Source organism: Andreesenia angusta (assembly GCF_001855385.1).
In the GTDB taxonomy this organism is placed as follows: Bacteria; Bacillota; Clostridia; order Tissierellales; family Gottschalkiaceae; genus Andreesenia; species Andreesenia angusta.
This window is the reverse complement of the sequence record NZ_MKIE01000003.1, coordinates 1-57,671: the sequence shown is the minus strand read 5'-3', so window position 1 is coordinate 57,671 and position 57,671 is coordinate 1. Positions and strand designations below refer to the sequence as shown.

Genomic DNA, 57,671 nt, shown 5'->3' with positions numbered 1-57,671 from the left:
TCTACCACACATCTTGTCTCCAACGTTTATCTTACGCTTTGTAGCTATATAAACCCTTACAAGCTGAGTGACTCCTGGAGAAAGTTCGTCTCCATTCTCCCTTGTAAAGACTCTTACATCCACTATTATTCCCTTTTCTCCATGTGGAACTCTAAGGGAAGTATCTCTGACTTCTCTAGCTTTTTCTCCGAATATGGCTCTAAGCAGTCTCTCCTCGGCTGTAAGCTCTGTCTCTCCTTTAGGAGTTACTTTACCAACTAGTATGTCGTTGGCTTCAACCTCTGCTCCGATTCTTATGATTCCTCTCTCGTCTAGGTTCTTCAGAGATTCCTCTCCTACATTAGGGATGTCTCTAGTTATCTCTTCTGGTCCTAGCTTCGTATCTCTCGCCTCTGACTCGTACTCTTCTATATGCACTGAAGTCAGAACGTCCTCTTTTACAAGTCTCTCGTTCAGAAGTATGGCGTCCTCGTAGTTGTAACCTTCCCAAGTCATAAAAGCTATCATGAGGTTCTTTCCAAGCGCTATCTCTCCCTGGTCTGTAGAAGGTCCGTCTGCTAGGGGCTGTCCCTTTTCAACTTTCTCATTCTTAGACACTATAGGTCTTTGATTTACGCAAGTTCCCTGGTTTGAACGCTTGAATTTAAGAAGCTTGTACTTGTCTAGCGTACCATCTTCATCTCTCTTTACATGAACTTCGCTTGAAGTGACTCTCGACACTGTTCCCGAGTGTTTACATATCACAACTGATCCAGAGTCCTTTGCAGCTTTGTACTCTATTCCTGTTCCTATTATAGGGGCCTCTGTCTTTAGAAGCGGCACTGCCTGCCTCTGCATGTTAGATCCCATCAGCGCTCTGTTGGCGTCGTCATTCTCAAGGAAAGGTATCATGGCTGTACCTACTGACACTATCTGCTTAGGTGAAACGTCCATGTAGTCTATCTCTTCTCTAGGCACAACGTCAACTGCACCATATCTAGCTCTCGCTATCATTCTCTCGCTTACAAATTTACCATTCTCGTCTAGTATCTCATTTGACTGGGCTACTATAAACAAGTCCTCTAAATCTGCTGTCAAGTACTCTATCTCGTTTGTAACTACTCCAGTCCCTCTCTCCACTTTTCTGAAAGGAACCTCTATAAATCCGTAGTCGTTTAGCTTTGCATACGTAGTAAGGGAAGTTATAAGACCTATATTCGGTCCCTCTGGAGTCTCTATAGGACACATTCTTCCGTAGTGCGAGTGGTGAACGTCTCTTACTTCGAATCCAGCTCTATCTCTACTAAGTCCACCTGGTCCTAGTGAAGACATCCTTCTCTTGTTTGTAAGCTCTGCAAGTGGATTCGTCTGATCCATGAACTGCGAAAGCTGACTGCTTCCGAAGAATTCCTTTATGGCCGCAGAAACAGGTCTTATGTTTACAAGTGTCTGAGGAGTTACAACTTCTATGTCTTGTATAGTCATTCTCTCTCTGACTACTCTCTCCATTCTTGAAAGACCTATTCTGAATTGGTTCTGTAATAGTTCTCCTACTGAACGAACCCTTCTGTTTCCTAGGTGATCTATATCGTCTACAACTCCTACTCCTGCAAACAGGTTGAACTCATAGTTTACAGACGCAATCATATCTGAAACAGTTATGTGCTTAGGGGAAAGCTCCCTTATTCTGTCTTTTATAGCTTCTCTAATCGAGTCTTCATCGCTGTTCTCTTCCATTATCTCTTTCATAATAGGATAGTAGACTTTTTCTCTAAGCCCCATCTCTTTTATGTCGAATGGAATGTCAAAAGCGCTAGGCTCCACAAAGTGGTTTCCTATGACTATGACTTCTATGTCACTTTCATTTAAAACCTTTACTTCATTTATGCCCGCGTTCTCTATAGCTCTCGCTTGATCTCTGTTTATCTTTTCGTTTTTGTCAACTATTATCTCCCCAGTTTCTGGATTGAATATAACTTCTGATGACTTTTTGTTCATTATTCTAGCACTAAGTGCAAGCTTTTTATTGAATTTATATCTACCGACTCTGGCTAAATCATATCTCTTAGGGTCAAAGAAGAGCGACTCAAATAAGCTCTTGGCACTGTCTAAAGTAGGAGGTTCTCCCGGTCTGAGTCTCTTGTATATTTCTATTAGAGCTTCCTCTTGCGTCTTGGTGCTGTCTTTTTCTAATGTCTTCAACAGCTGCTCGCTCTCACCTACAAGTTCTACCATAGAGCTGTTTGTCTCATGTCCTAACGCTCTAAGGAATATAGTAATAGGCAGCTTTCTAGTTCTATCGACCCTTACATATACTATGTCGTTAGAGTCTGTCTCATACTCAAGCCAAGCTCCTCTATTTGGTATTACCGTAGAAGAAAACAGGCTTTTCCCAGTCTTATCTAGCTCTTCCGAGTAGTATACACTAGGAGATCTAACAAGCTGACTTACTATTACCCTCTCAGCTCCATTGATTATGAAGGTTCCCTTTTCAGTCATAAGAGGAAGGTCTCCCATAAATACCTCTTGCTCTTTGACTTCTCCAGTCTCCTTGTTTATAAGTCTTATCTTCACCTTTAACGGTGACGCATAGTTTACATCTCTTTCTTTAGACTCTTCTTCGTCATATTTAGATTCATCACCTACTGAATAGTCTACAAATTCAAGTATCAGATTACCCGTGTAGTCCCTTATAGGCGAGATATCGTCAAATACTTCTTTAAGTCCTTCTTTCAAAAACCATTCATATGACTTTTTTTGAATTTCCACCAAATCTGGAAGTTCCAAAACCTCATCTATCTTAGAATAACTCATACGAACCCGTTTTCCTACTGAAACAGGATGCACCATTTAATTCACCCCTTATAAAAACTATTAATCAAGATTTGGAAATCTTGGATTTTGATCAGTCAAAATCGTCTCTTTTACATCATACTATCTTATCATAACTATGTAAAGCTGTCAATCAATTAAGCAGCGTTGCGCAGAGACCTAGCTTCGACTCTTACTTCGATTTTTAGACTAAAAAAACAAGAAAGGTTTCTCTCCTTTGAGCGAAACCTTTCTTGTCCTAAACGTGATTCAGCTTTTAAAACTACTTAAGTTCTACTGTAGCTCCTACTTCGCTTAGCTTAGCCTTTATTTCTTCTGCTTCTTCTTTAGACGCAGCGTCTTTTAGTGTCTTAGGAGCTCCGTCAACTATTTCTTTAGCTTCCTTAAGTCCTAGTCCAGTTAACTCTCTAACTACTTTTATAACTTTTATCTTCTCTGCTCCAGCGCTTGCAAGTACAACCTCGAACTCAGATTTCTCTTCTGCTGCTGCTCCACCTGCCACTGCTCCACCTGCTACCATAACTGGTGCTGATGCTGATACTCCAAATTTCTCTTCTGCCGCTTTAACTAGTTCGTTTAGCTCAAGAACTTTCATTTCCTCTATAGCTTCTAATATTTGCTCTATAGTCATTATATGACACCTCCGAATTTTTTTAGTTTACATTTAATAATATAATTTTTCTACTACGCTGTTTGCTCTTCTTTCTGCTTTGCAATCGCATCAAGTAAGTAAACAAAGTTAGACATTGGAGCCTTAAGGCTTCCAAGAAGTTTCGCGATAAGCTCTTCTCTTGAAGGTATCTTAGATAGCTCTTCAAGTCCAGCTGCATCGTAGAACTCTCCCTCGATATATCCCATCTTGAACTCTAGGTTTGGATGAGTTTTAGCGAAGTCGCTTACAACTTTAGCTGGTATTACAGCGTCGTCGTAGCTTATTGCAAAAGCGTTAGTTCCAACAAGTTTCTCATCGTTGAATTCTTCCATCTTGTTGATTTGGCTTGCTGCTCTTCTAACCATAGTGTTTTTATAAACTTTATAATCAACTCCAGCTTCTCTAAACTTGTTTCTAAGCTCAGTAACTTCCTCAACTGTAAGTCCCCTATAGTCAACAACTACACAAGATGTAGCCTTGTCAAGTTTTTCTGCTATCTCTGAAACTAAACCTTGCTTTATTTCAATAGCTTTTGACATATAGTCACCTCCTCATTTTTGTTTCAAAATCAAAAGCCTTTGCATATCCGTACAGACACGCAAAGGCTTGAAGTTTCCCTCTTTTAAACCCTCGGCAGGATGTTTAAACGCTTAGTCCCTGCTGTCTACGGAATGTATTCTCTTTTGACTTTAAAAGTTTAACACGCTCTACGAGCTTTGTCAACTGTTTTATTAGTCCATTAACTTCTGAGCGTTAAGCTTTATTCCAGGCCCCATAGTGCTTGAAACTACAACGCTTCTAAGGTATTTTCCTTTTGCAGCTGATGGCTTAGCTTTTATAACAGCGTCCATTAGTGCATCGAAGTTTTCCTTCAGTTTCTCTGTTCCAAACGAAGCTTTTCCGAAAGAAACGTGAACTATACCAGCTTTGTCAACTCTATATTCAACTTTACCAGCCTTTATATCGTCAACAGCTTTTTTAACTTCGAAAGTTACTGTTCCTGACTTAGGGTTTGGCATTAGACCTTTAGGTCCTAGCACTCTACCTATTCTTCCTACAACACCCATCATGTCTGGAGTTGCAACAACAACGTCAAATCCGAACCAGTTTTCTTTCTGTATCTTCTCTACTAGTTCCTCTGCTCCTACGAAGTCAGCTCCAGCAGCCTCAGCTTCTTTAGCTTTTTCTCCTTTTGCAAATACTAGTACTTTCTTGTCTTTTCCTGTTCCGTTAGGAAGAACAACTGCTCCTCTTACCTGCTGGTCAGCATGTCTAGGATCTACACCTAGTTTTATAGATAGCTCTATAGACTCGTCAAACTTAGCTTTAGCTGTCTTTTGAACTAGCTCTAGAGCTTCGTCAGCCCCGTATAAATTTTCCTTGTCTACAAGCTTAGATATCTCTTGAAATCTTTTACCTTTTTTAGCCATTTTAATTTAACCTCCTCTGTGGTATTAACGGTTGTTTTTTACCTCCCACTGCTTAAAACTACTCTTCTACAGTTATTCCCATGCTTCTAGCTGTACCAGCTACCATGCTCATTGCAGCTTCAACACTGCTAGCATTTAGGTCTGGCATCTTAACTTCTGCTATCTCTTTAACTTTCTCTTTTGATATAGTTCCAACCTTAGTCTTGTTTGGAACTCCTGATCCTGACTCTATTCCTATTGCCTTCTTTAGAAGTATAGCAACTGGTGGAGTTTTTGTTATGAACGAGAACGATCTATCCTGATAAACAGTTAGCACTACCGGTATTATCATACCTGCTTGATCTGCTGTCTTCGCATTGAATTCCTTTGTGAATTGCATTATATTAACACCGTGTGGTCCTAGTGCAGTACCTACCGGTGGTGCTGGAGTAGCCTTTCCAGCTGGAATTTGTAGTTTAACTAAAGCAATAACTTTTTTTGCCATTTTATTGCACCTCCTTGTTTTTCTCACTAAATCTATATTATATAAAGCCTTAATAAGCTTTTAGACGTTATTAGTATATCTTTTCGAATTGTTCAAAGTCCAATTCCACAAGAGTGTCTCTTCCGAACATAGATACGAAAGCTTTTACTTTTCTCTTTTCGCTGTCTATTTCCTCTATTACACCTTCTAGGTTTTCGAAAGGTCCCGACTTAACTCTTATAGTCTCTCCCTCTATAACATCTACTTGCGGCAGCTTCTCCTGCACTCCAAGATTTCTCACTTCTTCTTCACTAAGCGGAATAGGTTTCGATCCTGGTCCTACAAAACCTGTAACTCCTCTAGTGTTTCTGACGAGATACCAAGATTCATCTGTCATAATCATATTCACTAGGACATATCCTGGAAACATTTTTCTTTCTTTTGTCTTCTGCTTGCCACTCTTATTTTCTGTGTATTCTTCAGTCGGCACTTTCACACTGAAAATAATATCTTGCATTCCTCTGTTTTCAACCAATTTTTCCAAATTGGCCTTAACTTTGTTTTCGTGACCAGAGTAAGTGTGTACTACGTACCATTTCCCTTTGTCTGATAGTTCTGTCATAATTTAAGAGACCCTAAGGTCCTACCTCCTTCACTGTTATTACCCTAACACAAGCGATAATAAACGATGTAGTCCTGTATCTATAAGCCATACTAGTAAAGAAACTACAAAGGAAACTGCAATAACCATTACTGTATACTTTATTATGTTCTCCCTAGTTGGCCAAGTTATCTTTTTAAACTCTGACTTGATACCTTTGAGGAATCCTGATTTAGCTCCTCTATCTGTGTTGGTTTGGGCCGACATCTAGTTTCACATCCTTATAGTTTGTATTACTTCGTTTCCTTGTGAAGCGTGTGTGTTTTACAGAATTTGCAGTACTTTTGCATCTCTATTCTGTCAGGATTATTTTTTTTGTTCTTCATAGTATCGTAATTTCTCTGCTTACACTCAGTACAAGCTAAAGTTACTTTTGATCTCACTGTGACACCTCCTAATGTACCTATAGTTCCATGTATAAGTAATTCTAAATAGGGCCAAAACAACCCGAATCTTTTTTTATCATACCACTTTATATAAACTATCACAGTTTAAAAACCGTGTCAATGTTTTTTTGACCCATTGAAGGTTTATACCTAAAAGAAAAACTAGGCGGTATCCACCTAGTTTAATCTCAGTTATTCAATTAAGCTATTACGTCAGTAACAACTCCTGCTCCAACTGTTCTTCCACCTTCTCTGATCGCGAACTTAAGTCCTTTTTCCATCGCTATCGGTGTGATTAGCTCGATCTCGAATGTTGCGTTGTCTCCTGGCATTACCATCTCTACGCCTTCCTCAAGCTTGATCGATCCTGTTACGTCTGTTGTTCTGAAGTAGAACTGTGGTCTGTATCCGTCGAAGAATGGTGTGTGTCTTCCTCCCTCTTCTTTTGTAAGTACGTATACTTCACCTAGGAACTTTGTATGTGGTGTTATGCTTCCTGGCTTAGCTAGTACTTGTCCTCTCTCTATCTCGTCTCTCTGTACTCCTCTTAGTAGGGCTCCTATGTTGTCTCCAGCTTGTGCCTCGTCTAGTAGCTTTCTGAACATCTCTATTCCTGTACATACTACTGTTCTTGACTCGTCTGCTAGTCCTACTATCTCTATGTTGTCTTGTACGTGTAGTACTCCTCTTTCAACTCTTCCTGTTGCAACTGTTCCTCTTCCTGTGATAGAGAATACGTCCTCTACTGGCATTAGGAAGTCTAGGTCTGTAGCTCTCTCTGGTGTTGGGATTGTCTCGTCTACTGCTGCCATTAGTTCAAGTATCTTCTCTCCCCATGGGCCTTCTGGATCTTCTATTGCCTTAAGCGCTGATCCTACTACTATTGGTGTGTTGTCTCCGTCAAACTCGTACTCGTTTAGTAGCTCTCTTACTTCCATCTCTACTAGCTCGATTAGCTCTTCGTCGTCTACCATGTCTGCTTTGTTTAGGAATACTACTAGCTTAGGTACTCCTACCTGTCTTGATAGAAGGATATGCTCTCTTGTCTGTGGCATCGGTCCGTCCGCTGCCGAACATACTAGGATCGCTCCGTCCATCTGTGCTGCTCCTGTGATCATGTTCTTTACGTAGTCAGCATGCCCTGGGCAGTCCACGTGTGCGTAGTGTCTGTTCTCTGTCTCGTACTCTACGTGAGATGTGTTTATTGTGATTCCTCTTTCTCTTTCCTCTGGTGCCTTGTCTATATTGTCGTATGAAACTCCTTCTCCTGTTCCATACTTCTTGTTAAGAACCATTGTGATCGCCGCTGTAAGTGTTGTCTTACCGTGGTCTACGTGTCCTATTGTTCCTATGTTTACGTGTGGCTTATTTCTTTCAAATTTTGCTTTTCCCATTCTTCTTTTCCTCCTCGGATAGTGATTTGTAATAAAGACCATCTGCCTACTGTTTCAGAAAAGATGGTCTCTATTCTATAAGAATTTACTATTTATATTCTTTTTTGGAGCCTATGACCGGATTTGAACCAGCGACCCCTTGCTTACCATGCAAGTGCTCTACCTACTGAGCTACACAGGCATCATCTACCCCATATTCTACTATCTCCCACCCTATATGTCAATAACATAAAAACTAAGTTTTCAGTTTTGATTCCATATAGTTCTGGGCTTTTATTCTAGCTCTTTGAAGGGCATTGTCGATTGACTTTTCGCCTTTCCCCAGTATTTCAGACATCTCAGCATAGGGAACACCTCTCATATGGAGCGAGAACACGTTCCGCTCTAGTCTTGAAAGCGACTTCTTCATGGCTTCACGAAATTCCATTCGCTGTTCTCGGTTTATATATATCCACTCTGGATCTCCAGCTTCGCCCTCGGATATCATATTCGAGAGGTTCCAGTTTGACCCGCTGTCGTACAGCGCTTTGTCTGTCGACAGATAGGTATTCATCGGCATATGTTTCTGTCTATTCTGAGCGCTCACAGCGGTCATTATATGCCTTGTGATACATATCTCTGCAAAGAACTTAAAAGAAGTGGATTTCTCAGGGTCATAGTCTAGCACGGCTCTGTAAAGCCCCATCCGCCCCTCCTGAAATACATCTTCTTTCTCAGCTCCGTTTAAAAAATACTTTCTGGCCTTAGCCCTTACAAAGTACTCATACTTTTTCATCAGGTAACCTAAGCTCAAAGCGTCGCCTCGCTTGGCTTCCTCTAAAAGCTCTTCATCCTCTAGTGCATCGTAAAGACTTGTTGCATTTTTTAACTCTCCGCACACATTCCCCACCCTCCCCCTAAATGCCTTATACCCTTAGGGGTGGGATTAAATCATTCCTCGCAGTTGAGTCGCTTCCACTCTTCAAGCCTTTTCACCAGCTTTTCATCCAGTCTCCCTATGACAAGATTGTTGGGCCTGTTTATTTCTCTTGACTTCTGGGCTATATGCCTCTTGTTGTCCTCGATTTCTAGCTTTAACTCTCTAGCAGATATTCTGGTCCCGCCCCGTCCCAGCACGACCTGTTGCTCTACCCAGTCTGAGGTGGCAACTCTAACTCTCTTGATCTTACCTATGCGGTCAAGCGTCTTCTCTATATATATGTCTGCCGTCTCGTGTTCTTTTGTATAGACAATTTCTATTCCCTTTATCTTCTCTACTTTCCGCAAGCCGTTCTTCACCATATGGGCGTCAAAGACTATTACCACCACCGTCTTTGTATATACGTGGTACTCCACCATTATGTCTATAAGCCTGTTTCTGGCTGTATCTAGATCCATGGCGCTGAGTTTCTTTAGTTCTTCCCAGCAGTTTATGATATTATATCCGTCCACAAACAGATACTCTTTCCCATTCATATCTACCCTCTTCTCTGTTTTACTACTTCATATATCACTATAGACGAAGCCACAGAGGCGTTTAGCGAAGATATCTTGCCCGACATAGGTATTTTTACAAGCGCGTCGCATTTCTCTTTTGTGAGCCTGCTCATTCCCTTGCCTTCGCTCCCTACGACAAGTGCAATAGGCCCCTTCAGGTTCATGTCATAGTAGTACTCTCCGTCCATATCAGCTCCGTATATCCAAACACCTCTGGACTTTAGCTCGTCTATAGTGGCTGCCAAATTTGTGACCTTGACTATGTTCATATACTCAACCGCTCCGGCAGAAGTCTTTAGCACAGTGGAGTTTACACTTGCAGACCTTCTCTTGGGTATTATCACACCGTGAACCCCTGCACACTCGGCAGTTCTGACTATGGCCCCGAAGTTGTGCACATCCTCTATCCCGTCGAGTATCAGTATAAACGGGTCTTCGCCTCTTTCTGATGCTGTTTCGAAAATATCTTCAAGCTCCTTGTATTTGTAAGGAGATACAAGCGCAACAACACCTTGATGGGATTTGCCCTCTGTCATCTCGTCTAGCTTCGAACGGTCCACATGCTCTATCTGTATCTTCTTGTCTTTGGCCATTCCAAGTATCTTGTTCACGGAACCCTTGTTCTCTCCTTTGGATACGAACAGCTTCTCTACCGACCTCTCCTCAGATTTTAGCGCCTCTATAACAGGATTTCTTCCCTCTACCAGGTCATTTCTATCCATTCCGAATCTCTCCCTTTAAGTTTTTAAAATACTCTCTGACTTCCGAAATCTTTCCGCATGTCATTCTGCCTTCGGGACATGGGCCATTTGCACATCCCGGCCCTGCATTTTTGAAGATCTCAGGCGAGACTTCAAGCACAAGCACAAGCATCTGTATTGCCAGCTCCTTTATCTCCCACTGGGCCCTGTTGCAGCACCTGTGTTTAAAGAAGTTCAAAAGGCTCCTTGCGTTCATAGTCGCCACAACTTTGGTTTCACAGGCATTCGGAAAAACATACCTCGCATCCTCTATGCTCTTTTTTTCCGCGGCCCTGCCGGCCTCCGCCTCGTCCATTCCAGACTCTACAAGCTCTCTTCTGCTCTCGCTGTAGAGCGCTTCAAATATCTCGTCGTAGCTCTTTTGAGACATCTCCATAGCCTCTATAAACTTCGCCTTGGCCTCTTGGTTCTTCTCCACGCTTGGAGGCATTATATATTCAAACTGCTCAAGCTTTACATAGCGCTGCGACTGCTGAGAGTATGAAGCTATTCTGTGCCTCACAAGCTGGTGGGTTAATGACCTGCTGACGCCCTCTATCCCGAAAGTGTAGCTTATATGCTCCAGGGGAGACTCGTGCCCAAGCTCCAGCAACTTGTCTATGAAGTTCTCCACATCTCCTCTGCTCTGCTTTTCCAGTATGTCGGCTATCCCCGATGGAGAGTAGCAGAGCTTGGCGGCCGAAGCCACCAGCTCTTCCCCTCTAGGCGTATAGCTCAGTAGTTCCACTTTTAGCTTTTTCAATTTATCACTCCACCTTCCAGTACGTCAGAAAAAAACTCCATTATCCTGTCCTCTCGCTTCAGCAGATACAGGTATCCCACTAGCGCTTCAAAGCCAGTTGCATATTTGTAGTCCTGGACTTTGGCATTTTTAGGTACCGTGCCAGACTTGGCGTTTCTGCCTCTTTTGAGTATGCTCATCTCTTCCTCTGTGAGTTTAGGCTCTAGCATATGAGCTATCTTGGCCTGCGCTTCAGCTTTCACGTACTTTGTGGACTCTTTGTGAAGCTTGTGCATAGATCCACCAAAGTGCTCTAAGAGGTACTCCCTTATCATTATCTCATAGACAGCGTCGCCTATATAGGCGAGTCTAAGAGGCGACATCATGCGCACTTCCGACTCGCTCCAGTCTCTAAATAATCCGCCTTCTTTTTTTCCCATATCCATATCGCTTAGACTCTCCTCCACTTTACGCCGTGCGGAGTGTCTTCAAGCACTATCCCATCGTTTAAAAGCTCGTCTCTTATCCTGTCGGCAGTGGCGAAGTCTTTTTCCGCTCTAGCCTTGTTTCTCTGCTCTATAAGCTTCTCTATTTCACCTTCGAGGCTCTCTTTTTCCATGCGGAATATGCCTATAACTTCTCCAAGCTCGCATAGAGTCGACTTCACTTCCTCTAAAGCCTTTCTAGAGCTATTTTCATCTAAGCTGGTGTTTATGACCTTCACCATCTCGAATATGGCCGAGATGGCGTCTGCCGTATTTATGTCGTCTTCCATGCTCTGCTCGAACTCTACTCTGTACTTCTCCACCTCAGCTAGGGCCTCTGCGTCTTTCTCGGAGATTTCAGACCCTTTAGCAGACTCCAGCAGCTCCTCTAGTCTCTCTTTCGACTTGTAGATTCTCTCAAGCCCTCTCTTGGCCTGCTCCATATTGTCTCTGCTGAAGTTTATAGGCTTTCTGTAGTGAGCTGTGAGCAAGAAGAACCTGAGTATCTCAAGATGGAATTCCTCGGATATCTCCCTTACTGTGAAGAAATTGCCCTTCGACTTGGACATCTTCTCGTTGTTCACGTTTATCATCCCGTTGTGAAGCCAGTAGTTTGCGAACGGCTTCCCTGTTAGACTTTCGCTCTGCGCTATCTCGTTTTCGTGGTGTGGAAACTGAAGGTCCTCTCCACCGGCGTGTATGTCCATAGTCTCTCCAAGGTATTTCTGGGACATCACAGAGCACTCTATATGCCAGCCCGGTCTTCCAAGCCCCCAAGGGCTCTCCCATGCTGGCTCACCGACCTTGGCCTTTTTCCAGAGCGCAAAGTCGGCAGGGCTCTTCTTTATATCGCTCACAGAAACTCTGGCCCCCGTGATAAGGTCTTCCAGCTTTTTCTTGGACAGCTTTCCGTAGTCCTCCACCTTGGCCACTTCGAAGTACACATCTCCATGGCTCTCGTATGCGTATCCCTTTTCTATAAGCGCTTTGACATACTCTACGATGTCGTCTATATGCTCTGTAGCCTTTGGATGCTTTGTGTCCTCCTCGTTTACATTCAGTGCTCTCGAGTCCTTTAGATACTCCTCTATATACCTTTCAGCCAGCTCACTCACTGTGGTGTTTTCCTCTTTGGCCTTATTTATCAACTTGTCGTCTATGTCTGTGAAGTTGACTACGTAGTTCACCTTCTGCCCCTTGTAGTTCAAATATCTTCTGAGCGTGTCGAACACTACAAGCGGCCTTGCATTCCCAACATGTATATAGTTGTATACTGTAGGCCCGCAAACGTACATCTTTATCTCGTCGCTGTCTATCGGAACAAACTCCTCTTTCGCTCTTTTTATGGAATTATAAAGTTTCATCCTCTTCACCCTTTCCCTTCTTCTCTATTTCAAGCTTCTCTTCCAATGCCTCTATCCTCTTTACAAGGTTTTCAAACTGCCTTGCTACAGGGTCTGGCAGTCCCACTTGGTCAAGGTCTATGTCCTTCATTATCTCTTTCAAGCAGTCTTCTTTTTTCACAGCTTTGCCACTCTCTTCAACATTCACTCTCTTGTTGTCTTTCACCACTATCCTTCCAGGCACCCCCACTACAGTACAGTTAGGCGGTACTTCCTTGAGCACTACAGATCCTGCCCCTATTTTGGAGTTAGCCCCTACAGTGAATGGCCCTAGCACTTTGGCTCCGCTGCTTATAACCACGTTTTCCATTATGGTAGGGTGCCTCTTGCCAGTGTCCTTTCCAGTTCCTCCAAGCGTTACACCCTGGTATATGGTGACATCGTCTCCGACTTCGGCCGTCTCTCCAATCACAACTCCTGTACCATGGTCTATAAATACCCTTCTTCCTATTGTAGCACCAGGATGTATCTCTATCCCTGTAAAAAACCTGGAGATATTTGATATTATTCTAGACAGCAGAAACACCCTGTGCTTGTAAAGCCAATGTGTAAGTCTGTGGTTCCAGATTGCATGAAGCCCAGGATAGCATAGAAATGCCTCTACGTTGCTTCTCACTGCTGGATCCCTCTGCCTTATAGCTCTTATGTCTTCTACAACTCCTCTAAACATAATTTCCTCCTCGCTCTTGATTTCAAATACAAAAAACCGCCTCTGTATAGAATATACAGAGACGGCTTCCCGCGGTTCCACTCTGGTTGAGATTTCTCTCCACTCCGATCTTTAACGCAGATATACGTCTCTTCCTACTCTGTTCAAAAGAGAGACTCCAAGGTGCATTTCACACAGCTTTCCGCCAAGGTCCTTTCAGCCTAGAGACCTCTCTCTTTTGCTTTTAGCTGCGCTACTCTCCTCTTCAATGTCTTTATTTCAATTTTGATTTAACCACTTCTATCCTCTTCAGGAGGTTTTCCTTCCCTATTACAAGCATTATCTTGTCAAGGTCAGGTCCGTGCTGCTGTCCTGTTATGGCTATTCTTATAGGCATAAAGAGATTCTTGCCCTTTACCCCTGTCTTTTTCTGTAGTGCTTTCATGATTCCCTTAGAGAACTCTTCATCTATTTCGTCTATGGCTGAAAGCTCCTCTTCGAGCGCCGCCAGTATCTCTATGATCTGGCTCTCTTTTATAGTCTGCTCCGCCTCTTCAGTCTCGAACTCTATATTGTTCTCGAATACGAACTTGGCTTTCTCAGATATCTCAGCCACTGTAGACACTCTGTCTTTCAGTATTGCAACTAGGGCTTTTATCCAGTCGTATCTGTTCTCCACGTCTGCGCTGTCTATCTCTCCACTCTCGATCAAGTATGGAATTGCAAGCTCTGTAAGTCTGTCCAGATCGGCCTCTCTTATATAATGTCCGTTTACCCAGTCCAGCTTCTGCTTGTCGAAAACTCCTCCTGCATTTGAAACCCTGTCAAAAGAGAACTCAGATACAAGCTCTTCCATGGTGAAGAACTCATTGTTGCTCTCCGGGCTCCAGCCTATAAGTGCAAGGTAGTTTACAAGCGCCTCAGGAAGGTATCCCTTGGACTTGAAGTCCTCTACAGCCACGTCACCATGACGCTTACTCAGCTTTTTCTTCTCACTGTTGAGAACCGTAGGCAGGTGCACAAACTCCGGTGCGTCCCATCCGAAAGCCTTGAACAGGTATACATGCTTAGGAGCTGAAGGCAGCCATTCCTCTCCTCTCACTACATGTGTTATCTTCATAAGATAGTCGTCTACGACTACTGCCATATGATAAGTCGGGAATCCGTCAGACTTCATAAGCACCTGGTCGTCTAGATCCTTGGTGTTCATGGTTATAGTCCCTCTTATAAGATCGTGGAAAGTTATGTCCTCGTTCTCAGGAAGCTTAAGTCTTATTACATACTCTTCTCCAGCCTCTATTCTAGACTTGACCTCTTCTGCGCTTAAATCTCTGCAGTGTCCGTCATATCCAAGCATCATCTGCTTGCTCTTCTGTTCTTCTCTTATGGCTTCGAGCCTTTCCTTACTACAGAAGCAGTAGTAAGCATCTCCACTCTCTAGAAGCTTGTCCATATACTCTCTGTATATATGAAGTCTCTCTGATTGAACGTAAGGGCCGTACTCCCCTCTTTCAACCATCTTTCCGTCCTCTATAAAAACACCTTCATCATGCCCGATTCCTGCCCATTCCATAGCCTTTACGAGGTTCTCTATAGAGTCGTCTACAAATCTAGTTCTGTCTGTATCTTCGACTCTCAGTATGAACTTACCTCCGTTTTGCTTGGCGAATAGGTAGTCGTAAAGTGCAGTTCTCAGTCCTCCTATATGCAAGTAGCCCGTAGGACTCGGTGCAAATCTCACTCTAACCATTCCATATGCCTCCTGTTTTCTATCTCTTTTTTCAGTTCATTATACAGTATATACGCTAAAAAATAAAGACGCTGTTAAGCGCCTTATTTATATACTTAAGATGTGATGCCGCTTAGAAGCTCCTTGAAAAAGTCCGCTATCTTCTGAAGCAGCCCCTTGGCTTCCTCTGAATTTTCCACAGCTGTAGTGACCTTGTCGGAGATATCTGAAAGCTGGTCCTTTATCCCGGATATGTCCAGGTCAAGCGAACCTATGTTCTGCATAAGCGATATTATCTGCTGGAACTGCTCTTCATTTAGCGTTATGTTCAGCTCTCTAGCTTTTTCCTCGACTATAACTTTTATCTCCTGAGGATCGCTTATGCCTTCTTCTACTACCTTCAGCTTTATCTCCTCAATAAGGTCGGTGGCCTTTTCTTTTCCTATCTCCTGGCCCAGCTCGCCTGTCTTGGCTATCTCCTCGTTTGCCACCTGCTTCTCCTCTTCGCTCACAGTCGAGCCTGTCGCCCCTTCGAAGGCCTTTATGACTCCTGTAAGCGCAGCCGTCCCAGATACCTTGAATGGAGCAGAGACCTTGACCTTGGCATCTTTCACTCCGGCAGTTGTAAGTGCGTTTTGCACCATTCTCTCGTCGACCCAAGTGACGTTAGATGTTTCCACCTCTATTCCAGACCCGTCGTCGAGCTCCTCCACGTAGGCGCAGGATATCGCCCTTGTTCCAAGCAGGCTCTCGTCGACATAGTTTCCAAGATAAGCCCTCTCTTCTCTATTTGTGACTTCCACAATATTTACATCTTCTCCAACACCGAATCTGTCCAGCATCATGGCCCTCTGCTCGCCGTTTAAGTCACTTCCAAGACTCACCGTTACATTCTCTATCCTGTCTGCAACCGCCACCGTAGCAAGCATAGCAGATGCAAGCAAGACCGCAATTATCTTCTTCAAGTCTATCCCTCCAAAATAATATTAGAAACTCACTTGCATTATATCACAACGCTTTTCACAGTCTATAAAGCGAAGCATTTTTTCAACTTACTGTAACTAAATAGTAAGACCTTGAGCTTCAAATTCAGACTTTACTTTGTCTGCTAGCTGAGATTTTTCCAGCTCCACTTTTTCCCTGTCTCTTCTGTTCGAGAACTCCACTATGCCTTCAGGCGCTCTCTTGCCCACAGTTATTCTAAGCGGTATTCCGACCAAGTCCATATCTTTGAACTTCACTCCAGCTCTCTCTTTTCTGTCGTCAAGCAGCACTTCCACTCCCATAGACTTGAGCTCGCTGTAGATCTCCTCTCCTAGCTTTACCTGCTCCTCGTCTTTTACGTTTACTATGGCCACTATGGCCTCGTACGGCGCAAGGGCTATAGGCCAGATTATTCCGTCTTCATCGTAGTTCTGCTCTATGACAGCCGCCATAGTCCTAGATACACCTATCCCATGAGACCCCATTACCATGTCCTGCTCTTTTCCGTTTTCGTCTAGATAAGTCGCGCCTAGAGCCTTGCTGTACTTTGTACCAAGCTGGAATATGTTCCCTATCTCTATTCCCCTGTCCATCTTAAGCGTTCCGCCACAGCTAGGGCATGCGTCTCCTTCTCCAGCAAGCAACAGATCCTCCACTATCTCGCCCTCGAAATCCCTTCCGTAGTTGGCATTTTTACAGTGGTACCCTGTCTCGTTTGCCCCTATATAGAAATTCTTCATAGCAGCCACTCTAGAGTCGACTAGAAGCTTTACATTTTCAGCAAGCCCTATAGGCCCTGCGTATCCAACTTCCGCTCCTGTGGCAGCTTTCACCTCTTCTTCAGAGGCCATCTGTATCTCGTGCTCTCCTGCTCCAAGTATGTTCAGAAGCTTTATCTCGTTTAGCTCTCTGTCTCCAGGTATCATAGCTGCAACTATCTCTCCAGCTACATTGTATATGACCATTTTGGCAAATTTAGAGCTAGAGTCTCCAAAGAACTCTGAAAGCTCATCTATAGTCCTTACATCAGGAGTGTGAACTTTTTCAAGCTCTTCAGCTACTGCGTCGTCTGCTTTCTGCTCGTATACGCATTTCGCCTTTTCGTCTGTAGCGGCGTAGTCGCAGCTGTCGCAGTAGACTATATTGCTCTCTCCGTACTCAGACATGGCAGTGAACTCGTGTGAGTCACTTCCGCCCATAGCTCCCGAGTCGCCTTCGACCACTCTGAAGTCAAGAGAGCATCTCTTGAATATCTCCTCGTAGGCTTTCCACATCTCATAGTAGGCCTTTACCATGTTCTCTTCGTCCACGTCGAAAGTGTAGGCGTCTTTCATTATGAATTCCCTCGATCTCATAAGCCCGAATCTAGGTCTCTTCTCGTCTCTGTACTTGGTCTGTATCTGGTAGAGGCTGAGTGGCAGCTGCTTGTAGGACTTTACGTCATGTCTTATCGTGTCCGTAAAAACCTCTTCATGTGTAGGCCCAAGGCAGAACTCCCTTCCGTGCCTGTCGTGAAGCTTGAACATCTCAGGCCCGAAGTCCTCCCATCTTCCAGTCTGTTGCCAAAGCTCGGCTGGAAGTATGGCAGACATAAGCACCTCTTGAGAGTCTATCTTCTCCATCTCTTCTCTAACTATATTCTCTATCTTTCTTATGACTCTGTAGCCCATAGGAAGATATGTATATACTCCTGATACGAGTTTCTTTATCATTCCAGCTCTAAGCAGCAGCTTGTGGCTTGGAAGCTCCGCCTCCGAAGGTACTTCCCTAAGTGTAGGCATATACAGTTTTGACATTCTCATAGCGTTCTCTCCTTTTGATTTAAATTGTATCTAAACAAAAATACCTCCATCCCCAAAGGAACGAAGGTCTATTCGCGGCAACACCCTAATCAGATTTATATTACTAGAAAAGCAAACCTGTGTCAACTAGTTGTTTAAGAGCACTACAGCCTGAGAGGATATGCCCTCTTCCCTTCCCTCGAATCCAAGCTTTTCTGTCGTGGTCGCCTTTATATTCACGTTTCCCACTTCTGTTTTAAGCGTCTTCGCAATTAGCTTCTCCATATCCTCTATATATGGTGCAAGCTTGGGCTTCTGGGCGGCTATTATACAGTCTAAATTCCCTATCGAGTAACCTTCTGAATCCATATACTCCACAACACGCTCTAGCAACTTTATGCTGTATATATCCTTATACTCTTCAGATGTGTCCGGGAAATGTCTTCCTATATCCCCTCTCCCGAGCGCTCCAAGTATGGCATCTACTATGGCATGTGTAAGCACATCTCCATCCGAGTGTCCGTATAGCCCCTTTGAGTGAGGTACTTCCACTCCTCCAAGTATCAGCTTTCGCCCTTCTTGTAGTCTATGTACGTCGTATCCTATGCCTATTTTCATGCTAACACCCTCTCTTTCTAGCTATTATCTCTCCGACAGCCATGTCCTCCGGCGTCGTCAGCTTTATATTTTCATAAGACCCCTCTACAATCTGAACTTTCACTCCCAGCGACTCCACTGCCATACTATCGTCTGTTATGGCTAGTCCTTCTTCTTGCACACTTTTAAGGGCCTCTGCTACTATCTCTGTTTTGAAAGTCTGTGGAGTTTGAGCCAAGAACACAGTGTTCCTGTCAGGCGTTTCCACAATCTCGCCAGAGCTGCTCACTATCTTGACAGTGTCTTTAGACGGCACAGCAGTCACGCAGGCTCCGTACGTTCTACAGCCTGATATATTATGGTCTATTATGCTCTTGTCTAGAAAAGGCCTCGCCCCATCGTGCACCAGTACCATCTCCGACTTGGAGTCTAAAATAGAAATCCCGTTTCTCACAGAGTCGCTTCTTTCGTCGCCTCCCCTGACTATCTTTATGTTTTTTCTAAACTGCTGTTTTGAGAATATCTCTCTTTCAAAGAGCTCTTCTTCTCCTTTCCTTATGACCACCACTATCTCTCCTATCTCGTCGTGGCTGTCAAAGGCAGCTATCGAATGATGTAGCACAGGCTTTCCTGCAAGCTCCATATACTGTTTGCTCACATCCGAGTTCATCCTCTTTCCAGCTCCTCCTGCTAGCACTATTGCTGAAATCACACTATCATCTCCTTAAAATTAAAGTGCTGTCCTTAGGGATTTCCCTAAAAGCAGCACTTTTCTTAGTTTCCTTCTTTTAAAAGCAGTTCCTTTGGCTTTCCGAATATCATCCTTCCAGCCGGTGTCTGTATCACACTCGTCACCACAACGTCTATCTTCTTGCCTACAAGCGACTTTCCACCTTCCACGACTATCATAGTTCCATCGTCTAGGTAGGCTATTCCCTGACCAGACTCTTTCCCCACTTTTATGACGTGCACATGCATCTCTTCGCCAGGTATAGCTATAGGCTTTACAGCGTTCGAGAGCTCGTTTATGTTCAGCACCGCCACTCCGTGGACTTCAGCCACTTTGTTTAGGTTGTAGTCGTTTGTCACCACTTTCCCGTTCAACGCCTGAGCAAGCCTTAGAAGCTTTAGATCCACCTCGGACACTTCTTCAAAGTCCTTGTCTGTGACTATTACCTCTATGTCCAGCTCTTTCTGTATCTTGTTTAATACGTCCAGGCCTCTTCTCCCCTTCGCCCTCTTTAGAGAATCTGCGGAGTCTGCTATATACTGAAGCTCCTTTAGCACAAACTCTGGTATGACTACGGGTCCCTCTATAAAGCCCGCCTTGGCTATGTCAAATATCCTGCCGTCTATTATGACAGAAGTGTCCAGTATTTTGGGCTTTGAGCCCGACTTGTCAGACTTCTGACCTCTTTCTTTTGCCGGGTTTTTAAGCCTTTCAAACGCCCCTCCGAAGTCATCCCTCTTCTTGGTGAGTATTCTGAGACCAAAGTACCCAAATATTATATATGCTATAAGAGAAAGAGTAAGTCCCACATACGGTATCCTCGTAAGTATTCCGCTTAGCAGAAAAGCTATAACAAATCCAACTACAAGGCCTATAGCTCCCAGCACCACATCTGTCGTAGGTATGTTTTGAAACCTCTTTTCCATCTCTGTAGAAATCTTGTAGAGTGTAGAAATTATCACCTTGGATAAAAAGAAAAATATAAGTCCGAATAAAACTCCTGCTGCAACATACAGATAAGCTAGGTTCCTCTCTGAAATAGAGTCCCCTAGTAAATTCAAGCTATCCACAACCGCTACTATTCCCGCTCCAATTCCGGCTCCGATAAGCACTATCAGCACTTTTACCATCTTCTGAAAAAATCTTTCCACCATGCATTCACCCCCTGCTTGTAAACCTTAAAGCCCTATACTTTATCTGAAGTCCTCTGCCTTAGCAGAGCGACTCGGCGACTAAGTTTTCTGCCTCTTCTTTGTTCATATTTTTGACTAGCGCTATTTCGCTTAAGAGTATCTGCTTTGCATTGTTGAGCATCTTTCTCTCTCCAGTGGAGAGTCCCTTTTCTCTGTCCATAAGAGATAGGTTTCTGACAACTCCAGCTACTTCGCATATATCCCCGCTCTTTATCTTGTCCATGTTGTTCCTATACCTCTTGTTCCAGTTTTGAGACATCTGGCTCTTTTCTCCCGATAGTATTTCCAGCACTTCTTCCATATCGGAATTGCTTATTATCCCTCTGACTCCTATTTCCTCAACACAGTCTACGGGTATCATCACCTTCATATCGCCTATAGGCATTTTCATAGTGTAATACCTTCTCTTCTCCCCCAATATCTCTTTTTCTTCTATCGATACTATGGTTCCTGCACCATGCATAGGATAAACGATTTTGTCCCCTATATCAAACATAGCGGTCCCTCCCCTAATTTAAACTACCAATTAGATTATAGCGTATCGCTTATTAGTTGTCAAAATTTTTTATTCTATCACAGAGTCTCTTTTTTTTCAACTGTTTTTTTATATGTGTCTCTCTAGCGACGTATATTCCCTTAGCCTTCTGAGTCCTTCTTTTATCATCTTGGCCCTGACTTCACCTATACCCTCTACCGTATCCAGCTCCTCTATGCTCGCCTTCAGTATCTCTTGAAGCGTGCCGAACATAGCTATAGTGTTTTCCTGCACCGAGTATGGAAGTCTTGGGATTTTGCTTAGAATCCTGTACCCTCTAGGAGATGTCTCTAGGTCGAGTGCCGATATCCCGTCTCCATAGCCTAGCAGCTTAGATATGTTTTCAAGGTCAAGCAGTTCATCGGAAGAAAGCCTAGACAGCTTTTTCTTGGCCTCTACATATCCGTCCTTGTCCTTTCTGCTTGACGGAACATAGTAGTCTCTGACTACGTTGATTCCATCTTCCTCTGCATCGCCCTTCAGCTCTTCAAGCTGCATCTGGACCAGTCGGCCTTCGTCCCCTAGCTCTAGTATATACTTCTCTATCTCGTAGACTACTCTCATCATCATGTCTGTTCGCTGTATCACCTTGGCAACCTCGAACACCGTTACTGAGTTTTCAAACTCAAGGGCGCTCAGTTTCTCCACAGCTTGGTTCAAGACCACCTTGTACTTCTCAAGCGTCTGTATCGCCTGATTCGCCTTGTTCAGAATCTCGTTGACATCTTTCAGCACATACTTCTGGTTCCCCTTGTAGAGAGTTATTACATTTCTTCTCTGCGATATGCATATGACCAGTTTTCCAGTCTGCCTAGCAACACGTTCAGCCGTTCTATGCCTTGTGCCAGTCTCCCTGGAAGTTATGCCTGCATCCGGCACTAGCTGGGCATTTGCCACAAGTATTTTCTTCAAATCTTCGCTCAACACTATGGCCCCGTCCATCTTTGCAAGCTCGTATAGATTCGAAGGTATGAAGTCGCTGTTTATATTGAATCCCCCGTCTACTATGTTCATAACTTCCTCGTTGTCGCTTGCAACTATTAGTGCTCCCGTCCTAGCTCTTACAATATTGTCTAGCCCTTCCCTGAGCAATGTCCCTGGAGCTACCAGCTTAAGCGATTCGAGCATTTTCTCTCTTTTAATCAACTCTTCTTTCATCTCTAACCTCCCATTACTATATTCAGGGCTTCCACCACGTTTGAAACCCCTATGACTTCGATTCCGCGCTGCTGTTCCAGCCCCTTTAGATTTGCCCTTGGAACAACTATCTTCTCAAATCCCATCTTTTCGGCTTCTTTCACCCTTTTGTCTATAGAGCCGACGCTTCTGACTTCCCCTGTGAGACCCACTTCTCCCACAGCCACAAGCTTAGGATTTATGCTTTCCTCTTTGAAACTTGAGACTATGGCAGCTATTATGGCTAGGTCCATGGCTGGCTCCTTTAAGCTTATCCCTCCGACTATATTCACATATATGTCTGATGATTCAAGGTGTATACCCGCTTTTTTTTCAAGCACAGCTATCATAAGTATTACCCTGTTGTAGTCAAGCCCAGTCACCACACGTCTCGGCATCCCGAACGGCGTATGGCTTACAAGCGCCTGTATCTCAGCAAGCATTGGTCTGCTGCCCTCTACACTAGGGACTATCATGCTTCCCTCCGTATTGCTGGGCCTTGAAGCAATCAGGACTTCCGAGGGATTCAGCACTTCTACCAGCCCCTCTTCTTTCATCTCGAAAATGCCTATCTCATTTGTGGAGCCAAATCTGTTCTTCACGCTTCTGAGCACCCTATAGGTGTTGTGCCTCTCGCCTTCAAAGTAGAGCACGGTGTCCACCATATGCTCTAGTACCCTCGGCCCCGCTATAGCTCCCTCTTTTGTCACGTGTCCTACTATAAGCGTGGCTATCTCCCCCTTCTTGGCTATCTTCATAAGCCCAGACGTTGTCTCTCTTACCTGGCTTACGCTGCCCGGGGCAGACTCCACATTTGGGCTGTACACAGTCTGGATTGAATCTATCACCAATACGTCTGGCTTTACTTCGGCGACTATTTCGTTTATGACGCTTAAGTCTGTCTCGGCAAGCACATAGAGGTTTTCTCCGCCTATACTAAGTCTATCGGCTCTGAGCTTTATCTGCTTTGCAGATTCTTCTCCTGATACATAGAGCACTTTTATACTTCTGTCCGACATTATCCCGGCTATTTGAATCAAAAGCGTGGACTTTCCTATTCCAGGATCTCCCCCGAAGAGCACCATTCCACCTCTCACTATTCCTCCGCCTAGGACTCTGTCCAGCTCATCAAGCCCGCTCGATATCCTGCTCTCCACCTCGAACGTAAGCTCGTCTAGCTTCTCTGCTTTTCCCCCGCTGTCTCCGCTTCTTGCAAACTGCCTTGCCTTCTTTTCCACCACTTCCTCTACAAAGGTGTTCCATTCCCCACAAGATGAACACCTTCCCATCCACTTGGCGGACTCGTATCCGCATTCCTGGCACACAAATATGTTTTTGTTTTTAGCCATTTCAACCCTCCTGTACTCTCTATCTAGATTATAGAGGAAAAAGGGAAGTTTTTCAATTGAAAGAAGAGGCCGGAAGGCCCCTTCTATATTTTCTCGAAAACTATTTCAGATTCCCTGTAATCTATGACAATCCTGTCTCCTGAGGATATGTTTCCTCTCAGTATCTCCTCCGACAGCCTGTTTTCCACAAGCGTCTTTATGGTCCTCTCTAGAGGTCTAGCTCCGAAGTCCGCGTCGTAGCCTTTCTCACCTATATGCTTCTTGGCTTTCTCGCTCACCTCTACGTCTATCTTCATGGCTTTAAGCTTCTCAGAAAGCTCGTTTATCATTATCTCCACGACCTCGGATATCTCTTCCTGGCTTAGCGGATGGAAGACTACAGTTTCGTCTATCCTGTTTAGAAACTCCGGCCTGAAAAGCTTTTTAAGCTCTGAGTTTATATTCGCTTCGGCTGCTTTAAGCTCCTCTTCTCTGCTAGAGTCCTGTTTTGAAACTCCAAATCCCATGGAGCTCTTCTTTACGCTCTGAGCCCCCACGTTTGAAGTCATTATTATCACGGTGTTCTTGAAGTCCACAACCCTTCCCTTCGAGTCTGTAAGCCTTCCATCGTCTAGAAGCTGGAGCAGTATGTTGAACACATCGTGGTGGGCCTTCTCTATTTCATCTAAGAGCACTACAGAGTAAGGCCTCCTTCTCACGGCTTCAGTAAGCTGTCCGCCTTCTTCGTACCCCACGTAGCCAGGAGGAGATCCCACAAGCCTGGAGACCGAGTGCTTCTCCATATACTCAGACATGTCCAGCCTTATCATGGCTTTTTCGTCTCCAAAGAGCGACTCAGCAAGCGACTTCGCAAGATACGTCTTTCCAACACCTGTAGGCCCTACAAATATAAAAGTCCCTATAGGCTTCTTGGGGTCTTTAAGCCCAACTCTGGCCCTTCTCACAGCGGCAGAAAGGGATTTTACAGCTTGGTCCTGACCTATCACCTTCTTGTGAAGCGTATCCTCTAGGTTCAGGAGCTTCTCCGACTCCTCGACCGAAAGCTTCTTCACAGGTATCCCTGTCCAAAGCGAGACCACATCGGCTATATCTTCGTACAGTACCTCCTTGCTCTTGGACTGCTTCTGCCTGCTCCAGTCTTCCCGCTTATCTTTGAGCTCGCTCTTTATGGCGTGCTCTTCATCCCTTATCTTGGCCGCCCTTTCAAAATTCTGGTTGTTCACAGCTTCTTCCTTCTCTTTGCAAAGCTCTTCTAGCTTCGACTCAAGACTGTTTATCTCGTCTGGCGGAGTGGCCGTCTTCAGCCTGACTCTTGAAGAGGCTTCGTCTATCAAGTCTATGGCCTTGTCTGGCAGATACCTGTCGGCTATATACCTGGTCGAGAGCTCTACTGCGGCCTCTATAGCCTCGTCTGTTATCTTCACCCTGTGATGGGCTTCATATCTATCTCTTAGTCCCTTCAAAATATCTATCGCGTCTTTCTCGTCAGGCTCTTCCACCTTGACTGGCTGGAACCTTCTCTCCAGAGCCGAGTCTTTCTCTATATACTTTCTGTACTCGTCTATCGTAGTAGCCCCTATAGTCTGAAGATCTCCTTTTGCCAGCACAGGCTTTAGGATGTTCGCCGCATCCATAGAGCCCTCAGAAGCTCCCGCTCCGACCATCATGTGGATCTCGTCTATGAAGAGTATAACGTCTTGCTTGCTCCCGACTTCCTCTATCACCTGCTTTATGCGCTCTTCAAAATCTCCCCTGTACTTGGTTCCAGCTATCATGGACGAAAGGTCAAGCGATACAAGCTTCTTGTTTTTAAGCGTGTCCGGCACTTCCCCAGATATTATCTTCTGGGCAAGCCCTTCCGCTATAGCCGTCTTGCCTACCCCTGGCTCTCCTATAAGGCAGGGGTTGTTCTTGGTCCTTCTTGAGAGCACCTGTATAACCCTCTCTATCTCCTTGCTTCTGCCTATCACGGGGTCTATCTTCCCGTCTTTGGCCATGGCTGTTATATCCCTTCCGTATTTGTCGAGCGCGCTTTCATCCGAAAGGTAGTCGCCCTCTTCTCCGTTTATCCTTCTTATTATATCCTCTGCGAAAGTGTCCAGCCCAACGTCCAGCAGATTGCTGAGTATAACAGCCGCAACACCTTCACCTTCTTCTATGAGTCCCAAGAGCAGATGCTCCGCTCCCACATAGTTTTGGCCCAGCTTTCTAGCCTCCTCTATGCTTAGCTCGAACACCTTCTTGCTCCTCGGCGTAAAGCCCTTCAGCTCCTCCACCATTCCGTACCCTATCATGTTGAGCACAAAGTCCCTGACATCTTCGTAGTCTATCCCGTATTCCTCTAGTATTTCCGAAGCCAGACCACCTTCGCTCTGTACAAGCCCTAAGAGCAGATGCTCTGTTCCGGCCTGCCCATGCCTTAGCTCTTTTGCAGCTTCCTGAGCTAAGTATATGGCTCTTTGACCGCTCTCTGTAAACTTCCCGAATAAGTTCATATACCTTCCCCCTTCTTTAAATGAGCTCCGCTCTCAGCAGTTCGGCTCTTTTTATATCTCGTCTATACTCTGAGACTTCGTCTCCTATCTTCTTCTGTACGCTTCCCGGCTGAATCTCCATCGTAAGTCTGTCTATTCTATCTAAGTCCAGCTTTAGTATTCCTAAATCCACTCCAAGCCTTATGTCTGAAAGCTTTCTCATGGCCTCGTCAGTCGTTATTATCCTGGCGTTTGTAAGCGTCCCAAGTGACCTGTACACCCTGTCTTCTAGCTCCACTCTGCTGCTCTTGCAAAGTATCTCTCTTGCCTGAGTTTCTCTGTCTATTATCTGGGAGACTATGTTCCTAAGCTTCTCTATCGACTCCTGCTCCGTCTCTCCAAGTGTGGTTTGGTTGGAGATCTGAAACAAATTTCCCACAGCCTTGCTTCCCTCTCCGTAGATTCCCCTTATAGTTATCCCGGCTCTTCCAACTGAATGCATTATGGCGCTTACAAGCCCATTCCCCACAAGTATAGGCAAGTGGACCATTACAGATGCCCTGAGTCCTGTGCCGGTGTTGCTTGGACATGAAGTCAAGTATCCAAACTCCTCGTCAAATGCATATTCTAGCTTCGCCTCTAAGATATCATCTACTCTGTTGCATTTCTCCCATGCGCTGTCTAGATCAAGCCCTCCTGAGATGCTCTGAATTCTTATCTGGTCTTCTTCATTCACCATAATAGTTGTGTTTTCCTGTCTGTCTACAAGGAATGACGATATCTCGGGCCTCTTCAGAAGCTCTTTGCTTATGAGGCGCTTTTCCACCAAGATAGTCCTGTCTATATTCTTAAGATCGTCTATGTCGCTGTATTCAAATCTGAATTCATCTCCGATTGCCGCTTTCACCAGCGTTCTAACTTCCAGCCCTTCTTCTCTGCTCATGCTGGCCGGAAAAAGCCTTCCCTTTATATTTCTGGCCACTCTGACTCTGCTGCTTATAGCTATATCTCTTTCCACTTTACCACCCCCTGCATCTATCCTTGAAGCTTTTTTATTTTGTCTCTTATATCTGCGGCGCTTTCAAAATCCTCTGATTTCACGGCCTCTTCCATCTCTTTTTTCAGCCTGTCCATGCTGATTTTTTTCGCTACGTCCCCTTCTAGCCTCGAGGGAACTTTTCCTATATGGCGGCTGGACTTGTTCATCTTTTCAAGCATAGGCCTTAGCTCTTCCCTGAAAGCCTGATAGCAGTTGTCGCACCCCAGCCTTCCCTTGCTCTTGAAATCTTCGTAGCGCATATTGCAGCTCGGACATCTCTTCTGCTCTTCGGTTTTGTCGCCAGCTGCTTCGGAGTCTCCCATAAACCCTTTCAGTATCGAGTCTATGAAAATACCGCCCTGCTCCCCAATTATACCGCTGTCTTTGGCGCAGTCTTCGCATATATGGTACTCTACAACGTTTCCGTTGAATATGTTTTTCATGTGTATATTGGCTTCGTTTTTTCCGCATTTATCGCATTTCAAACTATCAGCTCCTCTCGACTAAAGCCAAGAGCATATTTTTCATTATATCTGCTCTTATTTCATTCCCAGAGTCCAGACTCTGCAGCAATCTTGAAGATAACGCCGCATTCATGAGCTTGTACTCTCTGTCGTTCACTACACCTTCACTTAGGAACTCTTTGACTATATCTCTAGACTTGTTCACAGTCAATGAACTCCCTATTATATTTAATACCAAATTTTTAATCCTACTATCATCATTTATATTTATTTTCACTATCTTTATATAGCCGCCTCCGCCTCTTCGGCTCTCTATATAGTATCCCTTGTCTGTAGTAAATCTCGTCGTCAAGACATAGTTTATCTGAGATGGAGCGCATTCGAACTTTTGAGCCAGCTCGTTTCGCTTTATCTCCACAGCTCCCGCTTCTGTACTCTTAAGCATATCCTTTATGAAATCCTCTATTATATTGCTCAGTTTAGACATAGCACACACCCTTTTCTGACTTTGACTTACCTTGTTCTTTTTTTGATTCTAACACCTATTTTTCTATTTTTCAATGCTTTATTTAGCTTTGAGATATTAATTCTATGTTATAATTAAGCTATAAATTCACAGCAGAAAGGGGTTTTTTTATTGATAAAATTCAGAAATGAAATAGCCGAAATAGTTCCGTACAAACCTGGAAGACCAATAGCAGACGTACAGAGAGAGTACAACTTAAGTGAAGTAGTCAAGCTAGCTTCCAACGAAAATCCTCTAGGCTACTCGCCTAATTGCAAAGCTGCCATAGAAGCTGCTTTGGATTCGCTAGAGATCTACCCTGATGGAAACTGCACAGAGCTAAAGTCCGTCATATCCGAAAAATTCAAAATACCAGTCTCAAGCATAGCGGTTAGCAGCGGGTCCGACGAGATGATAGACATACTTTCTAAGGTGTTTATAGAGAGCGGCGACGAGATAATAATGTCAGATGTGACCTTCGTAAGGTATATAGACACGACTAGAGTTATGGGCGGAGTGCCTGTTGTAATTCCGCTCAAAGACTGGAAGTACGACCTAGAGTCTATGCTTGAAGCCATCACAGAGAAGACTAAACTGATATGGCTTTGCAACCCAAACAACCCTACAGGGACTATATTCACAGACTCGGAACTTTCAGATTTCCTAAAGCGAGTTCCCAAGGACATAGTAGTAGTCTACGACGAAGCCTACAGCGAGTATGTGGAGTCAGATGAGTACCCTAAAGACAGTCTGAAGTACCTTTCGGAGTACGAGAACATGATAGTCATGAAGACTTTTTCAAAGGCATACGGACTTGCCGCCCTCAGAGTTGGGTATTCCTTCGCCTCAGAGAGCATAATAGAGAACATAAACAAGGTTAGAGGCCCTTTCAATGTGAACTCTATAGCTCAGGCGGCTGCAATAGCGTCAATTAAAGACGAGGAGTTCTTAAAGAGAGTATACGACATGAACGCAGAGGGAAAGAAGTATATATACGATGAGTTCGAAAAGTTAGGAGTGGAGTATGTCCCTTCAGAGGCGAACCATATATTCTTCACTCTAAAGAGAGACTCTAACGAGATATTTGTAGCACTTCAAAAGCTAGGAGTCATCATAAGGCCTATACTCAAAGACTGGCTAAGGGTTTCAATTGGAACTCCAGAGCAAAACAGTGCCTTTATAGATGCACTGAAAAAAGTGCTTTCAAAATAAAATCAGCCCATGCGTAATTGGCATGGGCTTTTGATTTACTGTTTTTTTCTATTAAAATATATAATTCGGTCACAGCTTTTCGCCACATGGGCATCATGCGTGACTATAAGTATTGTCTTTCCCTCTTCTCTTTGGGCTTGTAAATTTTTAAGCACCATATCCCTATTCGCTTCATCTAAGGATCCTGTAGGCTCATCTGCTAAGATTATTTTATTTGGCTTTAGCATCGTTCTTGCCAATGCCACCCTCTGTTGTTCTCCTCCACTCAAAGTATATATCCTATCATTTAACTTGTCTTTCAATCCAACCTGTTCCAAGGCTTTCTCTATTTCGGATTCTCTCTTTTTCCCGAGTTCGGCATATTTTAATGCAATCTGTAAGTTCTTTTTAACCGTCAGTTCATCTATAAGCCCATAGTTTTGAAATAAGAATGAAAGCTCGTATCTTAGTAATTTTTGATTCTTCTTAGGATTTACTTCCTCACCGTCTATAAATAACTTTCCGCTGTCTGGACTATCCAAACTCCCTATTATATTTAAAAGCGTTGTCTTTCCACTTCCACTCTCCCCCATAATGGCACAGATTTCACTTTGTTTTATTTCCTCCGAAAAATCTGAAAACAGTATTTTCTCTCCATAGCTTTTAGTTATATTATCTATTCTTATCATCTCCTAAGCCCCCTTCATGGTTTTTACTATCTCTCTATTCTCAAACAATTTCAAGAGTATCAGCGAAATTGTGAAGTCAAACACCAGTATACCCAGAGTCAACCCCATATGCTTAGATCCATAAATCGCGAGAACTCCAGCGGTTACAAGTGCCGCTATCCCAGTATATATAGCTGTTATCCCCTTATGTCTTTCCAAGAAATTATAGCCATGAAGTTTCTTTATAATTATAAGCTTTTTGCTACCTTCAAGATAGGTTATACTAGAGAATGCATTGATCAACATCCAAACCACAGCCACCACAGCTATTACTCCCCTATATATTCGCTCTTCTTTCTCGTAATTATTTATATAGGCGGCTACATATCTATATACATTTGTTCCATCTGTCAAATTCTCTTCGAGTCCGCTACCCTTGACCTCATCTCTAATAGATTTATAGTTACTGTTTTCTCCCAAGTCCATAAAAACCCTTCCATTTGAGTAGAGCATAGCCGCATACTGTCCCGAAATATTCTTTGGAGAGTAAAGCACATAAATTGGATTTTCTCCATACTGCTCTTTCCCAAAGAAATTATCATGCTCAAATAAAAACTGTTTATGTCCTTTATATTCCATAAACTCAACCTCGACCTTAGCTTCCATCGATTTGCTTTCTTCAATTGTAGAAAAGCCCAGCTTGTCCGCTATATAAGTCGCTATTATTTTCTGCTTTAATTCCTCTCTGTCGTATGCATTATTTTCTGGCAATAGCACCTTTAGCTTATACTCTGAATCGGACTGTAGTTTACTTAAATTTACTCCAGCCACGTTTTCATATTTAAAATAACTTGGTGAAACTGTTACTATTGGATAATTGACTTTTTCTACTTTAGCAATCAAATTCATAGCTTTAGCATCTCTATCAAATGCTTCATCTTTAATAAAATAATCGCTAGCTTGTAAGAAGAAGGTCTTTTCAGCCTGAATCTCATAGAATTTTTCAAGTTTTTTATCGACTTCTTTCTCCTTACTTTCATCAAAAATAGTAAGCGCCCTAGTAACAGAAAAGCGCTTATACTTTTCAAATTCATTGAGCGCCTTGTACTTTTCGCTGGTCTCCCCAACTTTGCTTATCAGTAAAAATACCAACACTATCAATATCATATTGAAACTATATTTCCCAAAATAGCTTACATTTCCGATGAGTTTCAAGGGCTTATTTCCCTTTATCATATCCTTTATCACTATAGTTCTAGCTATCAGAAAGCTAACCCCATATATAAATAATATAGCCACAGTATATATTGCTAATACTACTAATGAAAACAGTAGGAAAGCAACTAGTCGATTTCCATTCTTGGAGATAGTATCATAAATACCCAATCCTACGATAGCTATTAAGTTTAAGCCGGCAATATAAACAAGCTTTTCTGTAATAAATATTCCAAATACCTTAAATAGTCTATATCCTTGAAGCTTATATATTGAAATTTCCTTAAATCTCAACGATATCTCATATAGTGAGATAAATACAAAGCTCAATAGAAATATTCCCAAGGATATTATAAGTGGAGTTATTCCAGTTTGACTTATGGTATAGCCCAAATTAAAGAGCAAAGGGGGAAACTCTATGGTGTTGTATTCTAAACCTAAATTTCTAAACTCCTCTAGTACAGCTTTTATCGCACTTTCATCATCGCTCTGAACGAAGTAATTTCCCATCAGCCCCTCGTCCTTTGATTCCATAAACGGTCTTACGACTACCTTTAAATTATTAAAATCCTTTATATCATTTCTATCTAAATTAAAATCGCCCTTTAAGTTTTCATTTTCGCCTATGTATAATGTCTTTTTCACCTTGCTTTCGTCGCTGATTGCAACATATATATCATTGTTGTATTTTGATTTTTCATCATAAAACTCTAATTTTCTATATAAGTTCACCTTATTTTCAATCGCAATCTCATTTAATCTCTTCAACACTACTTCTACCACTTCGGAACTATCAGAGTGATTTACTGTTATCATATGTCTATTATACTTGTCTAAATAACCCTGACTGTATTCTTCTCTATTGGAAAACAGAAATACACTGAATATAGCTGTAAATGTCAGCCCTATTGCAAACAGCATCATCCATATTTTTTTCATATTTTCTCCCCTCTTTTTTGACTGATTTTATTAAAGGGACTTACTTCGAAGCCCCTTTAACCTATGTTGTTCTTACTTCACATTATAATATGCATATCCGGTTTGATACCAACTCTTACTCATACTTGCTTTTGCCCACTGTCCTTTGCTTACATTCCCACTCCTAACAATTTTTCCTCCTGCGCTTACAGAAGCTGTATGTTCTTTACTTTGATGATAATAGTCTGAGTATACTTTAGTAGAAGTTGTCCCATAGTCCCATACTCCGCCTTCAACATAAGCTATTGCTGCAAATGCTGCTGTTCCTATCCCCAAGGTCAATGCTAAACTCATTATAGTTCCTTTAATCAGTCTTTTCATTCCAGTAATACCTCCCAATATTTTTAAATTTTCTTTACAGCCACATACTACCCTTTTAAAAATCAATATTCAATATCATTGGAATGAACGGTATTTGAAATAGAATGAATAGAAATTTAGTATTTCATTCATTCCATTTCAAGCGCTTTTTATTCTATTTATATAATATTATTATCCATTTATGATATCCTACATATTAGATAATAGGGGTAGGGGTATTCTATGGTTTTTATTAATTGTTTAGCAAAATACTTTACAAATAAATTTGAATTGTCTCATATAGAGTCTATAAAGCTGAAATACTCTTTGGAAGTCTTACTAGGTGATATCTCAAAGTTTTTGATTTTATCGCTTTCATTCGCAATATTTGGAGTTTTTTTAGACTATATATGTTCTTTTGTAGTATTACTTCCAATGCGAACTTTTTCGGGTGGAATGCATTTTAAAAGCTACAAAGCCTGTCTAGCATTTACTGGAACATTCTTTGGAATCGAAATTTTTTTAAAAAACAACTTCACCATAAGTCAAAATTTAGCGATTGTACTTTTTATATTTTCAATATCTGTGATTTATGGTCTAGCTCCTGTAATTGGTGAAAATAGACCTAAGTATAGTCGTGAAAAATGCCTACAGTTCAAAATCATCTCTATATTCATTGCTTTATTTCATTTTTTAGCATATTTTTGATAAAGGATAATCTATACTTTCTAAATTCAATATATATTATTTCTTTATATTCTCTGCAAATTTTAATATCGAAAGGGGTCTTTGTCTATGAAAAAACTACTTAAAATCATCTGTAATTTTTTAATTTCCTTTGCTCCTAATTCACTTAACTATACCGCTTGTTTGGGCTTTTGGGGTGAACCTGAATGTCCTGAAGAATTGAAATCAGAAGTTCAAAATAGCAGTTTTACCACAAAATAATTTTCATCAAAAAGCATCTCATTATAAACCTCTATCTCTCCACTATATCTGTCTAGGATTTGAACGATATTTTTCATTCCATAGCCTCTACCCGATTTGGCTTTTGTAGAATATCCTACTTCAAATATCTTTTCAATATGACTATCATCAATATATGAATGCTTGTTTTTCACCTCGATAGCATTTTCTTTAAGAGAAAATAAGATATGATTATCAGATATCCCTGTTTCAAAGGCGTTCTTGACTAAGTTTCCTGTCAGCTCAATAAGCTCATAATTTTTGAGGGCAGTTCTAAAGTTATAGTCTTCTACTATGATTTCAAATTCAATCCCCAAGGTTTTTGCCATTTTCTTGTTTTTATATAAAAATCCCGCCAATATCTTATTGTTCAACTTTATCAAATCACCTAAGTCATTGCTCTCTTCTATTTCCCCCATATAGCTGTCCATTTCATTAGTCAAACTTTCATAGTTTTTATTTGTAAATCTTATCATTCTTATAGCTTGGATATGGTTGTCAAATTCATGTTGTTTTGACCGAATATCCTCTATAAGTTCATTTATTATGGAAAAGTAATTGTCATATTCATTCAGTTTCTGTCTTTCCAATTCACTTCGAATCTCCCGCCTTAATAGAATAAAATTCAAGAAAACTATTCCTAAAGATAATGTGGATAAAATGATTATATCCTTTAAAAACCCTTGAATATTCAAATTCCAATACAATGCAAAAGACATCAATACCAAAGCTGTATTTGCCAATATATAGCTATGAATTTTCTTACGCTTGATATGTTCTATAATAATATTCAATGGAATTGTCAAATATAGCAAAGTTGCAAGAACAAGCCCTAGACTCTGTGATATTATTCCCGTCTTAAAGTCAAACCCAACTGTTCCAACCCCATATTTGACGATACTTATACCCAAGAACTCCAACACCATCATGGCTATATAGCTAAAAAAACAAGAGCAAATAGTATCTCTCAAACTCCGCTTATATAAAAAGTATATTGCGATTACATAAGCTGGAATCCCTAAAATCAAACTATAACTATATAGAAAGTATCTTGCCATCATAGACACAATTACAAGCGATATAGTAATTAGTATAACTTTCAATCTATCCAATCTTTCTACATTTAGTAACTTCTTAGTCAGAATAATCATTATAACGATATCAAATACAGTTAAAATTCCTATTTGAGCTATTCCCACGATATATCCTCCATTAAACGCTTCTTATATGTTCTGCCTATCGGTATAGCCTGTTCTAATTCTCTCAGCTTTATTTCATTTTTTATATGGTCTATATGCTCTAAATAGGACTTATTTAAAACATAACTTCTATGACATTGCAAAAAATCCCCGTTCAGCTCTTCAAAAAGCTTCTTTAGGCTATAGTCTTTTACATTAAGCCTTTCTTTAACTGTAACTATTTCTAAATCCTTAAGCCTAGCCTCTATATAGATTATTTCCTTCTGCTTTATCATATTTGAATAAAACTTTTTCTTTATCTTAATCACATCGTCAGCTTGAATTTCTCTAATTCCATATTCTATTATAGTTTTCAGTGTTTCTTTGACCACTGCTTCTTTAAACGGCTTGATTATATAATCATAGCAGTGTATTTTTCTAAATGCATTTAATTCTTCATTTGGAATAGACGTTATGAATACGATAGGAGTCAACTTGTATTTTTCAACCTCCCTGAGTTTCTTTGCAAGCTCAATTCCCGAATAATCTTTTAGCTGAATATCCAGTAAAAACACGTCCCATTTGACTTCACCTGCATATCTAATTGCCTCTTCGGCATACCCTGTTGTCTTTACATTTAATCCATCGTTTATCGATCTAATTATATTTACCAGTCCGTTGGCTATTGTTTCATTATCCTCCACGACTAATATATTTCCCATAAATTCACCTCCTTTTTCTTGCTTATATTATATACCAAAAAAGGTACGCCATATTGCTACAGCGTACCTTTTTCTTCCTATATAACGCCTTTCATCTCAGCTAGCTTCTCGTATATCTCTGGATGGACCAAGAAATATCTGAGCTCTATCTCAGAGTCTAGGCTCGAGTCAAATCTCTCTACTTTAGCATAGAAAAGCCTTCCGTATGTCTCTTTCCCGTCCTCTTTGACGCAGAAATCCTCTATCTGCTTGAGCGTAAAGCTGACAGCCCCAATCTCTTCTGTTATGACCTTAACTGCCGCTTCCATGGGGCATTCTTCTGAATTCTTGTTTGGCTCCGGAAGCTTCCAACCCTCTATATCTTCAACTTTGTCAAATATAAGCTCGTTGTTGTACTCTATACCTATTATCATGACTTCTAGCTTGCTTTCTTCTATTTCCCCTATCTTGTAAAACTCCATATCCATACTCTATTCACTCCCATATTTATTTTAAAATACCTCTTTAATATATATCACAGTTGCTCTCATATAATCAAGTAAAAATACAGAAGGCCAGGCTTTTCGCCTGGCCTTTTTTTAGCTGAAGTAGTGCTTTAGTTCTTTGTACTCTACTTCGTCTTCGTTCTTCTTCACATTCAGCGCAGTCAAGAAGAGCTTTGCTGTGTCTATACTTGTGAAAAGCGGTATTCTGTGCTCAGCAGCTTTTCTTCTAAGCTTGAACCCTTTTCTTCTCTTGTCATTTCCCTTAGTAGGTGTGTTTATGATGAGCTTTATATCTCCACTTGCCATCTTCTCAGTTATCTCGGCAGTCTCTATAGGCTCGCACTTTATTCCGTTCTCTTTTAGGAACTGGTAAGTTCCCATAGAGCCGTAGAGGTTGAAGCCCATCTCCACATAGCTCTTGATTATATCTATAGAGTCCGATTTGTCTACGTCTTTTATAGATACATACATTCCGCCAGACATAGGCATCTGAACTTTCGTAGCCTTGAAAGCCTTGTAGACAGCCTTGTCAAGGTCCTCGTCTAGACCTAGTACCTCTCCTGTAGACTTCATCTCAGGCCCTAGGTATATATCTACATCTCCTAGCTTCTCTGTAGAGAATACAGGTATCTTAACGGCGTTGAACTTTTTCTCTTCCATAAGGCCAATTCCGTACTCCATCTCTGAAAGCTTCTTGCCTAGCATTATGTCTACAGCTATCTTGACCATAGGAACTCCAGTCACCTTGCTCAGTATAGGCACTGTTCTAGACGCTCTAGGGTTTACCTCTATTACGTAGATATCCTCTCCGTCATATACATACTGCACGTTTATAAGTCCCTTTGTATTCAGAGCCACAGCCATTTTCTTAGTGTACTCCACAAGCTTGGCCTTGACTTCGTCGCTTAGAGTCATAGTAGGGTACACAGTTATACTGTCTCCTGAGTGAACTCCTGTTCTCTCTACATGCTCCATTATGCCCGGTATCAGTATGTCTTCTCCGTCGCATATTGCGTCTACCTCTATCTCTGTTCCCTTTACGTACTTGTCTATAAGCACTGGGCGTGTCTTAGACGCTGTAACAGCTTCAGTCATGTAAGCTCTCAGTATTTCGTCGTCATACACAACCTGCATAGCTCTTCCTCCAATTACATAAGAAGGTCTAACTATTACAGGGTACTTCAGCTTCTCAACTATCTCGAAGGCTTCCTCTAGGTTTGTAACTCCGCCACCAGCTGGTGAAGGTATTTCAAGCTCGCTTAGAAGCTTTCCGAACTTCTCTCTGTTCTCAGCCAGGTCTATAGAGTCGTATGAAGTTCCAAGTATGTTTATGCCTCTTTCACTTAGCTTTTGAGCTAGGTTTATAGAAGTCTGTCCACCGAACTGTACAACTACTCCTTTAGGCTTCTCCTGCTCTATTATATTCATTACGTCCTCTATATAAAGCGACTCGAAGAAAAGCTTGTCTGAAGTGTCGAAGTCTGTACTTACAGTCTCAGGGTTGTTGTTTATGATTATCGACTGATATCCAGCCTCTTTTATAGCCCAAACTCCGTGAACGCAGCAGTAGTCGAACTCCACACCTTGACCTATTCTTATCGGTCCAGAACCTAGAACTATTATGCTCTCCTCGTCTGAAACCACATTTTCGTTTTCCGTGTCGTAAGAAGAGTAGTAGTAAGGAGTCTGTGCGTCAAACTCTCCACCACAAGTGTCAACCATCTTGTAGACAGGTGTTATTCCGTACTCTTTTCTTAGGTCGGTTACTTTGTCTGTATCTATACCACTCAGTATGCTTATATCCTTGTCTGCAAAGCCCATGTCCTTGGCTTCAAATATAAGCTCTTTTGTAAGCTCTTCGCTAGACAGTCTGTTCTCCATGTTCACAATATTGGCTATTCCGTTCAGGAAGAGCATGTCTATCTTAGTGTCTTCGTTTATCTTTTCAGCAGGTATTCCCATTCTTATGGCCTGAGCTATGGCGAACATTCTCTCGTCGTCGCATCTGTTTATCTTTTCAAGCACTTCTTCTTTAGACATACCCACAAGGCTTCCAAGTCTCATTCCCTCTGCCTTGCTCTCAAGAGAAGTAAGTGCCTTCATCATCGCGTTTTCAAAGCTTCTACCTATAGACATTACCTCTCCTGTGGCCTTCATCTGAGTTCCTAGCTTTCTTGCAGCTTCTGCAAACTTGTCGAAAGCCCATTTAGGGAACTTTATAACCACGTAGTCTATCGAAGGCTCAAAAAGCGCACTTGAAGTCTTAGTCACATAGTTCTTGAGTTCGTCAAGCGTATAGCCTATGGCTATCTTAGATGCTATCTTGGCTATAGGGTATCCTGCCGCCTTAGACGCCAGCGCCGAAGAACGGCTAACCCTTGGGTTTACCTCTATTACGACGTACTTGTCTGTATCAGTGTCAAGCGCATACTGTACGTTACATCCACCTTCTAGATCCAGGTTTTCAAGTATCTTCAGTGCCGAAGTTCTAAGCATTGCATACTCTTCTGTTCCAAGCGTCTGAGCCGGAGCCACAACTATACTGTCCCCTGTATGAACTCCAACCGGGTCCACGTTCTCCATGCTGCATATAACCATAGAGTTGCCCTTTGCATCTCTCATAACCTCGAACTCTATCTCTTTCCATCCTGCAACGCTCTGCTCTAGGAGTATCTGTCCTATAGGGCTGTTGCTGAAACCTGAGTTACAGATCTCTACTAACTCCTCGTCGTCGTGTGCCACTCCACCACCTGTTCCTCCAAGCGTGAATGCCGGTCTAATTATAACTGGGTATCCGTTTTTAGCCACGAACGCCTTGCATTCCTCTATCTTGGTAGCTATTATACTCTCAGCTACTGGCTCATTTATCTCTATCATAAGATTCTTGAAAGTCTCTCTGTCTTCAGCTTTCTTTATAGTGTCAGGCTTAACTCCTAGTAGCTTCACCCCGTACTTCTCAAGTATTCCAGCTTCATTGAGATCCATAGCAAGGTTAAGTGCTGTCTGACCTCCGAACCCAGCTAGCAGTCCGTCTGGTCTCTCTTTAGCTATTATCTTCTCTACAGTGTCTATAGTTATAGGCTCTATATACACCTTGTCAGCCACATTCATGTCCGTCATTATAGTGGCCGGGTTGCTGTTTATAAGGATCGTTCTTATGCCCTCTTCTTTTATGGACTTACAGGCCTGAGTTCCCGAGTAGTCGAATTCCGCCGCCTGTCCTATTACTATTGGACCTGATCCTATTATCATAACCGTCTTTAGCTCTTTATTTAGTGGCATTATTTTCCCTCCTTCACAGTGTCTATGAAATCATTTAGCAGATACGAAGTGTTCTCCAAGTCTGACTCCATTTCAAGTTCAAACTGTATTGATTGAATCTTCAAGCTTGAGTGCTTAAGTCCTTCTACTGTATTGTCGTTTAGGTTTTCGTGTGTAATTTCAAGCTCTGTATTTGCCAAGCTCTCCTTGTTCACAACGTAGCCGTGGTTTTGAGGTACTATATATGCTCTTTCTCTTCCGAAGTCGTACACGGCATGATTTCCGCCTCTGTGTCCGTAGCTCATCTTGTCTACCTGAGCCCCGAATGACTTGGCTAGCAACTGATGTCCAAGCGCTATTCCAAAAGTAGGGTAGCTTTGGGCTATTTCCTTAACCGTACCCGATATCTCTGAAATACTTTCAGCCGATCCTGGCCCTCCACTTATGATCATTCCATCTATATTCTCTGCTTTTATAGTCTCTATGCTCGAGTTATATGGGAATACAGTCACTCCATATCCCTTCTGGCCTAGAGCTTTGACTATATTGTCTTTATCTCCTAGGTCCAGTATTCCTAAGTTAAGCTCGCTTCCAGCTATCTTCTCTACAGCCTCTACGCTGCACTCTGAAACGAAGTCAGTCTTAAACTCGGCTTCTTTAACTCTTTTTTCAAGCTCTGCAACCGAATGCTCTTCGTTCGTTATTACACATTTCAATGTTCCCGATCTTCTTATCTTCTTAGTTATAGCTCTAGTGTCGACTCCTGAAACTCCAACTATTCCCTTCTCCACCATGTACTCTTCAAGATTCTTTATAGACTTGTGGTTGGATGGGTTCCCGTTTACATACTTTGCTATAAGTCCTTTAGTATGCACTTTTGAGTCCTTTCCTTCTCTTATCCCATAGTTTCCTATCCATGGATAAGTCATGTTCACTATCAGTCCTGCATTCGATGGATCTTCAAGCACTTCTTGGTATCCTATCATAGCTGTGTTAAACACAAGCTCCCCTACAGTTGTACCACAAGCTCCAAATCCTTTTCCGAAATAGACTGTTCCGTCTTCTAAATAAATAATTCCATTCATTACATCATCACCCCGCCAGTTTTTTTGTTGTTTACAAAGACTTTTTTTGTATAAAAAAAGCCTTCCTGGGCACGGGCACAGAAAGGCATATTACCTTAAATAAAAGATAAGATTCTATTTATACCTTTCTAGCCTCTCTGGACCAGATTAAAGATAGTTCCTACTTGAAAAAATTTTACCACCTGAGCCTCTAGAGGTCAAGTTTTATTTGTCCAAAATTGAAACTATCCTCTGTATATATTTGATTGTCTAGTAACCAAGCTGCTCATCTATCAATATGACGTGCATTCTGCCCTGCTCTCTCTCTCGCTTTATCAAACTGTACTTGTTGCAAATCCTGTCTTCACTTCTACAGTCCACGCAGTATCCAAGTTTTACACAAGGAGTCTTCTTTTTCAGCCTTATTGTGTTTGGAGGAGCGGCTGTTCTCTTGTTTCTCTCTATGGCTTCATCGAAGTCCTTGACTATCTTGTTCACTCCAGCTACAAACACCACTTTGTCTGGACCGTATATGATGGCGGCAACCCTGTTTCCGTTCCCGTCTACATTGTATATTTCCCCAGACTCTGTTATTGCATTCAGTCCTGTAAAGTAGGCGTCCGCAGAGAATGCTCCTCTGTATATTGACTTTACCTCAGCTTCTGTAAGCCCTTCTGCATATCTATCTAAAAAAACATACCTTCCCGATCTCAGGTGGTCTATCATTCCTACTTCATCTAGAGTTACCGATCCGCCTGATGCAACAGTGCTCCCTTCAGCCACAATCCTCTCAACTATACCTATGGCTTCAGTCCTATTTTCAGCAAAATATCCACTTATGTTATTTGAATTCAGAGATTTTATAACCCTATCAACTTTCTTTCTCAACACTATTTTCGCATTCTGATTCATCAATCTCATCCTCCTGTATTAATAATTATAAACTATTTAGATAATATTTTCATTATTTTTTTGTGCTTTTTAGATATTTTTCATTAAATTCTAGGGCTTTACCCTCACTTTTCTCTCAAATGTCACACACCAGCTTTTTTGGAATATTTATTCACTGTGTATTTCTCTTCTTGGACTTGATACCCTTAAACACTCTAAGAGAAACAAGCTTTGCAAATCAAAAAAACTAGAACTATTTTCTCAGTCTTCCTATCATGCCCAAACTCTGATATATATTGCCTTGTCTATATGGTAAAATATATTATAAGTTGGGTATAAATAAATTGAATTTATTTTTTAGGAGGTATCATGAGATGAAACGAATCATATCGATTTTATTGTCTTGCTCTATAATCGCATCGCCTCTTTCTACATACGCTGAAGACCTTCCTGATATTCTCGCTGTGAGCGCAAAGACAACTAGCGCCCCCATAGCGACCTACACAGGTGCTTTAGTTGACGGAAAGCAGCTTTCGCTTAGAAATGTGGGCGTCTCTTTCAATGAATCCGAACTTCCGACTAGCTTTCCAGCTGTCATTTATGAAGGCAGGACTATGGTTCCGCTTAGAGATATAGCTGAAGCCATGGGAGCCGATGTTGTTTGGAACAATGAAAGCGGTGAAAAAGGCGTTACAATAAAGTCAAAAGACAAGACTATCTACCTTGAAATAGACAGCAACTATGTTTTGATAAACGGCATAAAGAAAAAAATAGACCTAGGCGTTCCTCCAAAGCTGATCGGCAGGCAAGGGGAATCTCACAGCTACACTATGGTTCCACTCAGGTTTATATCCGAAGAAATCGGAGGTGTTGTAAACTGGAGCCAGGAAAGCTTTCAGGCCGAGGTTGTATATCCACAGCTTGGTATAGACAGAACTCATGTCGAGCTATCTGATATAACTTCAAGTGACCTGAATTCAAAGCAGCTCTCGTCGGTTTCACTTTCTCTTTCTTCAGGCAGTGCACCTAAGGTATATGTACCGGCTGAAAGTCCAGACAAAATAGTGCTGGATATTCCGAATGGAAAGATAAAGATAGGAGGAATCGAAAGAAAGTACTTTGAGTCTCATATCTCAAAGTTTCCTGTGAAGTCAGTTACAGCTTCTCAGCTAGATGACAACAACTTAAGGGTGACTATAAACCTTTCGTCCAAGACAAGCTTCGAGCCTGTTTTCGACGGGAACAACGTGTCTGTCGTCTTTCCTGAGCTTTCGGTTAATTCCTTGGGAAATATAACCCTTGAAAACATAAATGGGCGAGAAGCCATAGTGCTTCACAACAGCAGCACTACGGACTACAAGGCCTTCACCATGTCTGGAAGGGTAGTTGTAGATATGCTGGACACGTCGCTTAACACAAGTAGTTCAGTTAGTTCTAGCTCTGTAGCCAGGGTAAGGACTTCGCAGTATGAAAACCCAAAAGAGTACAGCAGCGGAACTCTTGTCACAAGAGTCGTGCTCGACCTTAAAAGCGATGTGAGCAAGTTTTCTTACACAGCGGAACGAATCGGCAATAATCTGGCCCTGTTCGTGAAGAACGAGACTCCTACAGCACCAGAACCTAGCTTGCCTGAAGAGCCTCAAACTCCTGGCACAGGTGGATCTGGAAACCAGGACAACGGCGCAGCTGTGACTTACACTCAGTACAACGCAACTATTTCTGATATGGTAAAGGCGCAGTCTTCAAGGCTGAACGTCACTGACAAATACAGAAACGAGCCTGGATTTGTGCATAGCTCTCAGCTCCAGACTGTGAACGGGATGGTGGGCACTGTAACTTCAGATGCAGCTCAAGTCAGGTCCCAGATGGATGCCATGTCATTTGCATATGGTACTCTCAAGAAAGGAAGCATAGTATCTATAACAGGAGAGGAAAACGGCTGGTACAGGATTCAGTACACCGCCACTTGGAGAAACGCCAAGCCTGAGGATATAAGGTACTACCTCGACCCTGGCAATTTCCCTATGAACACAGCTGGATCTTTTCAGTTCCTAGACCTCTCAAGGTCTTCTGGAATTTCAGCTCTTGAGCTGGACAAAAATGTGCTTGTAAACAAGGGAATCCTGAGCGGCAAAGGATCTTCCTTTATAGAGGCAGGAAAGACTTACGGCGTAAACGAGATATACCTAGTGTCTCATGCTTTCTTGGAGACAGGGAACGGATCTTCTTCTCTAGCCAAAGGAGTGCTGGTGTCTACTGTAGACGGCAAGCCTGTCGAGCCTAAGACAGTCTACAATATGTTCGGAATAGGCGCTGTAGACTCCAATCCTCTGAAACTCGGCGCTGAAAAAGCCTACAAGGAAGGCTGGTTCACACCTGAGAAAGCTATAGTCGGCGGAGCCAAGTTTATAAGCGAAGGCTATATAAGCAAGGGCCAGAATACGCTCTACGAGATGAAGTGGCATCCAGATATAAACAAGATATGGCACCAGTATGCAACAGATATAGGCTGGGCCTACAAGCAGGTAAACAACATGAAAAAGCTATATGACCTATGTTCAGGTTATACGCTTAAATACGACATTCCTGTATATAAAAAATAAGTCTATGGAGGATTTCCTCCATAGACTTATTTTTTTAGCTACATCCTGTTGTGCTCCCGCACTCTAGACATATGTGGCATGTTCCGTTTGGAACCATGGATATGCTTCCACAGCTTGAACACTCCACTTTTTTAAACCCTTCTTTTTCATCTAATCTGTAGTTTTCAACCTCTGATCTGAAGTGAGGCTTTTCGCTTTCCTCTTTTTCCTTGAGCTTCTTGACTAGCTCCAGCAGCTCCCAGTAGCTAAGCTCCTCCAGCTTCTTCTTTTCGTCTCTCTTGGATGAGTTAAGCGGCTGGCTGGCCTTGCTTCCATCTCTATAAAGCGCTATACACTTTACCCCCATCTTCCAAGCCTGGCTGTGGACTTCCTTGAACTCCTCTATAGTAGCCGAGTTCGGTAGGTTTACAGTCTTGCTTATGGCTCCTGATACAAGAGGCGTGATCTGAGCTATATACTTCACATGGGCCATAGGCTCTATATACCTCGCTCCTGTGCCGCATTTGTTGGCCGTGTCGAACACCGTTAGATGCTCCGGCTTCAGATGAGGCGCACCCTCTATCTTTCCATCTTTTATCTTCTCGTATGAGTATCCGTTCTCCGTCACCTTCTCTTTTTTCAGGATATAGTCCTCTATGTCCCTTATCTGAGAGTTTGTATACCCGAGCTTTTTAAGCGCAATTGAAATATGGGGGTTCACTATCTCCATAAACCCTCCGCCTACAAGCTTCTTGTAGACTACATGCGCAAAGAAAGGCTCAGGGCCAGTAGTGGCGCAGTCCATCGCCAACGCTATAGTCCCCGTAGGCGCTATTACAGTCACCTGTGCATTTCTATATCCGTATTTCTCCCCATACTCGTAAGTCTCTCTCCATACAGACTTAAGGCATTCAGACAGACTCTCCAGCCCCTCTTTCTCAAGCACAGAGTGGTCCACCTTAAGAGGTGTATATCCAAGCTCGAAATCTCCATCTATGGCGTCCACTACCCTTGCATGGTTTCTTATAACCCTGAGCATAGACTCTCTGTTTCTAGGGTATTCTGGGAATGATCCCACCTTTTCCGCCATAAGAGACGACATCCTGTACGCCTGTCCTGTCAAAAGCCCAACTATTGACGCACCTATGTTTCTCGCCTCGTCGGAGTCGTAAGGATGCGCCATCATCATGTGAAGTGCTCCTAAGTTTGCAACACCCTGCCCAGTCGTCCTGTAGAGGTGGCTTCTCTCCGCTATATCAGCTGTAGGGAAATGACCCCAGTGTATAGTGGCTTCCAGTATAACCTGCGCCAGCGACACAGCATGTTTGAAGTTCTCTGTGTCGAATTCTCCAGTCTCCGGGTTGTAGTACTTTACTACGTTGTGACTTAGAAGGTTGCAAGCTGTATCCTTTAAAAAGTGGTATTCGCTACATGGGTTTGAAGCCTCTATGTCCTCCACCTTGCATGTGTTCCAGTCGTTTATTATGTCGTGGAACTGGGGCGCAGGGTCTGCACAGAACCAAGACGCGTAGTTGAACTTGTCCCAAAGCTTCGAGGCGTCCACACTCTTGTTTATCCTGCTGTCCACGCGGCCTTTTAGCTCCCAAGAAGAATCCTCTTCCCCGAGAGCCTTTCTCATAAATTCGTCTGTAAACCTTACAGAGTTGTTGCTGTTCTGGCCTGAAACCGTTTCATAGGCCTCTCCGTTGAAGTCCATGTCGTAGCCCATCTTGCCTAGCGCCATGACCTTCTTCTCCTCTTTTACCTTCCAGTCTATGAAATCCTCTATCTCAGGATGGTCTACATCCAAGCAGACTATCTTGGCCGCCCTTCTTGTAGTTCCACCCGACTTTATGGCCCCTGCATTTCTGTCGAACACTTTGAGAAAGCTCATAAGCCCTGAAGATGTGCCTCCTCCGGAAAGCTTCTCGCCGACTCCCCTGATTTCAGAGAAATTGGTTCCCGTGCCCGAGCCATGCTTGAAAAGCCTAGTCTCTGTGACTATCTGCTCTGTTATGGACTTGTCTCCTAGCAAGCTGTCAGCTATCGAAACTATAAAACAGGCGCTCCCCTGAGTCCTCGTGTAGGCGTCTTTTGAAGCCTCTACTCTTCCTGTCTTCTCGTCGTAGTAGTAGTGACCGTCTGATTCCTTCTCTATACCGTAAGAATGTTTTAACCCTGTGTTGAACCATTGAGGGCTGTTGGGTGAAAACCTCTGGTCCATTATCATATAGGCCACTTCGTCGTAGAAAATCTGCTTGTTGTCCTCGTCTAGAATTCCCTCGTTATAGGCGGCCTCTGTCCAGAAACTTGTAAGTCTATGTACAACTTCCTTCATACTCCTCTCATATCCGTATTTGTTTGTAACTCCCTGCTTTCTGAAGTACTTGCTGGCTATTATGTCGCATGCATTTTGCGAGTAGAACTCCGGGAACTCCAGATTCTTCATGTCAACTGTAGTCTTCCCAGTCTTGTAGTCCTGCATCACAACGTCCACCGTCTTGTATTTAAAGAGGTCGTATACGCTCTTGCCTCTGTATTTCGGCTCTTCGAGTTTCTGGGTATATACCCTCTTTATTTCATTCTCCAACTTCATCGCTTACCTCCGCATAGTTTAGAATACAATATCTTGTGTTTTATTCTATTTATTTTTCTAGATGTAGTATATATTCTAAACTGTTTTTTGATATTTTGCAATTCCTATTTAAGGCGAAATCCGTTCTAAAATTTGATTGAACTGTCTTTTAAATAGAAAAAGACCATCTCTCGATGATCTTTTCTGATATTTCAATTAGCGCTACTTCATCATAGCGTCCAGTCTTGACTTTATCTCCAGCAGGAACTCCTCTGTGTTCACGCTCTTCTTCTGCTCTACTTCTGAAAGCTCTATAAGGTCTTTAGTCATTACACCTTCTTCTATAGTCTTTATAGAAGCTTCTTCAAGCCTGTCAGCAAACGACATAAGCTCTTTTATTCCATCTAGCTCTCCTCTTTTTCTAAGGGCCCCACTCCAGGCGAATATAGTCGCCATAGCGTTAGTTGAAGTCTCTTCTCCCTCTAGATGTCTGTAGTAATGTCTCTGAACTGTTCCATGGGCCGCCTCGTACTCGTAGAACCCTTCTGGCGATACAAGCACTGATGTCATCATAGCAAGGCTTCCGAATGCAGTCGCTACAAGGTCTGACATGACGTCTCCGTCGTAGTTCTTGCAGGCCCACACCATTCCACCTTCCGACTTCACAACTCTGGCTATGGCGTCGTCTATAAGAGTGTAGAAATACTCTATGCCCGCTGATTTGTACTTCTCTTTGTACTCAGCTTCGTATATCTCCTCGAACACGTCCTTAAACCTGTGGTCGTATATCTTGGAAATAGTGTCTTTAGCCGCAAACCAAAGGTCCTGCTTTAAGTCAAGTGCGTAGTTGAAACAAGCTCTAGCAAAGCTGTCTATCGACTTGTCTATGTTGTGCATTCCAAGCGCTACTCCCGGCCCGTCGAAATTGTGTACAAGCTTTCTCTCTATTTCGCCGTTTTCATCTGAAACCACAAGCTCCACTTTGGCAGCCTTTTCGATTCTGCACTCCACGTCCTTGTATATGTCTCCGTAAGCGTGTCTTGCAACTGTTATAGGCTTTTTCCAAGGCTTTACAAACGGCTTTATGCTGTCCACTGTTATTGGAGTTCTGAAAACTGTTCCGTCAAGTATGGCCCTTATAGTCCCGTTAGGGCTCTTCCACATCTCTTTTAGCTCGTACTCTTTCATTCTGTCTGCATTAGGTGTTATAGTTGCACATTTAACCCCTACTCCGTATTTCTTTATGGCTTCTGCAGCCTCTACAGTTATCTTGTCGTCTGTCTCGTTTCTCTTCTCAAGCCCTAGGTCGTAGTACTCTGTCTTAAGCTCCACATATGGCTCGATAAGGTTTTCCTTTATCATGCTCCATATGATTCTAGTCATCTCGTCTCCGTCCATCTCTACTAACGGCGTATTCATCTTTATTCTATCTGTCACTATTATCCCTCTTTTCTGCTTTATTTTCATCAGTTCTAGTAATATATTATCACTACTTTGGGCTTGCTTCAACTAAAAGCTCTTTAGAACTTCCTCTATCCTCTTGTCTCTTCTCTTTATTATCTCAGCCCCGCTGTACCTGCTGCTGTTTGTGGACTCCACTAGTATAGGGTCTACACACGCTACGCCTACAGATCCGAAGAGCGACTTCAAGTAGTAATGTGACAAGTCTTTTTCATAGTCGTCTTCAGCGTACACTCCTCCCGTAGCCTGTATGTAGAGCAGCTTCCTCCCTCCAAGAAGCCCCTCTAGCTTTCCGCCACTTGCGTACCTGAAAGTCTTGTTCACCACAAACAGCAGGTCTATATACTTCTTGAGCTTCCAGTTCATAAAGAAGTTCCACATAGGCGAGACCATGACGTACTTGTCGAAGCTCTTGAACTCATCCACAGCTCTGTGGACTTTTTTCAGAGACTCTCTCTCTAGGTAAGTCAATTCCTCCCCTGTCTTGGCCTTGTCCCAGGCCCTCAGCACATGTTCGTCCACCTCTGGAATCTCCTCTGTGTAGAGGTCTTTTTCCACGACTATGTCTTCAGGGTGGAGCTCCTTGTAACTCTCTATGAAGATCCTGCCCGCTGTCAAGCTGTATGAATCGGACTCAGCCTTTGGATTGGACTTTATGTAGAGAACTCTTTTCATTTCAGCGCCTCCTCTATAGTATTCAAGGCGTTGATCTCTCAACGCCCCGCACTTTTATTATTCACTAGCTAAATTGTCAAAATATCCTTGTACAAGTATTATAGGTGTTCCCTTGTCCCCACTTCCGCTTGTAAGGTCGCAAAGGCTTCCTATAAGGTCTGTAAGCTGTCTAGGTGTAGTTCCCAGGCTGTGGTGCTCTGCAAACTCAGCACTCTCGTTCGCCCTTATCTTTTTCTTTATTTCGTCCATCATGTCTGAAGACTCCATATCGCTGAACTCGTTGTCGGCTACATACTTCAGCTTTATCTCGCTAGGAGTTCCAAGCAGTCCGTCTGTGAACCCTGGTGAAACAACTGGGTCTGCAAGCTCCCATATCTTTCCTACTGGATCTTTGAAAGCCCCGTCTCCATATACAAGCACTTCGACCATTTTTCCTGTCTGAGCCTTTATCTCCTGCTGTATGCTTCTTACAAGCTTGTCGCAGTCTCTAGGGAAAAGTTTCACTTTCTCCTCTGTAGAAGTGTTAGATCCAAGCAGTCCGTACTCGTCGTTGTATCCGCTTCCATCTATAGGGCTGCTCATAATCTCATCTATGCCGTGTACATTCTTGGCTCCAGCTATATTCAGTATTCTCTTTGTTCTTCCTCTTTCATGTATGTTGGCAACAAGTATATCGTCTGCATACTTAAGAGCTTCTTTTGCGTCATTTGTGAGGTATATCTTTATATTGTCCTCTTCCGAAATCTCTCTGTACATTCTAACGTAGTCCACACCTGTAAAAGGATGATTTACATGCTCTCCGAAAAGTTCCCTGTACTTCTCCTCTGTCAGGAAGTCCTTGTATGGATCAACTCCCAGTCTGTCCATTGCGTCTACGTCCATAAGGTGGTTTCCAACTTCGTCAGATGGGTAGTTTAGGAAAAGATGCACGTTCTTGCCTGTTCTAGCTATCGCCTTAAGTATTATGGCGAATCTGTTTCTGCTCAGTATAGGGAAAAGTACTGCTATGTCGTCGCCTTTGAACTTGCTGTTCAAATCTTCAACTATATTGTCCACAGTTACATAGTTTCCCTGCGCTCTTGCAACTAGCGACTCTGTTATCCCTATTACGTCTCTGTCTCTAAGGCTGAACCCCTCGCATTTAGCCGCCTCTAGTACAGACTCCACAGTTATCTTCGCTATGTCGTCCCCTTCTTTTATCATCGGTGCTCTAAGACCTCTTACAACTGTACCTACTCTTCTTTCCATTAAAGCATTCTCCTCTCACTTATCTTTCGTTTTATATTATACATCATTTTAGAAACTCCGCTATCGTTTTCTCTCTCTTTTGCAAAAAAAAAAGACAGTTTCCTGTCTTTTTAAGATTTCACCACAAGTTCTCCACTCTCTTCTTCCACAACTATGCTGTCCTCTTCGCCTATTTCCCCGGCTATTATCTTCTTTCCTATCTCTGTCTCTATGAACCTCTGTATATACCTCTTTATAGGTCTAGCTCCGTACACATTGGAGTAGGCATTTCTAAGGACATGGTCTTTTGCAGCCTCTGTAAGCTCTATTGTCATATGCCTGTCCTCTAGCCTCTTGGCTATGCCTTTGACTACAAGGTCTATTATCCTGTAGATGTCCTCTCTGTTTAGAGGCTTGAACATTATGATCTCGTCTAGCCTGTTCAGGAACTCCGGTCTGAAGTTGCTTCTCATAATATTCATCACATCTTCTTTCGCCTCTTCTGTTATACTTCCGTCTTCGCCTATCCCCTCTATAAGGTAGTCCGAGCCTATATTGGAGGTCATTATTATGATGGTGTTCTTGAAGTCCACAGTCCTGCCCTGGTTGTCTGTAAGCCTTCCGTCGTCTAACACCTGAAGCAGTATGTTGAACACATCTGGGTGAGCCTTCTCTATCTCGTCAAACAGCACTATGCTATAAGGCTTTCTCCTGACCGCTTCTGTAAGCTGTCCGCCCTCGTCGTAGCCCACATATCCTGGAGGTGCTCCTATAAGCCTTGCAACCGAATGTTTCTCCATATACTCCGACATGTCTATCCTTATTATATTCTTCTCGCTGTCGAAAAGAGCCTCTGAAACAGTCTTTGCAAGCTCTGTTTTTCCAACTCCTGTAGGTCCTAGGAATATAAAAGACCCTATTGGTTTGTTTATGTCTTTAAGCCCGGCTCTCGCCCTTATTACTGCATCCGAGACATTTCTTATGGCTTCGTCCTGCCCTATCACTCTCTTCTTCAGAATAGACTCGAGCCTCAAGAGCTTCTGCCTCTCTCCCTCTACAAGCTTTGTAACAGGCACACCTGTCCATCTGGCCACTATTTCAGCTATGTCTATATCGGTTACTTCCTCTTTTAGCATGCTGTGTTCCTTGCTTTTCTCGCTTTCCTTCTGAGCTTCTAGCTCCTTCTCCAGCTCCTTGAGCTTGCCGTACTTAAGCCTCGCAACACGCTCTAAATCGTACTTCCTCTCGGCTTCCTCGATCTCTATCTTTACAGCGTCCATCTCTTTCTTGAGCTCGCTTATCCTCTCTATGCCCTCTTTCTCTATATTCCACTGCGCCCTAAGTTCGCTGGCCTCTCCCTCCAGTTCAGATATCTCTTTCTGTATAGTATCCAGCCTCTTTTTGGAATAGTCGTCTGTCTCCCTCTTGAGCGACTGGGCCTCTATCTGAAGCTGCATTATCTTTCTGTTCAGCTCGTCTATCTCTATAGGCACGCTGTCTATCTCCATCTTGAGCATTGCGGCCGACTCGTCCATAAGGTCTATGGCCTTGTCTGGAAGAAACCTGTCGCTTATATACCTGTCCGAAAGGTTTACGGCGGCTATTACAGCGCTGTCCGCTATCCTGACGCCGTGGTGTATCTCGTACTTCTCCTTTATACCCCTCAGTATAGCTATGCTGTCCTCCACTGTAGGCTGATCCACCACTACCTTCTGGAACCTTCTCTCAAGCGCGGCGTCTTTCTCTATATACTTCCTGTACTCGTCTAGAGTTGTAGCCCCTATGCAGTGAAGCTCCCCTCTTGCAAGCATTGGCTTTAGAAGGTTTCCGGCGTCCATGGCTCCTTCTGTCTTTCCAGCTCCTACTATATTGTGTATCTCATCTATGAACAGAATTATCCTGCCCTCCGACTTCTTCACTTCCTCTAAGACTGCCTTGAGCCTCTCTTCGAACTCGCCTCTAAACTTGGCTCCAGCTATAAGCGCTCCCATGTCCAGCGAAAAGATGGTCTTGTCCTTAAGCCCCTCCGGCACGTCTTTGTTCACTATCCTCTGCGCAAGTCCTTCAACTATGGCAGTCTTTCCTACTCCTGGCTCTCCTATAAGCACTGGGTTGTTCTTAGTCCTTCTAGAGAGAATCCTGATAGCATTTCTTATCTCGCTGTCTCTGCCTATCACAGGGTCTATCCTTCCCTTTTCAGCATCCTCGCAGAGATCTCTTCCGTACTTTTCAAGCACTTCGTAAGTTTCTTCCGGGTTATTGCTACTCACCTTTTGGTCTCCTTTGACTTTTCTAAGCGCCACCAGAAAAGCATCTACATTTACACCGTACTTTTTAAAAATCTCCTTTGACTTGGAATTCCTTTCCTTTATAAGCGCAAGGTATATATGCTCTACGCTTATATATTCATCCCCATAGCTTCTCGCCTCGTCCTCCGCGTTTAAAAGTATCTTGTTGAGAATCCTACTGGCGTATGGGTTGCTTGCCCCTTCGCCTTGAAGTTTTGGAAGCTTCGAAATCTGCTCTTTTATCTCTCTTTTCACCGACTCTATATCTATGTCCATAAGGCTGTAGAGCTTAGAGATAAGCCCTCCTGACTGATTCATTAGAGCCAGGTTTATATGCAGGTCCTCTATCTGGGAATTTTCATTTTTTATGGCCTCCTCTGTAGCCAGCTCTATGGCCTCGAGGGACTTCTGAGTGAACTTTTCCATTTTCATGACTCCATCTCCTTTTTATACTTTGACTTTCTTTGACTTTGTTTATATTATAATTACTTCTGCTTCTAAAATCAAGTTCTTTTTAAAAAGATAAGGCACTAGGCCTTATCTATCTTGACTTTGAATACATACTCTCCCTCTCTACTCATACTCTCCGCTTTAGACGAAATTCCTCTAAGTATTTCTATTATCTGCTTTGAAAGGTTTTCAGTATAATGGTATTCTTTCTTTGCATTCTCCATATCTCCCTTGGATATATAGTCTTTTACCACATCGGCTTTGCTGTGGAGCTCTTTGTGCAGAGGGTCCACTCGTTTCCAGTCATTTGCAAGCTCAGGATGCTCTAGGTCTATAGAGTGATAGAAGTGACCGAATCCACATTTGTGACCGTCTGACTGTATCGGTTTTACTTCTCTGTTGTCGACCATCTCCTTTAGCTTTACGACCCAGTTCTGGTGTGCAGATACTGCTGAGTTTACAGACTTTATAAAGTCATCGTTGTAGATAGGATGAGTCCCTTTGTTGAGTATCTTTATAAGCTCCCCTATTATTCTCGAAATCTCTGTGTCTATATCTGATATCTTTTGCGAAGACTTCCTGGTCTCCTCTGCGTCGTCAAAGACCTCTTTGGCCATGTAGTTTATCTTCTCTGAATCTACAGCTATTGTGTCCATGGCCTGTGAAATCTCTACTGTAGAAGCGTTTATCTCCTGCATCATGCTCGCAAGGTCTGTCACGCCATTTACAGTTGTCTCAAGACTCTCCACACTTTCTTCAAAAGTCTTGCTCACGGAGTCTATCTTTTCGCTCATATCTGCCATTGAAGCTATAGTATGGTTTACACTGTCTGTGCTCTCCTTTGTTGCAACCCTTATGTTCTCTGTGAAAGACTGCATATCTGAAAGCTTGCTCTTTGTGTCCTCGGCTAGCTTTCTGATTTCTTCGGCAACTACAGCAAATCCCCGTCCGTGCTCTCCTGCCCTTGCAGCTTCTATAGAGGCGTTTAGAGCCAGCAGGTTTGTCTGCTCTGCTATGCTGCCTACTCCTTCAACCATCTCGTCCACTTTTCTAGACATCTCCTCTAGAGTGGCTATCTTATCCGCCATTATGTCTGCATCCGAGACCACATTGTCCTTTATCTTTATGACGTAGTCTATCTGCTCTCTGTTCTCTTTATTCGTCCTTATCAAGTCGTCAGACTTTGCCGTTATGTCCTCAAGTATCGAGTTGCTGTTTTCTATAGCCTCCTTTACCTGGCTCATACCGGCTGTAGTCTCCTCTACAACCGCCATATTGGATGTACTGAAGTAAGACAGTTCTTCTGCCACGCCCTCCATTTTCTTAGATATAAATGATATCTCTACGTCAAATTCGCTCAGCTTAGACGACTTTTCCAAGAGTTCAAGCAGATACTTCTTGTTTTGGCTGTTGTTCTCCAGTAGATTCATAAATATATTGAGTATATACTGGTGGAGGTCAAAATCCACTACAGGCGGATCCACATTCTCGCCATCCAACCGCTTCTCTACGTATGTAACTATCTTTCTGGCCTCGTCGCAATTTCCTCTTTTCTTAAATATCATATAAACCCTCCTAAAATTTCAATATTCATATTTTCTATAATACCCAGTTAACTGTTTTTCTACCCTATTTAAATATTATTTGCTTTTATCTTCTATTTAAGCATTTATTATATTATAATTATCTCATAAATAGAATATAAAGGGGCTGATTTTTTGAAATTACAAACTGGTCTTATTCATATATACACTGGAGATGGCAAGGGGAAGACCACTGCTGCAATAGGACAAGGGCTGAGAGCTTCCGGAAATGACCTCTCTGTCTATATGGTTCAATTCCTGAAAAGCAGCAATACTGGGGAGCTTCGCGCGCTCGAAAAAGTTGAAAACTTCAGCATATTTAGGTTTGAGCGTCCTAGAGGTTTCTTCTGGACCTTGAGCGACGAAGAGAAAGCCGAGCTGCAAGAAGACATCGACAAGGCGATGGAGTTTATCTCTTCAGTCATAACTAACTCCGACTGCGATGTACTTATCTTGGATGAAATAATGGGCGCGATATCCAACAACCTTGTATGTTCTGAAGAGCTTGCCTCTTTGCTTAAGTCAAAGCCTGAAGCGATGGAGATAATCTTGACTGGCCGAAATGCTCCAGAAAACCTGATAGAGATATCCGACTATGTAAGTGTTATAACGCCTCTAAAACATCCGTTTGAATCTGGAATCCCCGCTAGAAAAGGTATAGAGTATTAAACTCAAAAAAGTCGCGAACTGGAGTCAGCCAGCTCTGCGACTTTTTTGACTATTTTTAATTTTTGCCATTGCACTTTCTCTACTGTAGAGAGCACTCCTTTCCCCTAAAACTTCTCATAATGCTGAGTGTATCGTCTAAGTTCTTTCCACCCAGTATACTTTCCATTACTATGTTTTTAGAGAGATCGTAAAGACCAAATGTCTTTTTAGCTTCGCTTAAATTCCCGTACACCTTCCAATAGCCACAGTGTATGCACTCTTCCCCTTTTATGAACCCAACCACATCTCTTGCAGGTATACCCAGAAATACACCTATCTCGTGAGGAAACTCGTCCATAGTCATCCTGAGCTTTAACCTCTCTAACTTTTCTTCAAGTGAAGATTCAGAAGTATATCCCAAAGAACCGAGTATCTTTTTATTTTCGACACTCTCAAGTTGGAAAGTCAAAGTCTCCTCGCTGTATATAAACACAACTGTCTTTTCGTACCCTGATTTTATCTCTACATGCTTTATATCTTGGTTGTCTAGCTTTTCAGCCCATTCTCTAAACAGCTTTATTTCACTAGACTGAACAGATATAGTCATCGAAGGCTTTAGCTTCATGATAACAGGCGATGTCATATAAGTCAGAAAGCAGTCCATATATTCCCCTCTCTCTAGTCTAGAGATGTTCTTGAAAAATTCTTCGGTTATACTTCTCATATTATCTTCCTTCTACCAAAGATTTTCCATATGTCTTGCACTGCTCCGCACTTTCTCCATCTGGAGTAAGATTAACTATGCAGCCATCGCCTACAACCTCTGCTCCGTAGCTGGATATCGTGTCTTTCCACTCTCTCATCCACTCTCCATCTCCCCAGTCATAAGACCCAAAGAGCCCGACTCGCTTTCCTGAAAGCTTGTCGCTGTTGGAAGATATAAAGTCCTCCATCTCGGCCTCAACTTCCTCGGCTCCCATAGAAGGCGATCCCAATGCCAATATCTCTGCGTCCAAAGCTCCACTGTCGGCTGTAGTCACATCTATAAGCTCTACATCTGCTCCTGACGCTAAGGCTCCTTCTTTTATAAGCTCTCCCATCTTTTCTGTGTTTCCTGTCCCACTCCAGTATATTATATTTAACTTTGCCATATTCGCTCCTCCTTATTGATATTGATTATCATTTATATTATAATTCTACTATAGATATATTTTATTTTTTATAGAAATCAATTGTGTTTTTATAAAAAATCATCCAGGAGGTTTGTTTATATGTGCAGTTATAATTTTGAAGACGAAATACTAAAGGCCATTCGACTAAAAGACTTGAGTTTGGCCATCGATATATATGAAAAGCATTGTTCTAAAAGCGAGCTTACCCTGTCGGGTGAAAGCTTTGTAAGGTCTTTGAAAAACCAAGTTATATGTACTATCTACTACATAGGAAAAAGCGTATGTCAAACCCCTTGTTCTAAGCTGAAAGAGCTTACTGCGTCTTATATAAGAAAAATAGAGTCAGAGGGCTGTCCTGATGAAATCTTGTCGATTGGAAGAGAAGCCCTAACTGGCTTTTCCAATTTTATCTCCTTTAATTCTTTAAACTGTAGCAATATATTGATCTTTGAAACTATTGAATATATAGAGAGCAACTTGAACTCAGATCTCTCTTTAGAAGTTCTTTCAAGCAGAGTGCATGTATCTAAGAACTACCTCTCTTCTATGTTTATAAAACATACTGGGATGAGAGTTACCAGTTTCATAAATAAACTTCGAGTTTCTAGAGCCAAGGAATTTCTCGAGTCTGAGGACTATTCTCTAGAATATATATCCAGCATATGCGGGTTTAAAAACCAAAGTTACTTTTCCACTGTCTTTAAAAAGATCGAACTAAAAACTCCCATGGAGTACAGGTCCAAGTGCTCCAATAAGTGAACAGCGTGCCTGTCCACTTAGTACAGCTTGTGGACTTGCAACGCCGTTTATCATTATTTTTTAATTATCGTCATCGCTATTATTGTCTTCTTTGTCGTCGTCAGTGTCATCACTGTTGCTATCATCATCGTCATTGCTGTCATCGTCGTTGTCGTCGTCAATATCATCGCTACTGTCATCATCGTCGTTGTCATCGTTGTCTTTATAGCTCTCAAAGTCTATATCCAAGTCCTTTAGCTCATTTTCCAGCTCTTCAATCTTCAACTTTAGCGAATCCAGCTTAGCTTTATCTTCATCTTTCAGAGCTTTTTCCAATTCTTCTAAATCCTCTTTCAGATCCTCTAAGCTCTCCTCTAAGTCCTCTTTTATTTCATCAACGTCGTCGTCCAACTCTATTTTTCCGGTCTCTTTTACATATGAAATCTTAGTCCCGAGCTCCTCTGCTATAAATCTAAGCGGAACATAGGTCCTGCTTGAGAAAGCCTGTGCCTCAGAATCTATCTCTTTTTCAATGCCGTTTACTAGCGCTATATTGCTTCCAAGCTTCAGAACTATTGTCTTATCGTCTTTTTTTATGACAACTTCTTTAGTCTCTGGAAGCCATTCAACCTGAGCTTTAAACCCTTCTGATATAGCTCTAACCGGAACTAGAGTTCTGTTTTCCTTTATAACAGGAGGTGTATCGAATTTTATACTTCTCCTTGAAACTATATCCTCCACAGATATAACAGAGACACCTTTATTTTCTTTTCTTATTTTCTCGCCAGCCTCATTTATCTGCTTTAATTCATTTGTACTGTATATGCGGTTGCTTTTTCCATTGCTTTTATTATTGTCTCTATCTGCCATTGTGACTCCACTCGATACCATAATCGCAGATGCTAGAACTAGCGACATTATTTTCTTTCCATTTCTTTTCAAATCTATTCCCCCTGTATTTTTAAATTTTATTTTACTTGAATCTTATACCCTATTTTTACATATATATATGACTTACTCAACAGTATTTTGAAATATAAGTTTTTTTGAGTATAAGGTCCCTGCAAAATAAAAAGCAGCCTTATTAGAAAGTTTTTCTCTAATGGCTGCTGTTCTATATGTATGCTTATTCAAAAAATAAAAAACCAGCGACGTCCTACTCTCCCAGGTCGCTTCCAACCAAGTACCATCGGCGCTGAAGGGCTTAACTTCTGTGTTCGGTATGGGAACAGGTGTGACCCCTTCGCTATCGTCACTGGATTATGTGTCCTTTAAGTGTCTGTACACTCAAAACTACACAGTGAATATGGATGACTTGCAGAAATCTTTGATTTCGTTTCAAGTCACTACTCAGCAGATAACTGCTGAGTTTCATCTATTTGGTCAAGTCCTCGATCTATTAGTATCACTTAGCTGAAGACATTGCTGCCCTTACACCTGTGACCTATCTACCAGGTAGTCTTCCTGGGATCTTACTCTGTTAACCAGATGGGAAATCTAATCTT

General features: G+C 42.6%; 53 protein-coding genes, 1 tRNA gene, 2 rRNA genes and 2 other annotated features (1 of these 58 running past the window's edge). Of the genes, 6 read left to right on the top strand and 50 right to left on the bottom strand.

What is annotated here, in order from left to right:
• The 30 genes from rpoB to EUAN_RS04595 form a co-directional block, all read right to left on the bottom strand.
• Window positions 1-2,829, bottom strand: the 5' portion of a protein-coding gene (gene rpoB, locus EUAN_RS04740) for a DNA-directed RNA polymerase subunit beta (protein WP_071062257.1). Its footprint begins 891 nt before the window's first position; 2,829 of the gene's 3,720 nt are visible here — the first part of the coding sequence; its start codon is at window positions 2,827-2,829; the stop codon falls past the left edge of the window.
• Window positions 2,830-3,073: 244 nt separating this feature from the next.
• On the bottom strand, window positions 3,074-3,442 hold the full coding sequence (gene rplL / locus EUAN_RS04735; protein WP_071062255.1) for a 50S ribosomal protein L7/L12: 369 nt from the start codon (window positions 3,440-3,442) through the stop codon (window positions 3,074-3,076).
• 53 nt (window positions 3,443-3,495) lie between these two features.
• Window positions 3,496-4,002 (bottom strand): 50S ribosomal protein L10, encoded by a 507-nt coding sequence (gene rplJ / locus EUAN_RS04730; RefSeq protein ID WP_071062253.1) that lies wholly within the window; start codon window positions 4,000-4,002, stop codon window positions 3,496-3,498.
• A 20-nt stretch (window positions 4,003-4,022) separates the two neighbouring features.
• Window positions 4,023-4,151: a sequence feature (ribosomal protein L10 leader region), on the bottom strand.
• Window positions 4,152-4,194: 43 nt separating this feature from the next.
• The gene (rplA, locus tag EUAN_RS04725) at window positions 4,195-4,893 is read right to left on the bottom strand and encodes a 50S ribosomal protein L1 (RefSeq protein WP_071062251.1); all 699 of its coding nucleotides are present in this window, start codon (window positions 4,891-4,893) and stop codon (window positions 4,195-4,197) included.
• A gap of 58 nt (window positions 4,894-4,951) precedes the next feature.
• Window positions 4,952-5,377 (bottom strand): 50S ribosomal protein L11, encoded by a 426-nt coding sequence (gene rplK / locus EUAN_RS04720; protein ID WP_071062249.1) that lies wholly within the window; start codon window positions 5,375-5,377, stop codon window positions 4,952-4,954.
• Between the two features lie 70 nt (window positions 5,378-5,447).
• Window positions 5,448-5,978: a transcription termination/antitermination protein NusG gene (gene nusG / locus EUAN_RS04715; protein ID WP_071062247.1), complete on the bottom strand. Its 531-nt coding sequence runs from the start codon at window positions 5,976-5,978 to the stop codon at window positions 5,448-5,450.
• 39 nt (window positions 5,979-6,017) lie between these two features.
• Window positions 6,018-6,224 (bottom strand): preprotein translocase subunit SecE, encoded by a 207-nt coding sequence (secE, locus tag EUAN_RS04710; RefSeq protein WP_071062245.1) that lies wholly within the window; start codon window positions 6,222-6,224, stop codon window positions 6,018-6,020.
• Between the two features lie 26 nt (window positions 6,225-6,250).
• Window positions 6,251-6,400 carry a 50S ribosomal protein L33 gene (rpmG, locus tag EUAN_RS04705; protein ID WP_071062243.1) on the bottom strand — a complete coding sequence of 50 codons (150 nt, stop codon included), beginning with the start codon at window positions 6,398-6,400 and terminating at the stop codon, window positions 6,251-6,253.
• A 203-nt stretch (window positions 6,401-6,603) separates the two neighbouring features.
• Window positions 6,604-7,797 carry an elongation factor Tu gene (gene tuf, locus EUAN_RS04700; protein WP_071062241.1) on the bottom strand — a complete coding sequence of 398 codons (1,194 nt, stop codon included), beginning with the start codon at window positions 7,795-7,797 and terminating at the stop codon, window positions 6,604-6,606.
• 105 nt (window positions 7,798-7,902) lie between these two features.
• Window positions 7,903-7,978 (bottom strand) — tRNA-Thr (locus EUAN_RS04695).
• 54 nt (window positions 7,979-8,032) lie between these two features.
• Complete coding sequence (gene sigH, locus EUAN_RS04690) at window positions 8,033-8,677, bottom strand: RNA polymerase sporulation sigma factor SigH (RefSeq protein WP_071062239.1); 645 nt, start codon at window positions 8,675-8,677, stop codon at window positions 8,033-8,035.
• Window positions 8,678-8,727: 50 nt separating this feature from the next.
• Window positions 8,728-9,252, bottom strand: a complete 525-nt coding sequence (locus EUAN_RS04685) for an NYN domain-containing protein (protein WP_071062237.1) — start codon at window positions 9,250-9,252, stop codon at window positions 8,728-8,730.
• A gap of 2 nt (window positions 9,253-9,254) precedes the next feature.
• A complete protein-coding gene (gene rlmB / locus EUAN_RS04680; protein ID WP_071062235.1) occupies window positions 9,255-9,995 on the bottom strand; it encodes a 23S rRNA (guanosine(2251)-2'-O)-methyltransferase RlmB in 741 nt (246 codons plus the stop codon).
• Complete coding sequence (thyX, locus tag EUAN_RS04675) at window positions 9,988-10,776, bottom strand: FAD-dependent thymidylate synthase (protein WP_071062233.1); 789 nt, start codon at window positions 10,774-10,776, stop codon at window positions 9,988-9,990. The genes rlmB and thyX overlap by 8 nt, the downstream gene beginning before the upstream one ends.
• The gene (locus EUAN_RS04670) at window positions 10,773-11,195 is read right to left on the bottom strand and encodes a Mini-ribonuclease 3 (RefSeq protein WP_071062696.1); all 423 of its coding nucleotides are present in this window, start codon (window positions 11,193-11,195) and stop codon (window positions 10,773-10,775) included. Before EUAN_RS04670 ends, thyX begins: the two co-directional genes overlap by 4 nt.
• Before the next feature lie 11 nt (window positions 11,196-11,206).
• On the bottom strand, window positions 11,207-12,604 hold the full coding sequence (gene cysS / locus EUAN_RS04665) for a cysteine--tRNA ligase (RefSeq protein ID WP_071062231.1): 1,398 nt from the start codon (window positions 12,602-12,604) through the stop codon (window positions 11,207-11,209).
• The gene (gene cysE, locus EUAN_RS04660) at window positions 12,591-13,394 is read right to left on the bottom strand and encodes a serine O-acetyltransferase (RefSeq protein WP_281182080.1); all 804 of its coding nucleotides are present in this window, start codon (window positions 13,392-13,394) and stop codon (window positions 12,591-12,593) included. The genes cysS and cysE overlap by 14 nt, the downstream gene beginning before the upstream one ends.
• Window positions 13,368-13,570 (bottom strand) — a binding site (T-box leader). Its footprint overlaps the gene before it by 27 nt.
• Window positions 13,567-15,042, bottom strand: a complete 1,476-nt coding sequence (gene gltX, locus EUAN_RS04655; protein WP_071062227.1) for a glutamate--tRNA ligase — start codon at window positions 15,040-15,042, stop codon at window positions 13,567-13,569. (Overlaps the previous feature by 4 nt.)
• A 95-nt stretch (window positions 15,043-15,137) precedes the next feature.
• Window positions 15,138-15,986 (bottom strand): DUF1002 domain-containing protein, encoded by an 849-nt coding sequence (locus tag EUAN_RS04650; protein WP_071062225.1) that lies wholly within the window; start codon window positions 15,984-15,986, stop codon window positions 15,138-15,140.
• A 96-nt stretch (window positions 15,987-16,082) separates the two neighbouring features.
• A complete protein-coding gene (locus EUAN_RS04645; RefSeq protein ID WP_071062223.1) occupies window positions 16,083-17,807 on the bottom strand; it encodes a proline--tRNA ligase in 1,725 nt (574 codons plus the stop codon).
• Window positions 17,808-17,933: 126 nt separating this feature from the next.
• Entirely contained in the window at window positions 17,934-18,404 is a 471-nt protein-coding gene (ispF, locus tag EUAN_RS04640; protein ID WP_071062221.1) for a 2-C-methyl-D-erythritol 2,4-cyclodiphosphate synthase, read from the bottom strand.
• 1 nt (window position 18,405) lies between these two features.
• Window positions 18,406-19,095 carry a 2-C-methyl-D-erythritol 4-phosphate cytidylyltransferase gene (ispD, locus tag EUAN_RS04635; protein WP_071062219.1) on the bottom strand — a complete coding sequence of 230 codons (690 nt, stop codon included), beginning with the start codon at window positions 19,093-19,095 and terminating at the stop codon, window positions 18,406-18,408.
• 62 nt (window positions 19,096-19,157) lie between these two features.
• Window positions 19,158-20,267, bottom strand: coding sequence for a PIN/TRAM domain-containing protein (locus tag EUAN_RS04630; protein ID WP_071062217.1), 1,110 nt, complete (start codon window positions 20,265-20,267; stop codon window positions 19,158-19,160).
• A gap of 58 nt (window positions 20,268-20,325) precedes the next feature.
• On the bottom strand, window positions 20,326-20,802 hold the full coding sequence (locus tag EUAN_RS04625) for a CarD family transcriptional regulator (protein ID WP_071062216.1): 477 nt from the start codon (window positions 20,800-20,802) through the stop codon (window positions 20,326-20,328).
• A gap of 108 nt (window positions 20,803-20,910) precedes the next feature.
• Window positions 20,911-21,999, bottom strand: coding sequence for a DNA integrity scanning diadenylate cyclase DisA (disA, locus tag EUAN_RS04620; RefSeq protein WP_071062214.1), 1,089 nt, complete (start codon window positions 21,997-21,999; stop codon window positions 20,911-20,913).
• Between the two features lie 2 nt (window positions 22,000-22,001).
• A complete protein-coding gene (radA, locus tag EUAN_RS04615; RefSeq protein WP_071062212.1) occupies window positions 22,002-23,366 on the bottom strand; it encodes a DNA repair protein RadA in 1,365 nt (454 codons plus the stop codon).
• An 83-nt stretch (window positions 23,367-23,449) separates the two neighbouring features.
• The gene (locus tag EUAN_RS04610) at window positions 23,450-25,861 is read right to left on the bottom strand and encodes an ATP-dependent Clp protease ATP-binding subunit (RefSeq protein ID WP_071062210.1); all 2,412 of its coding nucleotides are present in this window, start codon (window positions 25,859-25,861) and stop codon (window positions 23,450-23,452) included.
• A gap of 16 nt (window positions 25,862-25,877) precedes the next feature.
• On the bottom strand, window positions 25,878-26,858 hold the full coding sequence (locus tag EUAN_RS04605) for a protein arginine kinase (protein WP_245674442.1): 981 nt from the start codon (window positions 26,856-26,858) through the stop codon (window positions 25,878-25,880).
• Between the two features lie 17 nt (window positions 26,859-26,875).
• On the bottom strand, window positions 26,876-27,364 hold the full coding sequence (locus EUAN_RS04600) for a UvrB/UvrC motif-containing protein (RefSeq protein WP_071062207.1): 489 nt from the start codon (window positions 27,362-27,364) through the stop codon (window positions 26,876-26,878).
• A gap of 4 nt (window positions 27,365-27,368) precedes the next feature.
• On the bottom strand, window positions 27,369-27,830 hold the full coding sequence (locus EUAN_RS04595) for a CtsR family transcriptional regulator (RefSeq protein WP_071062205.1): 462 nt from the start codon (window positions 27,828-27,830) through the stop codon (window positions 27,369-27,371).
• 150 nt (window positions 27,831-27,980) lie between these two features.
• On the opposite strand from EUAN_RS04595, the gene hisC reads away from it, so the two are divergent.
• Window positions 27,981-29,060 (top strand): histidinol-phosphate transaminase, encoded by a 1,080-nt coding sequence (gene hisC / locus EUAN_RS04590; RefSeq protein WP_071062203.1) that lies wholly within the window; start codon window positions 27,981-27,983, stop codon window positions 29,058-29,060.
• Between the two features lie 35 nt (window positions 29,061-29,095).
• Here hisC and EUAN_RS04585 read toward each other — a convergent pair whose 3' ends face one another.
• The 3 genes from EUAN_RS04585 to EUAN_RS04575 form a co-directional block, all read right to left on the bottom strand.
• A complete protein-coding gene (locus EUAN_RS04585) occupies window positions 29,096-29,728 on the bottom strand; it encodes a putative bacteriocin export ABC transporter (RefSeq protein WP_071062202.1) in 633 nt (210 codons plus the stop codon).
• A 3-nt stretch (window positions 29,729-29,731) separates the two neighbouring features.
• On the bottom strand, window positions 29,732-31,861 hold the full coding sequence (locus EUAN_RS04580) for a DUF1430 domain-containing protein (protein ID WP_071062200.1): 2,130 nt from the start codon (window positions 31,859-31,861) through the stop codon (window positions 29,732-29,734).
• 72 nt (window positions 31,862-31,933) lie between these two features.
• Entirely contained in the window at window positions 31,934-32,221 is a 288-nt protein-coding gene (locus tag EUAN_RS04575; protein WP_071062198.1) for a lactococcin 972 family bacteriocin, read from the bottom strand.
• Window positions 32,222-32,443: 222 nt separating this feature from the next.
• Between EUAN_RS04575 and EUAN_RS04570 the strand changes: the two genes are divergently transcribed.
• Together EUAN_RS04570 and EUAN_RS13050 are read left to right on the top strand one after the other, a co-directional pair.
• Window positions 32,444-32,908 carry an accessory gene regulator B family protein gene (locus tag EUAN_RS04570; protein WP_071062196.1) on the top strand — a complete coding sequence of 155 codons (465 nt, stop codon included), beginning with the start codon at window positions 32,444-32,446 and terminating at the stop codon, window positions 32,906-32,908.
• Between the two features lie 87 nt (window positions 32,909-32,995).
• Complete coding sequence (locus tag EUAN_RS13050; RefSeq protein WP_084655724.1) at window positions 32,996-33,148, top strand: cyclic lactone autoinducer peptide; 153 nt, start codon at window positions 32,996-32,998, stop codon at window positions 33,146-33,148.
• Here the strand turns inward: EUAN_RS13050 and EUAN_RS04565 are convergent.
• The 6 genes from EUAN_RS04565 to EUAN_RS04540 all read right to left on the bottom strand — a co-directional run bounded on the left by EUAN_RS04565 (window position 33,121) and on the right by EUAN_RS04540 (window position 40,788).
• Window positions 33,121-34,365 (bottom strand): sensor histidine kinase, encoded by a 1,245-nt coding sequence (locus EUAN_RS04565; RefSeq protein ID WP_071062194.1) that lies wholly within the window; start codon window positions 34,363-34,365, stop codon window positions 33,121-33,123. The genes EUAN_RS13050 and EUAN_RS04565 overlap by 28 nt on opposite strands.
• On the bottom strand, window positions 34,356-35,066 hold the full coding sequence (locus EUAN_RS04560) for a LytR/AlgR family response regulator transcription factor (protein WP_071062192.1): 711 nt from the start codon (window positions 35,064-35,066) through the stop codon (window positions 34,356-34,358). Before EUAN_RS04560 ends, EUAN_RS04565 begins: the two co-directional genes overlap by 10 nt.
• A 77-nt stretch (window positions 35,067-35,143) precedes the next feature.
• On the bottom strand, window positions 35,144-35,533 hold the full coding sequence (locus tag EUAN_RS04555) for an NUDIX hydrolase (protein WP_071062190.1): 390 nt from the start codon (window positions 35,531-35,533) through the stop codon (window positions 35,144-35,146).
• Between the two features lie 111 nt (window positions 35,534-35,644).
• Window positions 35,645-38,833: a carbamoyl-phosphate synthase (glutamine-hydrolyzing) large subunit gene (carB, locus tag EUAN_RS04550; protein WP_071062189.1), complete on the bottom strand. Its 3,189-nt coding sequence runs from the start codon at window positions 38,831-38,833 to the stop codon at window positions 35,645-35,647.
• Window positions 38,833-39,897: a glutamine-hydrolyzing carbamoyl-phosphate synthase small subunit gene (gene carA / locus EUAN_RS04545; protein WP_071062187.1), complete on the bottom strand. Its 1,065-nt coding sequence runs from the start codon at window positions 39,895-39,897 to the stop codon at window positions 38,833-38,835. Before carA ends, carB begins: the two co-directional genes overlap by 1 nt.
• 249 nt (window positions 39,898-40,146) lie before the next feature.
• On the bottom strand, window positions 40,147-40,788 hold the full coding sequence (locus EUAN_RS04540; RefSeq protein WP_071062185.1) for a lactate utilization protein: 642 nt from the start codon (window positions 40,786-40,788) through the stop codon (window positions 40,147-40,149).
• A gap of 353 nt (window positions 40,789-41,141) precedes the next feature.
• On the opposite strand from EUAN_RS04540, the gene EUAN_RS04535 reads away from it, so the two are divergent.
• On the top strand, window positions 41,142-43,370 hold the full coding sequence (locus EUAN_RS04535; RefSeq protein ID WP_084655722.1) for a stalk domain-containing protein: 2,229 nt from the start codon (window positions 41,142-41,144) through the stop codon (window positions 43,368-43,370).
• 34 nt (window positions 43,371-43,404) lie between these two features.
• Here EUAN_RS04535 and EUAN_RS04530 read toward each other — a convergent pair whose 3' ends face one another.
• From EUAN_RS04530 to EUAN_RS04505, 6 genes are all read right to left on the bottom strand, one after another.
• Entirely contained in the window at window positions 43,405-45,945 is a 2,541-nt protein-coding gene (locus EUAN_RS04530; RefSeq protein ID WP_071062181.1) for a vitamin B12-dependent ribonucleotide reductase, read from the bottom strand.
• 201 nt (window positions 45,946-46,146) lie between these two features.
• A complete protein-coding gene (locus EUAN_RS04525) occupies window positions 46,147-47,361 on the bottom strand; it encodes an NADP-dependent isocitrate dehydrogenase (RefSeq protein WP_097678055.1) in 1,215 nt (404 codons plus the stop codon).
• Between the two features lie 72 nt (window positions 47,362-47,433).
• Entirely contained in the window at window positions 47,434-48,060 is a 627-nt protein-coding gene (locus EUAN_RS04520; protein ID WP_071062179.1) for an FMN-dependent NADH-azoreductase, read from the bottom strand.
• A 57-nt stretch (window positions 48,061-48,117) separates the two neighbouring features.
• A complete protein-coding gene (locus tag EUAN_RS04515) occupies window positions 48,118-49,308 on the bottom strand; it encodes a coenzyme F420-0:L-glutamate ligase (RefSeq protein ID WP_071062177.1) in 1,191 nt (396 codons plus the stop codon).
• A gap of 110 nt (window positions 49,309-49,418) precedes the next feature.
• Window positions 49,419-52,007 (bottom strand): ATP-dependent chaperone ClpB, encoded by a 2,589-nt coding sequence (gene clpB / locus EUAN_RS04510; RefSeq protein WP_071062175.1) that lies wholly within the window; start codon window positions 52,005-52,007, stop codon window positions 49,419-49,421.
• 98 nt (window positions 52,008-52,105) lie between these two features.
• The gene (locus EUAN_RS04505) at window positions 52,106-53,590 is read right to left on the bottom strand and encodes a methyl-accepting chemotaxis protein (protein ID WP_071062172.1); all 1,485 of its coding nucleotides are present in this window, start codon (window positions 53,588-53,590) and stop codon (window positions 52,106-52,108) included.
• A gap of 153 nt (window positions 53,591-53,743) precedes the next feature.
• On the opposite strand from EUAN_RS04505, the gene EUAN_RS04500 reads away from it, so the two are divergent.
• Complete coding sequence (locus EUAN_RS04500; RefSeq protein WP_071062170.1) at window positions 53,744-54,277, top strand: cob(I)yrinic acid a,c-diamide adenosyltransferase; 534 nt, start codon at window positions 53,744-53,746, stop codon at window positions 54,275-54,277.
• Window positions 54,278-54,356: 79 nt separating this feature from the next.
• On the opposite strand, the gene EUAN_RS04495 is transcribed toward EUAN_RS04500, so the two are convergent.
• Together EUAN_RS04495 and EUAN_RS04490 are read right to left on the bottom strand one after the other, a co-directional pair.
• Window positions 54,357-54,980 carry a DUF3793 family protein gene (locus EUAN_RS04495; RefSeq protein ID WP_071062168.1) on the bottom strand — a complete coding sequence of 208 codons (624 nt, stop codon included), beginning with the start codon at window positions 54,978-54,980 and terminating at the stop codon, window positions 54,357-54,359.
• 1 nt (window position 54,981) lies between these two features.
• Window positions 54,982-55,407, bottom strand: coding sequence for a flavodoxin (locus EUAN_RS04490; protein WP_071062166.1), 426 nt, complete (start codon window positions 55,405-55,407; stop codon window positions 54,982-54,984).
• Window positions 55,408-55,527: 120 nt separating this feature from the next.
• Between EUAN_RS04490 and EUAN_RS04485 the strand changes: the two genes are divergently transcribed.
• A complete protein-coding gene (locus tag EUAN_RS04485; protein WP_071062164.1) occupies window positions 55,528-56,187 on the top strand; it encodes a helix-turn-helix domain-containing protein in 660 nt (219 codons plus the stop codon).
• A 60-nt stretch (window positions 56,188-56,247) separates the two neighbouring features.
• Here the strand turns inward: EUAN_RS04485 and EUAN_RS04480 are convergent, their stop codons facing one another.
• The 3 genes from EUAN_RS04480 to EUAN_RS04470 form a co-directional block, all read right to left on the bottom strand.
• Window positions 56,248-57,108 carry a stalk domain-containing protein gene (locus EUAN_RS04480; protein ID WP_071062162.1) on the bottom strand — a complete coding sequence of 287 codons (861 nt, stop codon included), beginning with the start codon at window positions 57,106-57,108 and terminating at the stop codon, window positions 56,248-56,250.
• Window positions 57,109-57,309: 201 nt separating this feature from the next.
• Window positions 57,310-57,426 (bottom strand): 5S ribosomal RNA (gene rrf / locus EUAN_RS04475).
• 119 nt (window positions 57,427-57,545) lie between these two features.
• Window positions 57,546-57,671: ribosomal RNA gene (locus EUAN_RS04470) — 23S ribosomal RNA — on the bottom strand; the annotation flags it as partial.

Bases quoted from the DNA above. Each gene is read 5' to 3' on its own strand.
- rplL (WP_071062255.1), bottom strand. From the start codon at position 3,442: ATGACTATAGAGCAAATATTAGAAGCTATAGAGGAAATGAAAGTTCTT.
- rplJ (WP_071062253.1), bottom strand. From the start codon at position 4,002: ATGTCAAAAGCTATTGAAATAAAGCAAGGTTTAGTTTCAGAGATAGCA.
- rplA (WP_071062251.1), bottom strand. From the start codon at position 4,893: ATGGCTAAAAAAGGTAAAAGATTTCAAGAGATATCTAAGCTTGTAGAC.
- rplK (WP_071062249.1), bottom strand. From the start codon at position 5,377: ATGGCAAAAAAAGTTATTGCTTTAGTTAAACTACAAATTCCAGCTGGA.
- nusG (WP_071062247.1), bottom strand. From the start codon at position 5,978: ATGACAGAACTATCAGACAAAGGGAAATGGTACGTAGTACACACTTAC.
- secE (WP_071062245.1), bottom strand. From the start codon at position 6,224: ATGTCGGCCCAAACCAACACAGATAGAGGAGCTAAATCAGGATTCCTC.
- tuf (WP_071062241.1), bottom strand. From the start codon at position 7,797: ATGGGAAAAGCAAAATTTGAAAGAAATAAGCCACACGTAAACATAGGA.
- EUAN_RS04685 (WP_071062237.1), bottom strand. From the start codon at position 9,252: ATGAATGGGAAAGAGTATCTGTTTGTGGACGGATATAATATCATAAAC.
- rlmB (WP_071062235.1), bottom strand. From the start codon at position 9,995: ATGGATAGAAATGACCTGGTAGAGGGAAGAAATCCTGTTATAGAGGCG.
- EUAN_RS04670 (WP_071062696.1), bottom strand. From the start codon at position 11,195: ATGGGAAAAAAAGAAGGCGGATTATTTAGAGACTGGAGCGAGTCGGAA.
- cysS (WP_071062231.1), bottom strand. From the start codon at position 12,604: ATGAAACTTTATAATTCCATAAAAAGAGCGAAAGAGGAGTTTGTTCCG.
- gltX (WP_071062227.1), bottom strand. From the start codon at position 15,042: ATGGTTAGAGTGAGATTTGCACCGAGTCCTACGGGCTACTTGCATATA.
- EUAN_RS04645 (WP_071062223.1), bottom strand. From the start codon at position 17,807: ATGAGAATGTCAAAACTGTATATGCCTACACTTAGGGAAGTACCTTCG.
- ispF (WP_071062221.1), bottom strand. From the start codon at position 18,404: ATGAAAATAGGCATAGGATACGACGTACATAGACTACAAGAAGGGCGA.
- EUAN_RS04630 (WP_071062217.1), bottom strand. From the start codon at position 20,267: ATGGTGGAAAGATTTTTTCAGAAGATGGTAAAAGTGCTGATAGTGCTT.
- EUAN_RS04625 (WP_071062216.1), bottom strand. From the start codon at position 20,802: ATGTTTGATATAGGGGACAAAATCGTTTATCCTATGCATGGTGCAGGA.
- disA (WP_071062214.1), bottom strand. From the start codon at position 21,999: ATGAAAGAAGAGTTGATTAAAAGAGAGAAAATGCTCGAATCGCTTAAG.
- radA (WP_071062212.1), bottom strand. From the start codon at position 23,366: ATGGCTAAAAACAAAAACATATTTGTGTGCCAGGAATGCGGATACGAG.
- EUAN_RS04610 (WP_071062210.1), bottom strand. From the start codon at position 25,861: ATGAACTTATTCGGGAAGTTTACAGAGAGCGGTCAAAGAGCCATATAC.
- EUAN_RS04595 (WP_071062205.1), bottom strand. From the start codon at position 27,830: ATGTCTAAACTGAGCAATATAATAGAGGATTTCATAAAGGATATGCTT.
- EUAN_RS04585 (WP_071062202.1), bottom strand. From the start codon at position 29,728: ATGATAAGAATAGATAATATAACTAAAAGCTATGGAGAGAAAATACTG.
- EUAN_RS04580 (WP_071062200.1), bottom strand. From the start codon at position 31,861: ATGAAAAAAATATGGATGATGCTGTTTGCAATAGGGCTGACATTTACA.
- EUAN_RS04575 (WP_071062198.1), bottom strand. From the start codon at position 32,221: ATGAAAAGACTGATTAAAGGAACTATAATGAGTTTAGCATTGACCTTG.
- EUAN_RS04570 (WP_071062196.1), top strand. From the start codon at position 32,444: ATGGTTTTTATTAATTGTTTAGCAAAATACTTTACAAATAAATTTGAA.
- EUAN_RS13050 (WP_084655724.1), top strand. From the start codon at position 32,996: ATGAAAAAACTACTTAAAATCATCTGTAATTTTTTAATTTCCTTTGCT.
- EUAN_RS04560 (WP_071062192.1), bottom strand. From the start codon at position 35,066: ATGGGAAATATATTAGTCGTGGAGGATAATGAAACAATAGCCAACGGA.
- EUAN_RS04555 (WP_071062190.1), bottom strand. From the start codon at position 35,533: ATGGATATGGAGTTTTACAAGATAGGGGAAATAGAAGAAAGCAAGCTA.
- carB (WP_071062189.1), bottom strand. From the start codon at position 38,833: ATGCCACTAAATAAAGAGCTAAAGACGGTTATGATAATAGGATCAGGT.
- carA (WP_071062187.1), bottom strand. From the start codon at position 39,897: ATGAATGGAATTATTTATTTAGAAGACGGAACAGTCTATTTCGGAAAA.
- EUAN_RS04540 (WP_071062185.1), bottom strand. From the start codon at position 40,788: ATGAATCAGAATGCGAAAATAGTGTTGAGAAAGAAAGTTGATAGGGTT.
- EUAN_RS04535 (WP_084655722.1), top strand. From the start codon at position 41,142: ATGAAACGAATCATATCGATTTTATTGTCTTGCTCTATAATCGCATCG.
- EUAN_RS04530 (WP_071062181.1), bottom strand. From the start codon at position 45,945: ATGAAGTTGGAGAATGAAATAAAGAGGGTATATACCCAGAAACTCGAA.
- EUAN_RS04520 (WP_071062179.1), bottom strand. From the start codon at position 48,060: ATGAAAAGAGTTCTCTACATAAAGTCCAATCCAAAGGCTGAGTCCGAT.
- EUAN_RS04515 (WP_071062177.1), bottom strand. From the start codon at position 49,308: ATGGAAAGAAGAGTAGGTACAGTTGTAAGAGGTCTTAGAGCACCGATG.
- clpB (WP_071062175.1), bottom strand. From the start codon at position 52,007: ATGAAAATGGAAAAGTTCACTCAGAAGTCCCTCGAGGCCATAGAGCTG.
- EUAN_RS04505 (WP_071062172.1), bottom strand. From the start codon at position 53,590: ATGATATTTAAGAAAAGAGGAAATTGCGACGAGGCCAGAAAGATAGTT.
- EUAN_RS04495 (WP_071062168.1), bottom strand. From the start codon at position 54,980: ATGAGAAGTATAACCGAAGAATTTTTCAAGAACATCTCTAGACTAGAG.
- EUAN_RS04490 (WP_071062166.1), bottom strand. From the start codon at position 55,407: ATGGCAAAGTTAAATATAATATACTGGAGTGGGACAGGAAACACAGAA.
- EUAN_RS04485 (WP_071062164.1), top strand. From the start codon at position 55,528: ATGTGCAGTTATAATTTTGAAGACGAAATACTAAAGGCCATTCGACTA.